At 36.7% G+C, this 47,444-nt stretch carries 34 protein-coding genes and 5 pseudogenes; 12 read left to right on the top strand and 27 right to left on the bottom strand.

Annotation, left to right across the window (positions count from 1 at the left end):
- Nucleotides 1-1,256: collagen-binding domain-containing protein (locus FC89_RS09125; protein ID WP_338040052.1), on the bottom strand; the 1,256-nt coding region annotated here is incomplete at its 3' end.
- A gap of 271 nt (nt 1,257-1,527) precedes the next feature.
- Between FC89_RS09125 and FC89_RS09120 the strand changes: the two genes are divergently transcribed.
- Complete coding sequence (locus FC89_RS09120; protein ID WP_057872237.1) at nt 1,528-2,637, top strand: helix-turn-helix domain-containing protein; 1,110 nt, start codon at nt 1,528-1,530, stop codon at nt 2,635-2,637.
- Nucleotides 2,638-2,769: 132 nt separating this feature from the next.
- Here FC89_RS09120 and FC89_RS09115 read toward each other — a convergent pair whose 3' ends face one another.
- Genes FC89_RS09115 through FC89_RS09085 form a run of 7 tightly spaced genes read right to left on the bottom strand, consistent with a single transcriptional unit; the run spans nt 2,770 to nt 12,332 of the window.
- Nucleotides 2,770-3,624: a nucleotidyl cyclase domain-containing protein gene (locus tag FC89_RS09115; RefSeq protein WP_057872236.1), complete on the bottom strand. Its 855-nt coding sequence runs from the start codon at nt 3,622-3,624 to the stop codon at nt 2,770-2,772.
- Complete coding sequence (locus FC89_RS09110; protein WP_057872235.1) at nt 3,608-5,695, bottom strand: cellulose biosynthesis cyclic di-GMP-binding regulatory protein BcsB; 2,088 nt, start codon at nt 5,693-5,695, stop codon at nt 3,608-3,610. Before FC89_RS09110 ends, FC89_RS09115 begins: the two co-directional genes overlap by 17 nt.
- The gene (locus FC89_RS09105; protein WP_057872234.1) at nt 5,696-6,940 is read right to left on the bottom strand and encodes a glycosyltransferase family 2 protein; all 1,245 of its coding nucleotides are present in this window, start codon (nt 6,938-6,940) and stop codon (nt 5,696-5,698) included.
- Nucleotides 6,941-6,945: 5 nt separating this feature from the next.
- A complete protein-coding gene (locus FC89_RS09100; protein ID WP_057872233.1) occupies nt 6,946-8,586 on the bottom strand; it encodes a hypothetical protein in 1,641 nt (546 codons plus the stop codon).
- Nucleotides 8,564-10,069 (bottom strand): glycan biosynthesis hexose transferase WsfD, encoded by a 1,506-nt coding sequence (gene wsfD, locus FC89_RS09095; protein ID WP_235804408.1) that lies wholly within the window; start codon nt 10,067-10,069, stop codon nt 8,564-8,566. The genes FC89_RS09100 and wsfD overlap by 23 nt, the downstream gene beginning before the upstream one ends.
- Before the next feature lie 14 nt (nt 10,070-10,083).
- Nucleotides 10,084-11,187: a glycoside hydrolase family 8 gene (locus FC89_RS12595; RefSeq protein WP_157060699.1), complete on the bottom strand. Its 1,104-nt coding sequence runs from the start codon at nt 11,185-11,187 to the stop codon at nt 10,084-10,086.
- 26 nt (nt 11,188-11,213) lie between these two features.
- Nucleotides 11,214-12,332, bottom strand: coding sequence for a GGDEF domain-containing protein (locus tag FC89_RS09085; RefSeq protein ID WP_057872232.1), 1,119 nt, complete (start codon nt 12,330-12,332; stop codon nt 11,214-11,216).
- A gap of 770 nt (nt 12,333-13,102) precedes the next feature.
- Between FC89_RS09085 and FC89_RS09080 the strand changes: the two are divergent.
- Nucleotides 13,103-13,978, top strand: a pseudogene (locus tag FC89_RS09080) (NAD(P)-dependent oxidoreductase); the annotation flags it as partial.
- A gap of 72 nt (nt 13,979-14,050) precedes the next feature.
- Here the strand turns inward: FC89_RS09080 and FC89_RS09075 are convergent.
- The gene (locus tag FC89_RS09075; protein WP_057872230.1) at nt 14,051-15,259 is read right to left on the bottom strand and encodes an NAD(P)/FAD-dependent oxidoreductase; all 1,209 of its coding nucleotides are present in this window, start codon (nt 15,257-15,259) and stop codon (nt 14,051-14,053) included.
- Nucleotides 15,260-15,283: 24 nt separating this feature from the next.
- Entirely contained in the window at nt 15,284-16,189 is a 906-nt protein-coding gene (locus tag FC89_RS09070; RefSeq protein WP_057872229.1) for a prenyltransferase, read from the bottom strand.
- Between the two features lie 115 nt (nt 16,190-16,304).
- On the opposite strand from FC89_RS09070, the gene FC89_RS09065 reads away from it, so the two are divergent.
- Complete coding sequence (locus FC89_RS09065; RefSeq protein ID WP_057872228.1) at nt 16,305-17,282, top strand: polyprenyl synthetase family protein; 978 nt, start codon at nt 16,305-16,307, stop codon at nt 17,280-17,282.
- 137 nt (nt 17,283-17,419) lie between these two features.
- On the opposite strand, the gene cydC is transcribed toward FC89_RS09065, so the two are convergent.
- The 5 genes and pseudogenes from cydC to FC89_RS09040 all read right to left on the bottom strand — a co-directional run bounded on the left by cydC (nt 17,420) and on the right by FC89_RS09040 (nt 25,898).
- Nucleotides 17,420-19,174, bottom strand: a complete 1,755-nt coding sequence (gene cydC / locus FC89_RS09060) for a thiol reductant ABC exporter subunit CydC (RefSeq protein WP_057872227.1) — start codon at nt 19,172-19,174, stop codon at nt 17,420-17,422.
- Nucleotides 19,175-20,890 (bottom strand): thiol reductant ABC exporter subunit CydD, encoded by a 1,716-nt coding sequence (cydD, locus tag FC89_RS09055; RefSeq protein ID WP_057872226.1) that lies wholly within the window; start codon nt 20,888-20,890, stop codon nt 19,175-19,177.
- 2 nt (nt 20,891-20,892) lie between these two features.
- Nucleotides 20,893-21,912 (bottom strand): cytochrome d ubiquinol oxidase subunit II, encoded by a 1,020-nt coding sequence (gene cydB / locus FC89_RS09050; RefSeq protein WP_057872225.1) that lies wholly within the window; start codon nt 21,910-21,912, stop codon nt 20,893-20,895.
- A complete protein-coding gene (locus FC89_RS09045; RefSeq protein WP_057872224.1) occupies nt 21,909-23,333 on the bottom strand; it encodes a cytochrome ubiquinol oxidase subunit I in 1,425 nt (474 codons plus the stop codon). Before FC89_RS09045 ends, cydB begins: the two co-directional genes overlap by 4 nt.
- A gap of 558 nt (nt 23,334-23,891) precedes the next feature.
- Nucleotides 23,892-25,898, bottom strand: a pseudogene (locus FC89_RS09040) (PTS sugar transporter subunit IIABC).
- Between the two features lie 168 nt (nt 25,899-26,066).
- On the opposite strand from FC89_RS09040, the gene treR reads away from it, so the two are divergent.
- From treR to FC89_RS09010, 6 genes are all read left to right on the top strand, one after another.
- The gene (gene treR, locus FC89_RS09035; RefSeq protein WP_057872223.1) at nt 26,067-26,828 is read left to right on the top strand and encodes a trehalose operon repressor; all 762 of its coding nucleotides are present in this window, start codon (nt 26,067-26,069) and stop codon (nt 26,826-26,828) included.
- Nucleotides 26,818-28,491 (top strand): alpha,alpha-phosphotrehalase, encoded by a 1,674-nt coding sequence (treC, locus tag FC89_RS09030; protein WP_235804407.1) that lies wholly within the window; start codon nt 26,818-26,820, stop codon nt 28,489-28,491. Before treR ends, treC begins: the two co-directional genes overlap by 11 nt.
- Nucleotides 28,492-28,557: 66 nt before the next feature.
- Nucleotides 28,558-29,925, top strand: a complete 1,368-nt coding sequence (locus FC89_RS09025; RefSeq protein WP_057872222.1) for an aldehyde dehydrogenase family protein — start codon at nt 28,558-28,560, stop codon at nt 29,923-29,925.
- A gap of 153 nt (nt 29,926-30,078) precedes the next feature.
- The gene (locus tag FC89_RS09020; protein ID WP_057872221.1) at nt 30,079-30,591 is read left to right on the top strand and encodes a TetR/AcrR family transcriptional regulator; all 513 of its coding nucleotides are present in this window, start codon (nt 30,079-30,081) and stop codon (nt 30,589-30,591) included.
- A gap of 33 nt (nt 30,592-30,624) precedes the next feature.
- On the top strand, nt 30,625-31,686 hold the full coding sequence (locus FC89_RS09015; protein ID WP_057872220.1) for an ABC transporter permease: 1,062 nt from the start codon (nt 30,625-30,627) through the stop codon (nt 31,684-31,686).
- Nucleotides 31,687-31,690: 4 nt separating this feature from the next.
- Nucleotides 31,691-32,383, top strand: coding sequence for an ABC transporter ATP-binding protein (locus FC89_RS09010; RefSeq protein WP_057872219.1), 693 nt, complete (start codon nt 31,691-31,693; stop codon nt 32,381-32,383).
- Between the two features lie 126 nt (nt 32,384-32,509).
- Here the strand turns inward: FC89_RS09010 and FC89_RS09005 are convergent, their stop codons facing one another.
- The 8 genes and pseudogenes from FC89_RS09005 to FC89_RS08970 all read right to left on the bottom strand — a co-directional run bounded on the left by FC89_RS09005 (nt 32,510) and on the right by FC89_RS08970 (nt 41,278).
- A complete protein-coding gene (locus tag FC89_RS09005) occupies nt 32,510-33,487 on the bottom strand; it encodes a bile acid:sodium symporter family protein (RefSeq protein WP_057872218.1) in 978 nt (325 codons plus the stop codon).
- A 24-nt stretch (nt 33,488-33,511) separates the two neighbouring features.
- The gene (gene ilvD, locus FC89_RS09000) at nt 33,512-35,290 is read right to left on the bottom strand and encodes a dihydroxy-acid dehydratase (RefSeq protein ID WP_057872217.1); all 1,779 of its coding nucleotides are present in this window, start codon (nt 35,288-35,290) and stop codon (nt 33,512-33,514) included.
- Nucleotides 35,283-35,687, bottom strand: a complete 405-nt coding sequence (locus FC89_RS08995) for a RidA family protein (protein ID WP_057872216.1) — start codon at nt 35,685-35,687, stop codon at nt 35,283-35,285. The genes ilvD and FC89_RS08995 overlap by 8 nt, the downstream gene beginning before the upstream one ends.
- Nucleotides 35,688-35,705: 18 nt before the next feature.
- Nucleotides 35,706-36,485: an ABC transporter ATP-binding protein gene (locus FC89_RS08990; protein WP_057872215.1), complete on the bottom strand. Its 780-nt coding sequence runs from the start codon at nt 36,483-36,485 to the stop codon at nt 35,706-35,708.
- 20 nt (nt 36,486-36,505) lie between these two features.
- Nucleotides 36,506-37,780: pseudogene (ilvA, locus tag FC89_RS08985) on the bottom strand (threonine ammonia-lyase IlvA).
- 85 nt (nt 37,781-37,865) lie between these two features.
- A complete protein-coding gene (gene ilvC / locus FC89_RS08980; RefSeq protein WP_057872214.1) occupies nt 37,866-38,876 on the bottom strand; it encodes a ketol-acid reductoisomerase in 1,011 nt (336 codons plus the stop codon).
- A gap of 216 nt (nt 38,877-39,092) precedes the next feature.
- Nucleotides 39,093-40,790: a biosynthetic-type acetolactate synthase large subunit gene (ilvB, locus tag FC89_RS08975; protein ID WP_057872213.1), complete on the bottom strand. Its 1,698-nt coding sequence runs from the start codon at nt 40,788-40,790 to the stop codon at nt 39,093-39,095.
- Between the two features lie 275 nt (nt 40,791-41,065).
- Nucleotides 41,066-41,278: a hypothetical protein gene (locus tag FC89_RS08970; protein WP_057872212.1), complete on the bottom strand. Its 213-nt coding sequence runs from the start codon at nt 41,276-41,278 to the stop codon at nt 41,066-41,068.
- A gap of 555 nt (nt 41,279-41,833) precedes the next feature.
- On the opposite strand from FC89_RS08970, the gene FC89_RS08965 reads away from it, so the two are divergent.
- On the top strand, nt 41,834-43,156 hold the full coding sequence (locus tag FC89_RS08965; protein ID WP_057872211.1) for an MFS transporter: 1,323 nt from the start codon (nt 41,834-41,836) through the stop codon (nt 43,154-43,156).
- Between the two features lie 155 nt (nt 43,157-43,311).
- Here the strand turns inward: FC89_RS08965 and FC89_RS08960 are convergent, their stop codons facing one another.
- From FC89_RS08960 to FC89_RS08945, 4 genes and pseudogenes are all read right to left on the bottom strand, one after another.
- On the bottom strand, nt 43,312-43,815 hold the full coding sequence (locus tag FC89_RS08960) for a helix-turn-helix domain-containing protein (RefSeq protein WP_057872210.1): 504 nt from the start codon (nt 43,813-43,815) through the stop codon (nt 43,312-43,314).
- 543 nt (nt 43,816-44,358) lie between these two features.
- Nucleotides 44,359-45,129: a CPBP family intramembrane glutamic endopeptidase gene (locus tag FC89_RS08955; protein ID WP_057872209.1), complete on the bottom strand. Its 771-nt coding sequence runs from the start codon at nt 45,127-45,129 to the stop codon at nt 44,359-44,361.
- A 731-nt stretch (nt 45,130-45,860) separates the two neighbouring features.
- Nucleotides 45,861-46,379: pseudogene (locus FC89_RS08950) on the bottom strand (hypothetical protein).
- A complete protein-coding gene (locus tag FC89_RS08945; protein WP_057872208.1) occupies nt 46,369-46,650 on the bottom strand; it encodes a type II toxin-antitoxin system RelB/DinJ family antitoxin in 282 nt (93 codons plus the stop codon). Before FC89_RS08945 ends, FC89_RS08950 begins: the two are co-directional and overlap by 11 nt.
- A 361-nt stretch (nt 46,651-47,011) precedes the next feature.
- Here FC89_RS08945 and FC89_RS12910 point away from each other — a divergent pair.
- Together FC89_RS12910 and FC89_RS12805 are read left to right on the top strand one after the other, a co-directional pair.
- A pseudogene (locus FC89_RS12910) lies at nt 47,012-47,128 on the top strand (IS256 family transposase); the annotation flags it as partial.
- Nucleotides 47,129-47,205: 77 nt separating this feature from the next.
- Nucleotides 47,206-47,444 (top strand): IS3 family transposase (locus FC89_RS12805; RefSeq protein WP_057872262.1); only part of this gene is annotated, 239 nt, incomplete at its 3' end.

Here is a 47,444-nt window from a genome sequence, read left to right as displayed (position 1 = left end):
GGCACCGTAGTACTCGTTGTTCCCCCGGTCGTTGGTGTCGTGGTACTACCAGTCGTGGTCGTTCCACTTGTTACCGGTGTTGTGGTACTCGTTGTTTCATCGGTTGTTGGTGTTGTAGTACTGCCAGTTGTCGTTGTTTCCCCAGTCGTTGGTGTCGTAGTACCTGTTGTGCTATTGGTTGTTGTTGTTGTAGATTCCGTCGTACTTGGTTGCAAATCCCAACGATGAGTTTCAGCAGCAACCACCACCTTTTTACCAACAATGTTACCATCAAGATTTTGATTAATATTTAAATCAGCATTAGGTGCCAGTACACTGCCTTGAAATGGCGCATTAAAATTAATTTCTTGATTTGTTTGCGTATTTTCAAAGTTCCATAAAATATGGGCATCACTAAAATTCTCTGTTTCTTCATTATCTCTTTCAGTACCATCGGTGTATTTCAAAACAATTTTAGAATTTACACTATAAGCTTGTCCGGCTGTTGCTACATTAAAAACAATCATCGGTCCATCACTGGCAGGATCAATTCCTTCAATCGTTAATGGGGTATTTCCTGACAAAACATCGCTATTCAAATTAATAATAATTTGATTTTGGGCATTAGGTTTTAAACCGGCAATATTTATTATTCGATTATTTGAATCGGCAAAATCTGATTGCTGATAACTTTTAACTGGAAGCTGCTCAGCTAAACTCTGAGAATTAGCATTCAGCTCGGCAAACACTTCATTAAAATCAATATATTGCTCAGTATCACTGTCTTGATAAACTTCATCCAATTTCAAATGATCCATTTTAGTTCCATTAACAGTTAAAGCATTGCCGTTATCAGTTGTTGCCAAAGCTACATTCTTGCCAAAAATAACTTTATTGGTTCGATCACCATTGTCTGCAACAAAAGAGCTTGAGCTAATCGATGTAACATTTTGAATATAACTGACATCTTGTTTAACTAAGTTCTGATGAATATCAGTTCCAAAATTAACATTACCAATCAAATTTTCAACGGCAATATTTCCATCCGTATGTGCATTTAATTCTGCTTCTTGAGCAAAAATATGAAAAACTGAAGCAACTCCGAGTGGATTATCTACCGTTCCAGGGAAGTCCTGTTCAACCGAACCGCCTACTGGAAATGAACCAGTCTCATTCTCATTAGTGTCAGCTTGAGCTAAAGAAGTTTTGCTATAAAATAGTGTTCCCAAAAAAATAGCAAAAACTAAAATCCAAAGCCCACCTTTTCTTCTCGACACTTTGTTTCCCCCTCCGTTTACAATCAAAAAATAATAGTTGCAAAAATATAATTAATTCGTTTCATAGAATCTATTATAAGGTTCACTTATCAATTGTTTAATTGCATTTTCTTGCAATTAATAGCAAAATATTGCAAATATTATTTAATTTGTATAAAAAAAAGCACTTTCTTTGTTAAAGTTTACCGGGTAAGTAGTTTCACTATTTGATCAGGGAAGGAGCCCCTATACTCATCATTCAACAATTACCCTAGCTCGGAGGAAACTAAAAATGAAACTTGATAGTAATCTTACCCTTTTAGCTCAAATTGCTTCAGTGGATATTTTTCTTTATTCTAAAAACAATGTTGAATCAACAGCTAGTGAAAAAGTTTCTGATCTAAAAAGATTCATTACTGAAGCACTTAACAGTAAAATTAAAGTCAATGAATTATTAATCATCAATAAAAATAACTTTTACATTACCAGTTTCATGATTCAAGATACTAAAATTTTAATTGTCCCACATTTAAACACTACCAATGCCTTTGATACCACAAATTTAATTGGCTTTGGTCAAAAAATAAGCGAAACTGCTTCACTTATTTATCAATTATTAACTCAAAGCCCTGCACCAACTTGGAACTACCATTTTAAAAATATTTATGCACCACAAACATTAAATTTCTTTTCTAAACAGCAAATCGAAAAACTCGTTTGCAACGAACAAGAGATTTTAATTGCTATTTCGGAACTAAATGAAACAAGGTTTAAAAGAGCTTTAAAAAGACCGACTTACAGTAGTTATATGGGAGCTATCTTTGAGAAAAACAATTACGAGCGCGGAATGAAAGATGTGTTAATCCACTTTATTACGCTATTATTTTACGTCTGCTTACAAAAAAATGAGTTAGCCCTCAATCTAGCCCTAAAAGTTCAAGATGATCTTTTAGGAAAAATCGAATTTCGTACTTCTTTCAAACCATTTGCCAGCACTTTACATCAACTAGCTATGGAATGTTTTGTCACTCTCAAAAATGTCAGGCACATTACCAATTTACCCTTGGCAGAAAAATGTGTGTTGTATATTAAAAGCAATATTTATAAAAAAATTTCGTTAGTAGATATCGCCCAGTATGTTGGTTATTCACCCAGCACAGTTAGTCATACATTCAAAAAAGAATTCAAAGTAAGCATTCGAACTTATATTAATTCGCAAAAAATTACCACTGCTAAGCATATGCTGGCAACTAAAGTTTTACGTCCAAGTGAAATTTCTAATTTATTATCATTTAGTAATCCCAGCTACTTTAACCATGTATTTAAAAAGGAAGTCGGTGTCACTCCTTCTGTATATCGCAAACAAATTATTCAGGCTAACCGCTTGCAGCATGTAAAATAATATAAAAAAAGCTGAGATTCATATTCGAATTCAGCTTCTTAATCAGTTTTATCATTTTGAACTTATATCTATAATTTCTCTCAGTTTAGCAATAGTTAAGAGAACACTTCCAGTTCTAACATGCTATGTTATCTACACGTCATATGCTTGTTCTTGGACGGCAGCAGCTATGAATCCCTTAACTGATGTAATACTATCATCATATTCTGCCACGCCGATTTTTAATTGAATATCATATTTATTAAATTGTGGATGTTTCGCAAGCTGTTCTTCCACATTTTTTTTAATGCGTTCAGTAGCTATGTTGGCGCCATCTTTTTCCGAGAATAATAATATTGCCCAGCGCGGCTTGTTAGCTTGACCGGAAATATTATAAATAATATCATTTTCCCGCAAACTAGCTACCAAAATTTTCGAAACTTCTTTAATCAGTTTGACTTTTTTCTCTGCCGAAATCATATTCAAGAGTTGATCATCATAACGAACAGTGATGATCCCCGTAGAAACTGGAATTGAAAATCGCTTATGAGTTCCAATGAAAATTTCTGCATCTTGCTGGTAAGCATTCATCGTCCGCAGATTGGTTAACTCATCAAAAACAATATCCTCACTTAGTTGCAACTGCATATGCTGATTCTCTGCCTGAATTTTTCTTTGGCGATCCGTCATTCCATAAGTTACCAAAGATAGCAGCAACGGCATAAATAACCAAAACATCATCAAAAAACTAACTTCTTGTCCTTTAACTAAATTAACATACAACATATAACTGCCTTGAATGAAGATAAATATCAAATTACCAAGCAATCCCGGGAGTAAACCCATAAAATAACTGATTATAAGCAACAACAAACTAATTCCCAAATAAAAAACATTTATCATTAAAAAATGATGAGCCGTCCCCATATAAATTGCTACAATTGAAAAAGCCGCCAACATCAACAAAAAATATACATCTGCAATTAAAGTATTATTTTTCTTCATCATTTTGCTGACCCTTTCCATTTGGCTTTTTATTCTTCAACAATAACAAAACGATTGCTGCAATCAAAATAGCAGCAATAAATATTGTCATCGCAAGATAGATATACAATTTGCTATTTTTTTGAACATTTTGTTTTAATGACAGTTTTTTATTAAGCACGGCCTGCTTTTTAAAGCGATAACTGTAAATATTGTTATTCTGGTCAACAACTATTGCATCCCCGTTATGCTGCATAATATTCTTGGAAAAATTTATCTGCGTTGTTGCCGTGTAAACATCTTGTGTGTGGGCAGCTGTTACAACCAGTAATCCCAAATTCTTATTGTAAGGCGAGCGCAATAATTGATCAGTTCCAATATTTTCACCGTATTTTTTCTCAATACTTAATTTTTCATTTGATACAAAGCCCTTGAACTTTTTATTAAATTTAAAGTACATTGAGCTATTTAATTCTTTAATAAAATGATTGCTTTGCGGAGTTCCAAAAACAATTAAATTTTTATTTTGCAAGACCTTCGTTGACGGTTTTTTAGTATAAAACTCAACTGAACCAGTGTTACTTTCAGCATAAGCACCGATTAAATTAAAAATATTAGTAATTGTCTGAAAGTCATAATTAGTTAGTTTTTTAGGCCGGACGACTACGATATGATTATAAGTTCGATTTCGAATAAACAAGTTAGGATAATTTGAAAAGAGCAGATCATTTTTTTCTTGTGAATTTATATTTGCTTTCGAATCAGATTCAATATAAGCCCATGGAGTTTCCGAGTTATCACTAACGGCCGTACTTCGCGGAGCCAAATCTAGTGCCACTCGCACGACCAGACTAGTTCCCAACTTCAGGTTAGCTGGCAGCGTCACCGTAAAATTATCGTTATCAGCTTTGGCAAGTTGCAGCCTATGACTTCCAACAACTTTTTTATTAATATATATCGTTGCCAATGAGTTCTTAAAATTTAAATTTTTTGAGTATCTCAAATGCAAGTTGACCTTGCTGCCTACAGAATTAGTCCGACTGCTTGGCAAACCTATAAAGAACTCAGCTTCTTGATGACCAGCACCGGTTAGTTTTTGTCCCTTGGTAGTTAACTTTGCCGTTCCATTGTAATTAAGGGTTGATGAATAGGTTGCGGTCGTATCGTCAATCTTTTCGGTTGGTGTTTGCGTTTCTTCCATTAATTCTGAATTAGCCGCAAACCTAGCCGCTTTTTGCAATAATTTGATTTTTTGGGAAGTAATAACTAAAACATGTTTATTTTTCTGATAAAACAATTTTAAAAATCCGTTATTGCGAACATCATTTGCACTAATTTGTCGTTGATACTTTGGCGGCAAATTTTTATATAAGGCAACAATAATTTTGTATTTTGCCTTCTTTGACCTACTATTTTCAAATGAAGTTAATGGTAATTGATCTGTATCTGTAGATAGTGTCCGGGTCTGTCCAGTAAGCGCATATGTTGCAGCGGTTAATTCTCCGTTGCTGGCATTTTTGGGGATAGCAATGACTGACTGTCCCCATGAAATTGTATCCGCCCCAGAAAAATGATTATAAAACGAATTTATTTTAAATTCCGGCGGTTTTAAATAATATTGAAAATTAACATTTGAACCCTTGTACAAGGTCAGCCAATTAGCCGGTGTTTGCGCCAGCGTTGAGCTTGTTTTGGATTGGTTAATAACTTGTCCATAAATCTGCAAGTTATTGGAACCACTGATTAAATTAGTAGGTATATCAATTTGTTTAGTCTGCATTCCACTTTTGATAACCGGACGAAAAGAATAAAACTTAATTCCATTTACTGAAATAGTAATATCTGACTTTTGATCAGCTGCCAACTGTGAAACTTCATAGTTCAAATTCAAAGTAGCCGTCTTTAGATCCCAGTAATCAATCTTGGTAAAATACATATTCGCTGTCACTGATTTGCCAGATAGAGTAGTTGTATTATTTTGAAACGGCTGAGTATAGCTCTTCATATCATCAGCCTTGGCATTCATTAGTGTCATAAATAACGAAATTGCTAAACTTCCAGCTACTATTCCTAAAAATCTAATTATTTTTTTCATTTATTTATACCTCGTTGTTTTATACCAACCTGTTTTCTTATGCGATACTTTTTCCCATATGTATACTATTAATCCATAACACGCCACTAACAACCACATTTGACTATATACAACATACATCAAAACGATCACCATCAAATTACTAAATGTCATCTCTCCTTTTTCAGTGGTGATCGTAATAAAGGTACTGACAACAAATAAAATCATGGCAAAAAGCCAAAGCAGATTACTGAAACCGGAAATATCAATATGCACTAGCCCGGAAACAGATAAAATGAAGGTCGTGTCCGAAATCAGCAAGGAAACCATTAACAGAAAATAGATCGCTAAAAAATAGAGCAAATCAAATCGAATCGGGCGTCCCTCTTTGATAAATAAGAATTTCAAATTTTTTAATATAACATAAATATTTCCCTTGACCCACCTTGTCCGCTGGTGAAACCATACATCAAAGGTTTGTGGTTCTTGCTCCCAAGTAACTGCTTTCGGCTGAAAATTAATATGATAATTCATCCGGTAAACGCGAAAACTGACTTCTGTATCTTCTGCCAAAGCTTTCACATCCCAACCACCAATTTTTTCAATTAAATCTCTGCGAATAACATAGTTGGTTCCAGGAATCGTACATAAATTAAACAGCACTTTTCTACCTGATTGTGAAAGCCACTGAAAAGACAGTGTTTCAACATTTATAAATCTTGTCAGCCATGAAGCATTTTTATTTCTTGTTCTGAATTTACCAATTACCGCCCCCGCTTGGCTGTCGGCAACCAGTTCCGAAACTAAAATTTTTAATGCAGATTTTTCTGGTGTATTGTCGGCATCATATACAGCAATCACACTTCCTTTGGCTGCTTTAAGTCCGATATTTAGTGCGTTTGATTTCCCTTTGCCTCCATTAACTTTATCAGTATTAATAACCTTTAAAAGGCGGTTGGGATTTCCCTGCTGAATTTTTTGTAACAATTCTGCTGAGTTATCCGAGCTGTTATCATTAATAACAATAATTTCATACTTATCAGTTGGATAATCAAATCTCAGTAGCGCTTCGACCGTCTTAACAATAACGATCCCTTCATTGTGTGCCGGAACCAAGATAGATACAAACGGCAGCTTACTTGGCAAAGATGCCTGATGACCGCGTAAATAACCAATATAACCAGCAAATACCAAAATAATATTAATCAGTAAAACCAGCCAGATTGAAATTACACTAATAATTAAAAGTGTGTCCACTACATACATACAGCCTATTTCCTCCTAAACTTGTCTAAGTAGATTTGCCAGCCTTTGATCAGTAAAATTACTAATCCAATCAGTGACACGATGACGACAACCAAAAGTACCTTGCTTCCAGAACGGAAAATATTGTTGATTCTTTGAATCAATGAAATATTTGAACTTGGTTTTTTAGACTTTTTATGCTTGTTATTATTACTTTCCAATATCTCTCGTTGCCGGCCGTTAACATAATAATTACCGAATTGATAAGTTAACGTTTTATTGCCCATTTTCATTTTTTTAAGTGATGGGTCAGCCGAAAAATCATACCAAGTTAAATCAATTTTACTTATATCTTTTTCAACTCTGGTTAACCTGGCAAGCGTCCTAGGTAGATTTACGTTTAATGCTGTTGGGACTGCAAACTCCATATTCTCAGCTGTTAACAATGAATGTGTTGCCTTAACTTTCTCAAAACTAGCCAAAGAAGCTACATAATACGCTTTATGATAGGTTGCAGCACTGCTGCTGGCAGCAATTGTCGGATAAACCTTTGGATTGGGCAATAATAAAATTTCATCTGCCCGTTTCAATCCACTTTTACTCAAAACAGCATCATGATTCCAAAAATTTGGAGCCGCAATTCCCATCGGATATATTTGTTTGCTGTACAACAGTCGCAAATCTTTTGTAATTGTCGTTGTTAAGGACTCATTGGTAACGGCACCTGTTAGATAACTTCCCAGCAAATAAGGCATTCTTAAATAAATCAGACCGTTATGATTTTCAGCATATTTTAAAACATTAATATAATCAGCAAAGGCCTTTTGATTGGTATTTTGCGTTGTAATAGTGGCACTGATTGCATAATGAATTCCTTTCTTATCTAAAACTTGGATTAAATGTTTTAGATAATCTAAATGAGCAAGTGGTGTCACTTTGGTAATTAATAACAATGGTTGATAATTTTTTTCTTGTTGGTTAGTTAGCAACTTGGTTAATAATTGCTGCTCATAGATCAGACCTAGGCCAGTTGTCTTCCAGAATGGTAAATAGGCATTATTATTGTTGATGACCCCAAAGGGAATTATTTTAGCGTGTTCATTACTTTGAAGCTCCAACTGCCCAAAAGTTAAGTAGTTTCCCTTGATGTTATTAAGAATTTCCATCGAGTCTGTATAAGGCAGTTGTTCTCTCACTTCGTCATTTTTGAACATCAATTGCTGCCGCACCAACTTACCAACATTTGCTTGCAACCCTTGTGCTTCATCCGCTTGTAAGTTCTGACCAATATGTATTTTATTTCCTTGAAAGTTTCTCCGATCGGCCACAAATGCCTGATTGCTAAAATTAACATAATTCCAATTAATTAACGTAATAACTGCTTTATAACCGCCATTTTCCAAAGTTCCTTGGCGATAATTATTGATTGTAGTGGTAGTGGTTTTCATTCCTAAGGCCGTCAGCATCCGTTGCAGCGAATCAATTGTTTTTTCTCCGTTATAGTAAGTGTTCTTGCTATCATAAACGACCAGAACCTTATTAACAGAATTGCCCGCTTTGGACAGATTTGCAGCTTTTGCCGGGAAAACCTGCAGTAGTAAAGAAAAAATCAGCACCAAAAACAGCAAATTCAGCTGACACATTCTAGTTGTTTTCACTTGGTTCATTAAGCTGCTCCTTTCCAGATTGCAAAGGATGCCAGAAAGAATGGTGTAAAACATCCGCAAAAATTTCTAAAATTATCAAATCCAAGGTTAACGGAACCATGATCAAGTGTTTTGCTAAATCAGCGTCACCATCACCAACGATACTGATGACAAACGTTCCCAATATCATAGTTACAAAAGCCAGCATTTTAAAACATTTCAGAATTGATTCAGTTTCATTGTTTTTGAACCCTAAAAAGCCGATTATCAAATATAGCACCGTTAAAATCAGACAAAGCAAAATATAAAAAGCAATCCGTTTTGGGAAAAAGGCCCCCATAATAAGAGTAAATAGCGTAAAATAATGAGTTTGCTGATACGGATGCGTTCCGGGTGCTTTTTGATAGTCACCAACCGCCCGTACCTGAATCAAATAACCATCTTTAGCCGCAATATCCAGCATTCGCTGAAATTCATTTGGATGGACCAAATAGAATTTCAAAACCCAGCCAAAATCAAATTTTTCTAAAAAATCCTTTTCAACAACAGCCGAGGTTTGTGATGCCTCTGAGTAAGTCTGACCATATATTTCTCCTTTCAGCAAACCAAATTGCCGGCTAATTCCTCCTCTTTCCAAATCAGATCCCGGATCTTTTTCTTTAAGCAGCACCCCACGCGACATAGTTTGATACTTATTGATTTGACTAAAATCACTGGTAATCAGATCGTAAGTTGCAAACCCGGCTGCCAGCAAAAGAGCAATAGAAAACAGCAAGAGATATTTATGCTTTTTCTGTTTAAAAACAAAAAACAAGCCGCAGGTTAATAAACTTAAACTTAATGCCAACGGTGCGTTTTGCTGTTTAACAGTAATTAAAATTAAACTGGCAACCAAATAAACTGCAAAGACTGCTAATTTATGATTACAATTTTTCCCCAACAAAATTATTGCAGCACCCAAATACAACATGGTAATAATCATTACCGGTTCAGCAAAAAAACTATTAAAATATAACGACCAAGATGAATCAGCAAAAATAAAGACAATTAACCCAGCAATTAAATAATTAGTTTTTTTCTTAGTTCCATAAGTCAAAGCCGTGGTTAAAAAATATATGCCGCCCAAATAAAATATGTAGTACAACATCCCTATAAAACGAATATCAAAAATTTTCTTGCTGTAAAAAAGCTGATTTATAAAAATCGCCAGCTTTATAAAAATTCCCTGTGAGGAAAACAACATTGCCTGATGTTCGTTATAATATTGCATAATGCCATAATGCGGCTGTAAATATTTAAGGTAGGTGTAATGACTGGATATTGGATATATTCCATTAAAATAGATTGCTCGAGCAAAATCGCCATTATCCGCATAGCCATTAATCGGGGGAATAAACATTAAGTAACCAATAATCAATCCAGCCACCAATGTTGCTAAAAATTGTGGGGTCATAAAAAATTTCTTTAGTGCCACTATTTTCTTTGAATCCATTTTAAAATTCATTACTAGGTTACCCCTTAATAACTAAAATCGCGGTTTCTAATGTTTCCTAATGCTAACAATGACAATAGTTCATTAAATGAATAAACTTGCTTGGTTTTCGCATCACCAAAACTGCCAAAAATCGGTGATCCGGAATCATTAACTTGCAAAGTCAGCAGTTTTTTAACGGCTTCTTGATACAATTCTTTATTCGCAACAGTTTTTCCGATAATTGCTGCCAAAGCATAATCACTTGCTGAACTGTTTTTTTCTACCGCAACTCCCTGATAATTGTAAACATTATACAGTTGCTTAGATTTAACCTTTTTCAGCAACCAATTCTGACTAGCCGCTGGTAATTTACCAACCGCTGCCAAATGTTCCATCGTCAGCAAACTTTGTGCCGTAACGATCTGCTTAGTATGGTATTTCCTGGTTTTCAAGTTATAAACCTGTTGATACAACGGAACCTTTTTACTAATAAATCCAGCCGTTACCAATTTCAGTGCCTTTTTATATAATGCTGGATCAAATTTTTGTAAAAGTGGTAGATCTTGATAGGACAGTGTCACATTTTTTGACTGCTTTTTAGTGCGAATGCTATAGTAATCCGTTAAATACGGACCGCGTTTAACCTTTTTTTTCAGTTTTATAAAAAGCTGTTGGGCCTCATGTTGATAATAATTAGTCTGATGAACTTTGTCGTAAACTAACAGCGATTTAATAATTCGCAAATCATCAATTGTCGCATTAACTTGATATTTTTTTCGATTGTTAGTATCTATTCTGTAAACAAAGACCCCGTCATGATAAAAATTTTTTTTGGTAGTATTATAAAATTTTTTGAATTGTGCTTGATTGCCGGTAGTAGCCAAATCCAGCAAGTATAATCCAGCCGACTCACTTAAATATTGATGACCTGAAGCCGTATTTTTTTGAAGTGTTTCTTTGTTTAAATAGTTGGTATATATCCCTATGCTGCCTAACATTTTGTGATCAACAAATTCTTTTGCCTGCTTATAAGCCAGATTTTTTTTCTCGGAAAAATTTGAATTGTTATCTGCCTGAGTTTCAGTTAAATTTGTGAAAATCAGCAATATGCCTAAACAAAAGAGCAAGCCTCTTAATACTTTTTTCATTTCATTTTCTCCCCTGCCGGATTACTTTAACTATCAGCCTGATCTGGACAAACAATTTGCGCCCGTCCATTACTTTTAGCCAGATAAACTGCTGCATCAGCTTTCCTGATTGCTTCATGAATATTAGTTTCTTGATCAGTGCTGGCTACCCCACCTGAAAAGGAGATCGCGACTTGCTGTCCGTCGGTCGTTAAGTAATTTTCATCAGTTAATGATCTTTCAAATTTCCAAATCAGTTTATAAGCCGTTTCTTCTGGAACATTTTTAAAAACAAGGCAAAATTCTTCACCTCCAAATCGAAAAACACTGGCTTGAGTTGCTAATTTATCGCCAAAAAAGTTGTTAAGTTTAATTGAGAATTTTTTCAACAAACGATTTCCTTCTAGGTGACCGAATTTATCATTGACCCGTTTAAAATTATCTAAATCAATCATTATAATCGTATAAACCGAACTCTTATCAGCAACGATCTGCGTTACATAATTCGAAAATGTCCGATAATTCAATAAAGTTGTTAATTCATCATGACTTGCTTCATACTTTAATTTTTGTATCTCAGCCTCTCTTTTTTGCATGGCTTTCACATAAGCATAAACAAATAGCGTAATTAGTATTGATCCAACTAACAGCGGCAAAAAAGTGTTAGCCAATTGTTTAGTAGAAATCAAATTTCGACTGTATTCACTTCCAATTGGTATAATAATATTAATAAAAATCATTGCAATTACGTATTTTGTAAATAGTTTAAGTCTAGGCAGCAATTGAATTAATTCACAAAACAACAATACTCCGATAAATCCTAGTAAAATGGTTCCAAACAATTTAACTGAGAACATTCTATTGGCAATTAATGCAACCAACATTGCGATCACTGCTAATCCAAAAACAAAATAACCGCGTTTTCTCCCATCAACAAAAAAAATCGTAATCGGAACAGCATATTGAAAATAAACAAAGTACAAGCTATTCAAAGAATAGATCGTCATAACAAACGCAAAAACTAAAAAACAAACTGTTAAAATCCCATATTTTAAAAATTTGCTGCCAATCTTATCTCCATACAGTCTAAAGAAATTAAATTCGAAAAATAAAAAACAAGTATCCATAATCGGCATTATAAAACTTAAAGCAACTATCTCGTTCATTTTTTTCTCCTAGATAGCTTAAAGCTCATTTCTGCCTGCAGAAAAAGCTTTATACAAGGCCAAGCAAATATGTTCACTATAAATAACAATCAAGCCAAGGTAACAAGTAATGTAGCTATTGCAACTAAATATTTTCCATTAAATTAAACAACGATCAGATAAAAGTTGCTTATTTTGTTAATTTAACTCTAATTAGGAACACCAACTTAATTCGCTGAGTTTTTTAAAAATCATCCAAAAAATATATCGTGTTATATTTTTTGCAAAATTAAGTTATGACTTTTTTTAAATCATTTTTAAATTATAATCTTATCCCGCCTAAAACTCAATCAATAATCACTGACTATAAAGAAGCTGGTTACTATATTTTTGAATATTTATAAAATAATAAACCAACGTATTATTAAAAACTTGATTAACAAACTGCAGTAATAATTTGATGATTTTCATTTATTTCTATTGAATTAAATTAAAATCTATTCGTTTAATCAGCTTGATTACCGTTATAGATCACAATATATAATTTTATAAATGTGCATTTTATGACGCACTATATAATTTATTATTATTAATTAGGCTTAAAAAAATGCAAAAAAAATGGTATCTGCCTTCCACGCAGATACCTCGCCGTATAATAGAAACTTAAGTTTAACATGTACCTAAAAGTTTGTCAATAATCTCAGCAATTAGGCTGGCAGCCAATAAATTTTACAATACCGGTTACTATTAGTATGATAAATATGAGTTGATTTAATCACGTATTCGGAAAGGAAGGATCAACTTTGAAAATTGGATTCATTGGAACAGGAGTCATGGGATCTGCCATTGCCAGTCATTTAATCAGTGCTGGTAACCAGCTAGCGGTTTATAATCGAACCAAAAGCAAAACCGACAGCTTAGTAAAACAAGGAGCCATTTGGTATGACTCTCCAGCTGAAGTAGCAGCTGTCAGTGAATTAGTTTTTACAATGGTCGGCTTCCCTAGCGATGTTGAAGCTGTCTACTTCGGTGAAAAAGGAATTTTCAAACAGCTCAAACCTGATTCGATCGTTGTTGATATGACCACCAGCAAACCGTCATTAGCTGTTAAAATCAGCAAATATGCAGCTGAGCATCATTTTCACGCACTCGATGCACCTGTTTCCGGTGGTGATATTGGTGCCAAGAATGCCAGTCTAACTATTATGGTTGGCGGTGAAGAAAAAATCTACCAGCAATTAGTACCGATCTTCAAAATTATTGGCAAAACAACAACTTATTTTGGATCAGCTGGGGCCGGACAACATGCTAAAATGGCTAATCAAATTATGATTGCCGGAACAATGACCGGTTTAACTGAAATGTTATTATATACTCAAAAAGCCGGTTTAGATGAACAAAAAGTTTTAGCTGCCTTATCTGGAGGCGGAGCTGATAATTGGAGCATGGAAAATTATGTACCACGCATCTTGCGCAATGATTATACTCCTGGCTTCTTTGCTCGTCATTTTTTGAAAGATTTACGAATCGCTCTTGCTGAAGCTGACAAAATGGGATTGGACTTACGCGCAACAGAAAATGCCAAACGATTATATGAAATTATGGTTGATGTTAAAGGCTTAGGCAATCAAGGAACCCAAGGATTAATTAACATCTATGATAAGTGAATATTTGCTCCACCAGATCAATTTAAAAAAGCTTTGAATGGGGAATGTCCCATCCAAAGCTTTTTTATGTTCCTAATGATATAAATCAAATCGACCTTTAGCAAATACTTCTTTCAAACCACCTGTAGCCAACAATGCTTTGTCCATAATTGCTTTTTTAACAAAAGATGCTGGGTAGCCTTTAATTTCTTTGGTGCCAACCATTCCGAATGCATGCGTATTGCCGATCGAAGCCACTGAACCTTGTGATTGAAAAGTGAATTTTTCACCCTTAGAACCATTCAGTTGAGCCAAAAGGTTTTTAGCTGCATGATTTCCCATTTTTAAAGCAATTTGGGCTGTCGTCGGATAAGGACGTTGGTTTTCATCATTCATTACGGCTGAAACATCACCAATAATATAAACATTTGGATAATCTGGATCAGTCAAATCAGGAGCAACCATAACCCGACCGCGACGTTGTTTGAATTTAGAAGTTTCCATTACTTCGCTGCCACTGACACCTGTTGTCCAAATAATGGTTTTAGCTGTCAATTCCTTAGTCGCACCCGTTTCTTTATCATCCTGATAAACTACGGTGTCTGGTTTGATTTCCTTGATCGGTTTACCCGTCAAGAAATTGATGCCCCAGTCTTTCAAGTAGGAGATACCATAATCTGCTAATTTTTCACTAAACATTGGCAATAATCGCGTTACCGCCTCAACACAGTAATATTTCAATTCTTCTGGTTGCACACCGGCAATTGCTGCCAAATGATGACGTGCGTCAGCTAACGCACCCAACAATTCGATTCCGGTAAAGCCTGCTCCACAAACTACAATCTTTAAATCATCTGGATTCTTAGTCTGCTGATAATCACGCAATTGTGCAACAATATGCTGATAAACTTTTTCAGCTGTTTCGACATCAACCATTTGCAAAGCATATTCTTCCACCCCAGGAATTCCAAATGATTCGGAACGAAAACCTAAGGCAACTACCAAGTAATCATAATGCAGGGTCTTCCCACCTACTAATGTTACCTCACGCTGTTCTCGATCAATTTTATCAACTGTTGCTTGAACAAAGGTCGTTATCGCTGGATTGACCACATCACTGATTTCATAAATGATTTTTTCTTTCGGTTGCGTTCCAGCAGCCACCTCATGCAAATCTGTAGCTTCATAATGATAACTATTTCGGTCGATCAATGTAATATGAAAGTCGCCTTTTTCTGCTTGTAATCGGTGCAACGCTCTTAGACCAGCGTATCCAGCACCTAAAATTACGATTTCCTTCATTTTTCAACATCTCCTCTATAAATTTTAAACAAATGGCATGTAAATTAAAAATGAAATTGCCTGGCTAGCAGCACCAATCGCTAGAATTTTAATGGCACAGCTGAAAGTTTCCTTTTTGACTTGTTTTTGCCAGAAAAGGCGAACTTGTTTAATAATAACCGGTAAAGCCAATAAAGATAATAAAACCGTCCATGGAGCAATCCCAACGAATACTGCTGCGATCAAACCAATAATTGCTGCCACATTCATTATACCAAAAAAATGTAGTGCACGTTCTTTTTTAAGGTAATGAACTAAAGTATACCGATGATTACTTTCATCTTCAGCCAAATCACAAATATTATTAGCCAGCATTAAATTCGAAATCCACAAAGTATCTGGCAATGAAATTAATAATACTTTACCTAGACTTATCCAGTTCCACGTGAAAATTTGATAAGTATTAATATAAACACAAATCAACGTGATCATAAAGCCCATTACCGGTCCAGAAAACAATTCTCCTAATGGTAAACTTGATAAAGGCTTAGGTCCGGATGAATAAAAGATTCCAACAAAATAACAAATAAATCCCATCAGCAGCAATGGCCAACCGACAACAACCGAGATCCCCAAACCAATAAGTGCCGACACAGCGATCATGCTGCACATTAACCAGAACACCAATCGAATCGATAAGTGTTCACGGCCGATTATGTTGGTTTTTTGTTGATAATTATCAGTATCAATTGCATGATGATAATCATTATAATTATCCATGATATCAACCGACATATTAAAGATGAACATAGCGATAAAAAATAATATCAGTAACCCCGGATGAATTGAACGATAATTATACCAGCTATAACAAGCTCCAAGGACAAAAGGCAGGATACTTGCTGTTTTAGCTTTTATTTCAACCAACTCTAAAAAAACACGCAGCGACATTCAATGTTCCTCCAATTCTTATTTTCTCCCGCTTTACTGAAAAATGTGGTTTAATATTACTTAGAAGTAATATCTTGCACAAAATCAATTGCAAGTACAGGAAAGGATTTAATCAATGTTAGACTTATGGAAGCGTTACCCGCAGGTCGATAAACAACTCAACGATGTCAACTCTTTAATCAAAAAATTAATGGTTTCAGATAATTCTGCAATCCAGTCTTTACTGGATGACTGTGCTCGCCAGCAAGGAAAAATGCTGCGGCCAGGCCTATTTTTACTCTTTTCACAATTAGCCCAAAATTCTACTGCTAAAACTGACAGACTAATCAAAATTGCTGCTTCTTTGGAAATTCTTCATCAGGCAACACTAATTCATGACGATATTATTGATGATTCTCCTTTGCGGCGCGGAACAATTACACTACAAGCCAAATATGGCAAAGACACTGCTGTTTATGCTGGTGATCTGTTATTTACCGTCTTTTTTCAGCTATTAATTGAAACAATGAATGGTACTCATTATCTGAAAATCAATGCTGATACCATGCAGCGCTTGCTACAAGGAGAATTAAGCCAGATGGCCGCTCGCTTTCAGCAACAGCCAGTAGCTGCCTACTTAGACAACATTCGTGGAAAAACAGCGGCTTTATTCCGACTTGCTTGTCTAGAAGGAGCTTATTTTGGTGGCAGTGATCCAACAACAACCAAATTAGCCGGTGAAATCGGTGAAAATATCGGAATGGCATTTCAAATTTTTGATGACATCCTTGATTATTCTTCAAGTACCGGCGTATTAAAAAAACCAGTACTTGAGGATGTCGCTCAAGGTGTCTATACCTTGCCGCTGTTGTTAGCTTACCAGACAGCTCCGACCGAGTTTAAAGAATTGCTTGCTAAGAAACAGCAAATTACCAAAGGTGAAGTGCGACAAATTGCTCATTTAGTCAAAAAGCACCACGGAACTGAACAGGCTAAGCTATTGGCTAAAGACTATACACAAAAAGCTACTGCTAAAATAGCTCAACTGCCAGTTACTCCGGTTAGTCAAAAAATTGCCCAATTAGCTCAAAAATTATTACAACGAACTTTTTAAATATTAAAACTATTTAGGAGAACTTTGGTGAAATCAGAGTTTTTTTATTACGCTAATTTTAGCAAGCACTCCTCTGGTACTACTAATATTCTAAATCTTATAATAAAAAATTTCTAATATTTGAAATTTAACTCAATTTATTTATGCGGCCAAATTCCGCGATCCACTGCCAATAACTGCTGATAATGCTGATTATGAGCAGCCAATTTTTCTGGTGATCCACTCAATTGCAATTGACCGTCTTCAATAAAAATAATTTGATCCATTAAAGACAAACCTTGCAGATGATGGGTAATCCAAATTAAAGTCTTATCATGCAATTGTTGGTTAAAGGTTTCAATTAAAGCCTGTTCAGTAATCGGATCCAGACTAACAGTTGGTTCATCCAAGATAACAATTGGTACTTGTTGCAACAAAATTCGTGCCAATGCTAACCGATGACGTTCACCACCGGAGAAACGCAAACCAGCCTCATCAACTTCTGTTTCTAATTGCTGGGGTAAACTGCTAACCAATTCCTTTAGACCGACTCGTTCAATAACATCCCATAACTGCTGATCAGTTGCATTTTCATCCGCCAAACGCAAATTATTGCTTAAAGTCGTATGAAAAAGATACGGCGCTTGATGCAGCACACCGATATACCGGCTGATTTGATCTGCTAATTTCCAAGTAGGCTGGCCGTTAAGCGTGACACTGCCACCTGTCGGCTTCAGATCACCTCGCAATAAATGCGCCAATGTCGTTTTACCAGAACCGCTGCGGCCAAGAATTGCGAGCTTTTCCCCCGGTTTAATGGTCAGATTCAGCTGCTGAAGCGCAGGAGTTGCAGCTTGCGGATAAGTAAAATGCAACCGCTCAATTTTTAAAGTATACGGTCCCTGCAAAACCTGGTTTGTTTCACCAGCAGTTGCGGCCGCAATGGCTGGCAGTTGATTTAACCGTTTTAATGAATCTTGGTAGATGTTAGTTTCTTCAGCTGCTTGGCTTAATGGTGCAAACGCATCAACTAAAGGAAAGAGTGACAACACAAAGGCTGCGATCCAATTGGCAGCCCCACCATGACTCCCCGGAAAACGAAAACTACTCCAAACCAGCAACATGATGGCAATGATTCCGAAAACAACTTGTACCATGAAGTCTCGTCGACGATCAAATTGCTGCAACTGCGATTTAACTTCAGCTAATCGCTGTTCATGCTGTTGATGGGTCGTCAGATAATCAGTTGTTCGCTGGCTGAAGATCCAATCCGAAACCCCTAAAATATTATCAGTCAACTCAGTGTATAACTGTGTCCGCAATTGTTTCCGTTGCTCTTGCCGGGCGGCAGTTGCCAATAAAGACCACAATGGAAAAGCAAAAATAATAATTCCAAAAAATAGCAGCATCACTAATCCAAACCACCAAGAAAACCAGCCCAGAGCAAGAATAATAAATACATATATTAACCATGCAATAACAGTTGGGAAAACCGTTCGCAGATATAAGTTTTGTAAATGCGCAATATCATCTGACAGCAATCCTAATACATCACCTGTTTGATGCTGATTTTTAAAAAAGACAGCATCTTGTTCCAGCGTTTGATACAACTTCAAACGTAACCGCGAGGTCAAACGCAGAACCCAGTTATGACTGGTTAAACGTTCTAAGTAACGAAAAACCGGTCGGCCAATACCAAAAGCCCGCGTTAAAACGATCGGAACATAAACCAATAGGATATTTTCCGGCAAAGCTGCTGAACGACTGATCAAGTAGCCCGAATTAAACATCAACGCTGAAGCACAAAAAAAGGTGGCAAAACCTAGAATCAACGCTAAAATTAATGACCGCCGATATTTTTTTAAAAAGGGACGAACCCAACTATCTTGTTTAAAAAGCTTAAATAACTGCATTCAGACACTCCTTAATGACCGACTCAATTGTGAAAATGCACCTTGGTTTTGTTGTAATTGAGCTAAAGTACCCTGTTCAACAACTTGACCATGGTCCAAGACGACAATTTGGTCCATTTCTTGCATCCAGTGCAATCGGTGGGTAGCAAAAAATACCAAATGATTTTCCATTAATGGCAGCATTCGCTCTTTTAATTCAACTTCTGTTTCAATATCTAAATGAGCTGTCGGTTCATCAAACAATAGAATCCGCCGCTGCTGATCCAAGAAAGCTCGAGCTAATGCAATTCTCTGCGCTTGCCCACCACTCAAGCCACGGGCGCCCTCACCGATCTGGGTTTCAAGTCCTTGTGGTAATTCACTTGCCAAGCGTTCTAAACCAACAACCTTGACTGCTTCTTCAACTGCCGCTGCTGATGCTTGCGGTTGATAAAAAGTAATATTTTCGCGTAAAGTTGCGCGAAAGATATACGGATTTTGCGGAATATAAATTAATTGCCGCTGCCAAGCCGGTTGATTAAATGATGCCACCGTCTGATCAGCAATTTTAATTTGCGCTTGATCCGGATTCAAAAATCCACCCAATAGATTAATCAAGGTTGATTTACCTGAACCGCTTAACCCAATAATTCCAATTTTTTGAAAACCAGTTGCGGTCAAAGCCAGCTGCTTTAAAGTCGGTTTTTGTTTGGAGTAGGCAAAGTCAAGCTGCTTAATGGTTAAGTGACTATCAGCTTGCCATGTTGGCAATTCAACTACTTTGACTGGCGGTTTTTCAACTGCCAAGATCCGTTCGATAGCAGTCAAAGCATTTTTCCCATTTAAGGTTGCATGGTAATCATTTGAAAAATCGCGAATCGGCAAAAAATATTCCGGACTTAAAATTAAAATTGTTAGTGCTGGGAATAATAAAATTGCCCCATTAATTAATCTGATCCCCAAAATCACCGCAACAACAGCAATCGATAAAGTTGTAAAAAAATCTAAAGCAAATGTTGATAAGATGGCAACCCGCAGCGTACTCATTGTTGCTTTGCGAAATCGTTCGCTAGTTTTAAAAATACTCCGAGCATAACGCCGACTAAGCCCCAAATAACGCAGCGTGTCAATTCCGCGCAAAGAATCAACAAAATGGTTCGACAGCAGTTGATACGTATGATATTGATGATCAGCTTTAGCTTGAGCTGCATAACCCAAGACTATCATAAAAACAATGATCAACGGGTAAATTACCAGCAAGAATGCTCCCGATTTCCAATCAAACAACCAAATTGCGGCTAACAATACCCACGGAACAACTGTCATCGTTGCCACCTTAGCTAAAATCAACTGCAAATAGTTTTCAACTTGATCAATACCTTCTAAAGCCATTGTAGTTACATTTCCGGTCCCCTGATCTTGAACGATCTGCGGGCCCTGCTCAAAAACCTTAGCGAGCAATTTTTGGCGTAATCGTTGTGCTTGCTGTTGCGCATAATGATCTAAAATCCTCGTACGTACTAACAAACAAAAATGCCGCAATAAATAACAGCCGACAAACGCTAAAATCCAACTCCACTGTTCTGCTAGCGGTCGGCCTTCCCATAAATCAGTAATTGCTTTGGCTAAAAAACAAGCCTGCCCCAAAATCGAAGCGGCTTGCACGAATGCCAATCCAAACAGGATCGTTAATATACGCCGAATGCCAGGAAAAGACATTAGTTTTTTATCAATCATACTTAATACCCAGTCTCTGATTCAGGACGATGACTAATCCGTTTGTGGAAAATATAGTACGTCCAACCAATATAAGCTAAAACAAACGGCAAGAAAACACAAACTACAATTGTCATAACTTTTAGTGTATATGGGCTTGAAGAAGCTGTTGAAATCAGCAAATCATACTTAGAACTTAAAGAACTGATCATTACTCGTGGAAATAGTCCATTGAACAATAATCCAACTAAGGCAATAAAGGTCAAACCACTAGCTAAAAAAGCTGCCATTTCTTTTCCTTTTGTTACTGCCACATGAGCAGCCACTGTTAACAATACGATCAAAACAACCCAAATCAAAGTTGCGGCAAAATGCAGTTTGAAGAAATCAGTTTGCAAATACAATAAAATTGCAAAAACTACCAATCCGGCATACAAAACCCAGTAAAGTTTTTTAGCCTGCATTTTCGCCCGTTCGCGAACCGGACCAGTTGTTTTTAAGGCAATGTAATTCAAGCCGTGCAAATAACTCATTAAAACAACTGCAACTCCACCAACAATTGAAAATAAATTAATATAATCAGTAAAGGTTGCTGACATATTTCCTTTAGCATCCAATGGCATTCCTTGGATCATACTGATAAACATAACGCCAAAGAAAAACGGAACCAAAAAACTGCCAAGAACCAAAGTTGCTCCCCAAAGGCCCTGTTTATTTTCTGGAGACTTAGCCTTAAATTCAAAAGAAACTCCGCGAATAATCAACCCAACTAAAATAATAAACAAAATTAAATAGTAACCACTAAAAAGTGCTGAGTACCAGAATGGGAAAGAAGCAAACATCGCTCCACCAGCTGTAATCAACCAGACTTCATTCCCATCCCAAACCGGACCAATTGTTGCGATCAATTGATTTTTTTCTTGATCATTGCGCGCCAGACCCTTGGTGGCCATTCCAACGCCATAATCGAAACCTTCTAAGAAAAAGAATCCCGCAAATAAAACACCAATTAATAAAAACCAGATAAACTGTAGTGGACTCATCGTTCAAACGCCTCCTTATCAAATGGATCAACTTGGTCGGCTCGGTGATCATCAGCTGCAATTTGTTCTTCATAAAATGGTCCTTTTTTCAATTCGGAACGTACCAGCGAAATCATAGTTGCAGCAATAAAGGCAAATAACAAGAAATAAACAATATTAGTTGTCAGCAGCGAGCCGACGGAAACATTTGGTGAAACACTTTGCTTAATTGTAAATAGTCCATAGACTGTCCATGGGTAACGTCCTAACTCAGTTACCAACCAGCCGGCTGTATTAGCCAGAAATGGGGTAAAAGTGCATAATCCCAGAACCCACAGCATCCACTTCTTTTTATACAAAGTCGGTTTCTTTTTCCGTGTGAAAAATAATCCCAACGCTGAAACCAATAACATTAAACCGCCAAATCCGGCCATAATCCGAAAACTCCAAAATAGTGCATTAACCGGCGGATAATAATTATTTTCTTTACCATATTTGTTTTCTAAATGCTTGTTAACTTCATTCATTCCTTCAACCGCACCCGAAGGACGTCCATAAGCCAAAATACTTAACATATCGGGAATATCCAAGCTGAAATCATTTTTATGTTCTTTTTCATTAGACCAATCAATAATAGACCAAGCCGCTGGACTTTTAGTTGTATTATAAACTCCTTCAGTAGCAGCAAACTTCATCGGTTGTTCATTGATTAAATATTTCATCTGCTGATCGCCGGCAAAGATCACCAACACAGCACCAATTAAACTTAACAACAAACCCAATCGTAATGATTTTTTGTAAAACGCGGTTTCCTTTGCTTTTTGGTGCAATAAACGAAAGGCTGACAAACCGGCAATAATGATCCCACCAGTTACAACTGTTCCAGCAATAACATGTCCGAATTCAAACCAAACTTGTGGATTTTTTAAAAGAGCTGAGAAACTAGTCATGACGGCATGACCATTTTTAATGGTATAACCCGTTGGATGCTGCATAAAACTATTAGCTGTTAAAATCCATAGAGCTGAAATCATTGAAGCAAAAGTTACCAGCCAGATTAAAACAACATGGGCTTTAGGGCTAAAGCGATCCCAAGTAAACATCCATAAGCCTAGGAATGTTGATTCCATAAAGAAAGCCAACAATGCCTCAATTGCTAATGGTGCCCCAAAAATATCTCCCATAAATCTTGAATAATCAGACCAGTTCATACCAAACTGAAATTCTTGAATAATACCAGTAACTACTCCAACAGCAAAACTCAATAAGAAAATATTTCCCCAGAATTTAGTCATTCGAAGATATTCTTTCTTTTTGGTAATAACATAGGTCGTTTCCATAATGGCAACAGCAAGAGCGGTTCCAATCGAAAATGGCACAAAGAAAAAATGGAAAACCGTTGTCATTGCAAACTGAAAGCGTGCCAATGAAACGATACTCATTCAGATCTCCTCCTTTATAATTACTTGATTGCGAAAGTGAAAGCTTTCCCAAAATTAAAAAATTTCTATTTTACACTTCAAATATACTCCATCCAGCTGGAAATTCCAACCAAATTCCTGCATAAATCTTGTGAAAAATATAATTTTTGTTAGCTAAAAGCAGTTTTGAAGATTTTTAAAAAAGACTATCTATAAGCTGAAAAGCAAGTCTTTACTAAATTAAATTATCATTCAATAATTTAGTCTTTTCTTTCAGGTTTCAATTCAAAACGAATAAAACGAATTTTTATTCACAAGCGTTCAATAAATGCCTTTATTATTTACTGAATCAAACTATCTGCTGGCGAAAGCTTTTTCAGCCATCAGCCGCAAACTACAAAAACTTCCTTTCCACAATAGTTCAGCTGATAAGCTATTGTTTAGAAAGGAAGTTCTTTGTTAAGGATCTTTTGTTGCTTTTCATAAATAAGATCTGTAATTCAGTTAAAAATGATTATGCTAAAAACGATAATGCAAACTCATCGTCTCGCTAAAACTACTTTTCAGCAACGCCCGAAATTATGCTTTAGCTTTAGCAGGGTTTTGCTTTTTCGCAACTTTTTCTCCTTTAACCATCTGATCGTTGTATCCCCAGAACCAAGTTACCAAGAAACTGACAACGATGGCTGCCAAACTTGATAATAAGAAAGCATAGAAACTATTTAAGTCCCCAGGATTTTTCGGATTAAAGAACGATGAAAAACCAATCAAAGAACCGGTAAAGCCAAACATATTACCTTGCATCAGTCCTGTTATAAAACCACTAACGGCTGAACCAATCAAGCCAGATACAAAAACACGCCGGTAACGCAGGTTGACTCCGTAAATCGCTGGTTCAGTAACTCCACAAAAAGCTGAAATTGCTGCGGCAAAACCTAATTCTTTCAACTGTGACTTGCGTGATTTGATTGCCACTGCCAAGACTGCAGCACCTTGAGAAACCATTGTACCTGAAATAATTGCATTCAGTGCACTTTCTCCACTGCCTGAAATCTGTTGAGCCACCAAAGGAACAACGCCCCAGTGCAACCCAAAAATAACCAAAACTTGGTAAAAAGCACCAATTACCAAACCGCCAAGCCAACCAGAAGCTTGGACTAACCAATTAATAAAGTCAGCAATACCATTAGCAGCTCCTTGAATTACCGGTCCTGTTATCAATAAAGTAATCGCACTGACTACCAAAATTGTTAGCAGCGGATTAAAAATCATTTGCAAATAACTTGGTAAAACTTGTTTTAGCCAGTTGCCAAACTTCTTAGCCAACCAAGCCGCCAAAATCATTGGAAAAATTGAATACGTATAATTTAAAAATTGAAATTGAAAACCACCGATCGAAAACATGGTTTTAAATGCTTTCCCCCAAGTAACAATTTGCGGATAAGTCAAAACTCCACCGATTACCGCGGTAACGATCGGATCACCACCTAAGTAACGAGCTGCGGCAAACCCAACCATAATTGGTAGGAAGAAAAATGCTGAATCAGCCATTGCACTGATCGTCAGGTAAAGTGTGCTTTTAGCATCTAATAATGCCCCTAATTGCGGTAAAGTTAATAATGCCAAGATTCCTTTAATAATACCAGAAGCAGCAATTACACCGATCACCGGTGTCATCGATCCAGTAATTACGCCGATCAATTTATTAATTCCACTAACAAATCGGTTTCCGCCTTGTTCAGGTGTCGCCGTCGCTGCCGTTTCACCAGCAGCACCATTATCTAATTTTTTGGCAAATTCTGGGCCCAGCTCCTGTACAACCGCGTCATAAACATTGGTTACTTCATTGCCGATCACAACTTGATACTGTCCAGAAGCTTTAATAACATCGATTACTCCGTCAGTCTGCTTTAATACGGAATCTTTAGCTATACTTTCATCTTTTAAATAAAAACGCAGTCGTGTAATACAATGAATCAGGTTATTAATATTACTTGGACCGCCGACGTCTTTAATGATTGTTTTAGCCAAAGCCGTATAGTCTTTTTTTGCCATAATCGCTCACTCCTTATCTTGTTTGATCTCAGCTGCTAACTCTCCTGCTGCAACTGTTTGTCTGTCAGTTACCTCAACTCCAATTTTGTGATCAACCGCATTCGTAATTACTAAAATTACAGTTGTTTTTAAATGTTGCTGTTTGATCGCCGCAAGATCCATCTCAACCAGCCTTTGCTTCTCTTTGATTTTTTGACCCAGCTTAACTAGCACGTTAAATGGTTTTCCTTGCAAATTAACCGTATCGATCCCCAAATGCAACAACACATCCAGCCCATCAGCCGTCTTAATCCCAATTGCATGCTTTGTTTCAGCAATCATTGAAATTTTCCCCGCGACTGGCGCACTTATCTGACCATCACTGGGTTCAATCCCCAAGCCAGGGCCCATTTTTTCTCCAGCAAAAACCGGATCAGCAACTTGAGCTAATTTGATTATTTGGCCATTAACCGGTGATGATAAGCGGGTCGTTACCGCCACCGCATGTTTCTTTTTTGCAAAACTAAACAAATTAATCACTCCTTCCAACATCAATAAATCGCTTTCATCTATCCAGCCATTATCTTATAACTTGTATATACATCTGTCAATAAAATTGTGTTTTTTCTTTTTAAAACAAGCTATATAATTAATTCTTGTTTGTCTATACATAGATGCTATAATAGATTTAGAAAACGATTACTAAAGGATGTGTGTGGCATGGCTGCGCTTAACAAGCAAAATTTAATTGCTCAAGATATTGCTTCAAAGATCAAGCATAAAATTTATCAAACTAATACCTATTTACCCAGTGAACATCAATTATGTGATTTGTATGGAACATCTCGGGAAACAATCCGCAAAGCTCTCGATCAGCTGAATGAATTGGGATTGATTCAAAAAATCAAAGGTCGCGGCTCATTGGTGCTCGATATTCAACGCTATACTTTCCCAATTTCCGGCATTACTAGTTTTAAAGAATTAAATGCCACTTTAGGTATGCACGCTGTCACCAAGATACTGCATTTAAAGAAGACCACGATCCCGCCATGCGAAATCAGTAAATCAGCTGTTAAAAGCCAGCCAGGATTTTTTGTCGAACGGTTGCGGCTGATTGCCGATACGCCAGCAGTTTTAGACCGCGACTATTTACTGACCCCACCCGTTACCAAATTACCCAAAACGGCCGCAGCTGATTCAATTTATGATTACTTGGAAAATGATTTAGGGTTGAATATTTCTTATGCAACTAAGGAAATCACGGTTGAAAAACCTGATGACACTGTTCGTCAAGCACTTGATTTGCCAAGTGATGGTTTAGTGGTGGCCGTACGCAGTCATAGTTATTTAGCCGATACTACTCTGTTCCAAATTACTGCTTCATTTCATCGACCGGATAAATTCAAATTTATTGATTTTGCCCGCAGGAAACGGGTCCTGTCATCAGATAAACCATTGGGAGGTAATACTAGTGGAAAGTGAACTAGGGAAAAAAATTATTTATCAAATTTATCCGCGGTCTTTTTACGATAGCGATCACGATGGAATCGGGGATTTACGGGGAATCATTGCCAAAGTTCCTTATCTAAAAAAATTGCATATCGATATGATTTGGTTTAATCCTTTTTTTGTGTCACCACAAAAAGATAATGGTTATGATATCGCTGATTATTATCAAATCGATTCTCGCTTCGGTACAATGGCTGATTTTGAAGAATTAGTTGCCGAACTTCACAAAAATAAAATTGATGTCATGCTTGATATGGTCTTCAATCATTGTTCAACTCGGCATCCCTGGTTTCAAAAAGCTTTGGCGGGAGATAAGTATTATCAACGATTTTTCTATCTCCGCTCAGCCAAACCCGATGGAAGTCTACCGACTAATTGGCAATCAAAGTTTGGCGGCCCAGCATGGAGCCGATTCGGTCATACTGATAAATACTATCTGCATTTATATGCCCCAGCACAAGCAGATTTAGACTGGCATAATCCAGCTGTTCGGCAAGAAGCAGCTAAAATCGTTAATTTTTGGCGAAAAAAGGGAGTTAAAGGATTCCGATTCGATGTCTTTAATGTTACCGGAAAAGCTGAGCAACTCGTTGATTCGACTGATCGCAATACTGAAAAGCAGCTGTACACCGACACGCCTGTTGTTCATCGTTATTTAAGAGAATTAAATCACAACAGCTTTGGACAGGACCCAACTATTGTTACCGTGGGCGAAATGTCATCAACCACTGTTGAGAATTCAATCAAATATACTCAGCCAAAAAATCACGAATTATCAATGATTTTCACTTTTCATCATTTAAAGGTTGATTATCGCCAAGGAAATAAATGGGATAGCGTTCCTTTTGATTTCCTACAGCTTAAAAAATTATTATTTGAATGGCAAACAGCACTTGATCAAGCTCAAGGCTGGAATGCTTTATTTTGGAATAATCATGATCAACCTCGGGCCTTAAACCGTTTTGGTGATCCGATTCATTATCGAGAAAAATCAGCCGAAGTTTTAGCGACTGCCATTCAGCTATTACGAGGAACTCCTTTTATTTACCAAGGAGAAGAAATCGGAATGACTGATCCGAATTATCAGCAAATTACTGATTATGAAGACATCGAAACTATCAATGCTTATCATGAGCTGCTGGCTGCCGGTCGGACCCCAACTCAGGCCTTTAACGCTGTCAAACAAAAGTCACGTGATAATAGTCGAACTCCAATGCAATGGACTGATGATAAATTTGCCGGTTTTTCAACCGTAAAGCCATGGTTGTTGCCAACCAATCAAGCGACTATCAATGTTGCTGACGAACTTAAGAACGGAGAAATTTTCACTTATTATCAGCGGTTATTTAAATTACGCAAAACTGAAAAACTTGTCTATCAAGGACACATCAAACCGCTCTGGCAAGATCATCCACAAGTTATGGGATACTTGCGTTATTTGGATCAGCAGCAACTGCTAGTCATCACAAATTTTTATGGTCAAGCGACCACGATTAATTTACCGGCGGCTTTTGCTGCGGCTAAATCCCAAATTTTGCTCAGCAACTATCAACGCCAGCAGCTGCCTACTAATAAGCTAACGCTGGCACCATTTGAGGCGCTAGTATTAAAATTAAATTCTTCCTCATTTTTTTAGTTTATTTTAATGTTAGATGACTTATAATAGTCATATATCCAAGGCAAGCGAAAGGGGAAGATTTTAATGTCTTATCGTGCTGTAAATCCGTATGATGGGAAAGTGATTAAAGAATTTACACCAAGTACTGATGCTGAGGTGGAACAAGCTTTATCTGCCGCAGAAACTTTTTATCAACAGGCCAAGAAACAATCATTTGAACAACGGGCGGCTCAACTTGCAAAACTTGCGGCTGAGTTTACTAAAAATTGCGATTACTATGCTCGTTTTATTACAACCAACATGGGAAAATTGATTGCCGATGCTCGAGCTGAAGTTAACAAAACAGCCGCATTTGCCCAATACTATGTTGATTACGGGGCGGCTGCATTAGAAAATCAAGATTATTCAGTGATCGCCAAACAACCGGCACATCTTGAATTCAGTTCAATCGGTGCCATTGTTGCTGTTGAACCGTGGAATTTTCCTTACACTCAGGTGATGCGGGTTTTTGCTCCCAACTTTATTCTAGGTAATCCGGTTATTTTAAAACATGCCAGCATTGTACCCGAATGTGCTCAAGCGTTTGAAACAGCCTGCCAAGCTGCTGATATACCAACCGGTGCATTCAAAAATCTTTTTGCTTCTTATGATCAAGTCAATACTATGATCAGTGATCCGCGCGTTCAGGGTGTCGCTTTAACCGGTTCAGAAAAAGCTGGTGCAAAAATTGCCGCTGCAGCCGGTCAAAATATTAAAAAATCAACTATGGAACTTGGTGGAACTGATGTCTGTGTTGTTTTGGATGATGCTGATTTAGCTAAAGCAGTTGTCGGAGCCGCAAAGGGCCGCCTAAATAATTCAGGACAAGTCTGCACTGCAGCTAAACGCTACCTTGTTCAAGATGGTATTTATGATAAGTTTTTGGCGGCGCTTAAACAAGAATTCGCCAAATATCAACCCGGTGATCCATTAGATGAAAAAACAACTCTTGCTCCTTTATCTTCAAAATCAGCGCAAGAACATCTTCAAAAACAAGTAAAAGATGTTTTAGCTGGTGGTGCTGAGGTACTGTGGGGAAACCCCGAACCAATCAGCGGACCGGGAGCGTTCTTTAACCCACTGATTATCACTGGCATGCAATTTGATAATCCAATGTACGATCAGGAACTATTTGGCCCAGTTGCCCAGATTTACCGCGTTACTGACGAAGCTGATATCTTAAAAATCGCTAACCACTCAAATTATGGTCTAGGTGGTGCTATTTATTCCGAAGATTTGACTGCTGCTCGGCAATTAGCGGCTAAAATTGAAACAGGACAAGTAGCAATTAACCAACCTTTGGCTTCAATACCGGAACTTCCCTTTGGTGGAATCAAACACTCCGGCTATGGCCGCGAACTTAGTGATCTTGGAATTCGTGAATTTGCCAATATTAAAACCGTTCTCGGTTAATTTAAATCAATTATATTTTTTAGATTGTCAAACCATTTTTGGTTTGACTTTTTTTATTAAACAAAGCTAATTACTCATTGACGCTGTGTCAATGGCATGGTACACTAAGCAAAAATAAATTGACGCTGCGTCAACGAAAAGGGGAAAGTATTCGTGGTTCTGACTAATCTTACCAAAATAACAACCGCTAAACTTCAGCGAATTCAAGCAGCTTTATTGGACGAATTTTCCAAGTATCCGCTCAGTACGGCCCAAGTTGCCCGTATTGCCAAACATGCAGGCATTTCCCGCAGTGCTTTTTATACTTATTTTGAAAACTTGACTGATGCATATCAATATTTATACCATCAAGCCTTGGCAGATATTCATCAACCATTGCCGGTTGCCAGCCTAACAAGTGATTATCAACCACAAGTTTACTTACAAACCGTAACTGAGTTTACTGAAAAAACTGTTAACTGCCGCTATTACAATTTAATCAAAATGCATTTACTCTATAATGAAGCTTTTTTACCTAAAGCAACACCACCTGCATTGACTTTAGATTCACGTCATTGGGCAGCTATGACTTTAGTTCACGCGACTATTCAAGATATTTTATTGCAACCCACTAAACGTCAAGATTACTTGCGGCGACTTGAACTCGCACTTAATAAATTTAACTGATTTCATTTAATCTGACAGAAAAGAGACGACCGAATGTTCCTAGCATTGAAAGAAATAAAACACGAAAAATTACGCTATGGCTTAATTATTGGAATGATCATGCTGATCAGTTACCTAGTTTTCGTATTAACCGGATTATCACAAGGACTAGCACAGCAAAATACTGCGGCTATCAAATCTTGGAATGCTAAACAAATTGTTTTGAATAAAAATGCTAATGTTAATCTGACACAGTCATTGATTACCCAAAAAGCCAGTCAACAGCTCAAACTTACAGCAACCGAAGCCTATGTTGGTCAAGCTTCAGTTGTCGCCAAAAAAAGCGGTTTGGCTAAAGAATCAGCTCAATTTATTGGATTGGAATCTAATCAATTTATTGCCCAACACTTACAGCTAACCAGTGGCCACTGGGCTAAAAATCAGCAACAATTGGTCGTTAATCAATCATTCAAAACTGCCGGTTATAAATTAGGTGATCATTTAAAGTTAAATTCTAGTAAAACTAACTACCAAATAGTTGGCTTTACCAAAAATGCGACTTTAAGCATTGCTCCGGTAATTTATGGACAGCTCGCGACATGGCAACAGCTCAAAAATCTAAATAATTCTTTTAAAACTAGTGCGATCGTCTCGCAAAAAGCTAATTATCAAACAAGTGCTAGTGACTTAAAAGCTTATCCCATTAAAACTTTTATTAATAAATTACCTGGTTATTCAGCTCAAAATTTGACTTTTACATTTATGATTGCCTTTCTAATGGTCATTTCATTAATTGTAATTGCTGTCTTCTTATACATTCTAACTATTCAAAAGATTCAAAACTATGCCGTTTTGCGTGCTCAAGGCGTACCAGCTCAATTTTTAATTCGCGCAACCTTGGCACAAGCTTTTTTACTGGTCTTAGTGGGAATTATTATTGCCGCTGGTCTAACCGTCCTTACCTCACTTATCATTCCAGCTGGAACTCCAATGACCTTTAATTTACCACTACTGAGCGGAATTGCTGGTGGGCTGATTCTTATGGCTTTGTTTGGTGCATTAATCCCTATTTGGACTATTACTAAAATTGATCCGATTACTGCAATTGGAGGTTAGGCAGATGGCATCACAAAATTTACTTGAAATGCAACAGATCAATAAAGTTTTTGGCAGTGGTTTAAGTAAAGTCCACGTTTTACATGATATAAACTTTTCGGCCGCTGCTGGTCACTTAAATCTGATTTTAGGTCCTTCCGGGTCTGGAAAAAGCACCTTTTTAACAATTGCCGGTGGTTTGCAGGCACCGACCAACGGACAAGTAATAATTGCTGGACAATCATTAGCTGCTTTATCTGCTAAGCAGCGCGATAATTTGCGTTTAAAACAAATTGGTTTTGTTTTACAATCTTACAACTTATTACCTTATCTCAACGTTAGCGATCAATTTTCATTAGTTGATCGAATTAAACCGAATAATAATTTGTCGGCAGCTAAATTAAAAAAACTACTCAAAGAACTAGATATTGCTGAATTAATTGCTAAATATCCGGCTGAATTATCAGGTGGGCAAAACCAGCGGGTAGCGATTGCCCGGGCACTTTACCCTAATCCTGCAATTATTTTAGCTGATGAACCAACAGCTGCACTTGATAGCCAACGCGTTGAACAAGTTGGGCAATTATTTGCAAATTTAGCTCACAACGAAAAAAAGGCCGTTATCATCGTTACCCACGATCTACGGCTTAAAAAATTTGCGGACCAAATTAATGAAATCAGTGATGGTCACCTGCAACAAACGATTGTTAACGATTAGAGTTGCAAGCTTTTATTATCAAAAAAGTTTCCACAAATTTTCAGACAATAATTATATCTGAAAATCCGTAAAAACTTAAATAATGATTTAATTATTTGTTTTTCTACTATAGAGTATGGTTAATCTCTAGTTCTTACTATCAATAGCTGCCGGAGCAGCATTTACTGATGTTTTGGTTTTGGTCTTGTTTCGCCAATACGATGATAAAACCGAACCAGAAATATTATGCCAAATACTAAAAATAGTTGATGGAATTGCGGCTGCCGGGGCAAAATATTTCATTGCCAAAGTAGCACCCAAACTTGAATCTTGCATACCAACTTCAAAAGTAATTGCTTTACGCTGCGGATCACGTAAACGAATTATTCTTGAAAAGAGGTAACCCAAACCATATCCAGAAAGATTATGCAATATTACCACCGGAATAACCAAAGCGGTTGCCGAAGTAAATAAATTAGCATGATTGGCGGCAATAACTGCCCCAATGATCAACAAGATCGCAACTTGCGAAACTAAGGGCAAAGCTTTGGTAACTTTTTCAATTTTCCGACCAAAAATTGAATGGATTACTACACCTAAAATTATCGGTAACAATACAATTTCAAGTGTACTAACAAAAAGAGCTGTTGTAGGGATTGCAACATATTTACCAGCAAAAAGCAACAATAAACCTGGTAACGCGAGCGGTGCCAACAAGGTTGACAAAGTTTCAATGGAAACATCCAAAGCCACATCACCACCAGCCAAATAAGCCATTACACTTGATGATGTCCCGCTTGGACAAGAGCCAACCAAAATGACTCCTGCTGCAGTTGCTCCTTTTAATTGAAAGATTAGGCATAACACCCATGCTAATGTTGGCATAATTACATAATGAGCCACTGTCCCAGCTAAAACCGGAACTGGCCGCCTGAAAATCCGCTCAAAATCTTCTAATCGTAAAGTCAGTCCCATACCGAACAAAATAATCCCCAATAAATAGGAAGTGTTCGGAACCACCCATAAACTCGTTTGTGGCAAAAAATAATTAAACGCCGCCCACAAAACAACTAGTACCGTAAACCAACGACCAATCCAACGACCAAACTGTTCAACTTTATCCATTCTCTTTCGCTTCTTTCTCATCGATTACTTTTGGTCACGACTTGCAATTTTTGATTGTTCAGTTGCTGCACCAAACAATTCATTAGCTCCTTTCATAATTCCACCTGTATTGGCTGAAGTTACCAGATATTGGTAACGAGCTAAATAACCAAAACGGACTTTAGGTGAAAATGGTTTGAGATATTTACGTCGCTGATCGAGTTCTGTTTGACTCACAGCGACATCTAATGTCCGTTTTTCAAGATCAATTGTGATCTGATCTCCATTTCTAATTAGAGCAATTTCACCGCCAGCTGCTGCTTCTGGTGAAACATGACCAACACAAATTCCATGAGTCGCCCCAGAAAAACGCCCATCAGTAATCAAAGCTACTGTTCGTCCTAATCCCCGTCCGATAATATCAGAAGTAGGATTTAACATCTCGGGCATCCCTGGTCCACCTTTAGGACCTTCATAACGAATTACTACTACATCACCAGCTTTAACTGTCCCATCATCAATTCCAGCTACAGCTGCATCATGGGAATCAAAACAAACAGCCTTGCCAACAAAACGTTTGATGTCTGGATCTACTCCTGCAACTTTAATTACAGAACCATCTCGGGCAATATTTCCATATAAAATTGAAAGTCCACCCTGCTCAGAATAAGGATTGCTCAAAGGACGAATTACTTGGGGATTCAAAGTATGAGCTCCAGCAACATTTTCTCTGATTGTTTTCCCAGTAACAGTTAATCGATCTGGGTGTAAAATTCCACCCTTTTCGATTAGCTCATTCATAATGGCCGGAATTCCGCCCGCTTGATGAACGTCTTCCATTGTCCATGATGATGATGGTACAATTTTTGCCAAATGCGGTGTTTTTTTAGCAATTTCATTAATCCGTTCTTCACTGTAATCAATTCCCGCTTCATGGGCAATTGCCAAACCATGTAAAACTGTATTAGTTGACCCGCCCATTGCCATATCCAATGCAAAACAATCATCAAATGCTTCTTTGGTCATGATGTCGTGCGGACGAATATTATGTTTGACATTGTACATTACCTGGCGAGCTGCCTGGCGTACTAATTCACGACGCTCTGGAGAAACTGCTAAAACTGTTCCATTATACGGTAAGGCCATTCCTAAAGCTTCCATTAAAGAATTCATCGAATTTGCTGTATACATTCCGGCACAAGACCCACAGCCTGGACAAGCATTACGCTCTAATTCAAGAAAATCTTCCTTACTAAGCTTGCCATCTTTAAAAGCACCTACTGCTTCAAAAACTGTTGATAAAGTAGCCGCTTTCCCCTTGGGATCAATTCCTGCTTTCATTGGTCCACCCGAAACAAAAACAGAAGGAACATTAGTCCGAGCTGCTGCCATCAGCATTCCTGGTGTGATTTTGTCACAATTCGGGATAAATAATACCCCATCAAACCAATGCGCATTAATTACAGTTTCAGCTGAATCCGCAATTAAATCGCGGCTTGGCAATGAATAGCGCATACCAATATGCCCCATAGCAATGCCATCATCAACCCCAATAGTATTAAACTCAAATGGTACACCACCAGCTTTACGAATTTCATCTTTGGCAACCTCGGCTAATTCTCGTAGATGAACATGCCCTGGAATAATCTCAATGTAAGAATTACAAATCGCAATAAACGGCTTCTTCATGTCTGCCGGATTTTTTACTTTACCGGTTGCATACAACAAGCTGCGTCCAGGTGCTCGATCAACCCCTTCAGTAATCGTATCGCTGCGTTTCTTTAGTTCATCACCATTAATTGAAAAATTTAAAGTGTCACTCATTAGACTTGCTTCCCTTCTTTTTCTGTGCAATTGCTTCAATTTCCACCAATGCCCCAGCTGGTAATGCTTGAACTCCAACCGCTGAACGCGCAGGCAAACATTGTTGATCAACAAAAAATTGACTGTATATTTGGTTAACTAATTGAAAATCCTCAATATTTGTCATAAAAACCGTCACTTTTACTACGTCCGCTGGGGTTGTCCCAGTTGCAGTCAAAACTGCTTTTAAATTATGCAATGCCTGTTTTGCTTGCTGATCAACTTCTTTTGCTAATTGATTAGTTTTTGGATCAAGTCCGATTTGTCCTGAACAATAAACCATTTTTCCACAGACAACTGCTTGCGAATATGGTCCCAACGCTTGTGGCGCCTGCTTGGTAGCTACTGCTTTTTTCATTTAAATCACTCCTCTGATTTATTTGGGATAGATAATTACTCGCTGTGAATCCTCAATTATTCTAATTGGTGCCGCGTAAAAATTGGTCAACATTGATGCCGTTAACAATCTTTGGCGACTGCCAGCAGCATAAATTTCCCCTTTTTTCAACAGCAACAAGTTAGTGAAACATGGCAATAATTCCTCTGTATAATGAGATACTAATAACAATGCTGGATGATTTGGTAATTGTGAAATTGTGGCAATTTTATTCAGTAATCGTTCTCGAGCAAACAAATCCAACCCATTACACGGTTCATCCAAGATTAACAATTTAGGTTTTGCCATTAAAGCCCGGGCAATTAGTACTAATTGCCGTTCTCCTTGAGAAAGTACTCGATACGTTTTGCCCAACAGTTTTTTACCACCTAATCGAATCAGTAATTCGCAAGCACTTTGCAAATCCAATGACGTATACTTTTCGTAAAGACCGATACTGGCAAATTTACCTGATAAAACAATTTGTTCAACTAAATCTCCCGGATGAAGCCAATCCTGTAACGCGTTGCTGACCCAGCCAATACTACGGCGCAACTGCGGAATATTGGTTTGACCAAAAAGATGATCTAAAACGGTTAATTTACCGCTTGTTGGCCAAATATCCCCGTGAATCATTTTTAACAATGTCGTTTTCCCGGCCCCGTTCAAACCTAAAATAGCCCAATTTTCTCGTTTTTTAACTTGCCAATTGATGTTATTTAAAATCGTTCTTGTTCCTCGTTGGAACGAGACATGATCAAAATTGAGCACTTGGTCCATTTGTTTGCCCTCCTTTCATCTCAAACAAGCATTTCATATAAAGTCTGATTTTCTTTTAAGTTGATATAATGCGGGTCAAACTTCTGCAATCGCTGTTGCAGTCCGGCTGCATTCTTTCGATTGCCTAAGCGAATTCCGATCAGTACCGGTCCTTTCCCACGATTAACCTTTTTTGTGTATTCAAATTTTGTAATATCGTCATCTGGGGATAAAACTTGATTAACAAACTCTTTTAATGCCCCTGGACGTTGTGGAAAATTAACTACGAAATACAATTGCTTGCCTTCATAAATTAATGAACGCTCTTTAATTTCCTGCATTCGGCCGATGTCATTATTACCACCACTAATCATACAAACAACCGTTTTACCAACTAATTCAGTGCGAAAATTATCAAGCGCGGAAACACTCAATGCTCCAGCTGGTTCAGCAACAATTGCAGCCTTACTATAAAGTTCTAAAAGTGTGGTGCAAACATGGCCTTCAGGAACAGTTGTCAAATGATCAACATACCGGTGTGCATTCAAATATGTTAATTCACCAACTGTTTTAACAGCTGCACCATCAACAAATTTATCCATTGTTGGCAAAGTTGACGGGTGCCCAACTTTAAAGGCGGCTTTCATCGATGCCGCTCCAGTCGGTTCAACTCCAATAACTTGTGTCAATGGACTAACGGCCTTAGTGTATGCAGCTAATCCGCTAATCAGTCCTCCACCACCAACAGCACTAAAAAGATAATTAATTGGTAGTTTTTGCTGTTGGGCATCAGCAAAAATTTCAACTGCCGCCGTTCCTTGTCCTGCCATTATTCGTAAATCATTAAATGGAGCAATAAATGTCAGTCCATATTACTGACAATATGTTTGCGCAGCTTGAGCGGAAGTATCAAAAGTATCTCCCACCAATTTGATCGTTACCTGTTCTTGACCGAAAAAACGAACTTGAGAAATCTTTTGTTTAGGTGTCGTTGTCGGCATGAAAATAGTAGCTGGAATATTCAATTGATGGCAAGTCCACGCAACACCTTGAGCATGGTTGCCGGCACTGGCACAAACTATCCCTTTTTTCCTGACCGTTGGCGGTGTTTGATCAATTGCATAATAAGCACCACGTAATTTAAATGAACGAACAATTTGTAAATCCTCCCGTTTTAAATAAACTCGGCATTGATACTTTTGTGAAAGATAAGCACTATATTGCAGTGGTGTATGCGCAACAATTGGTTTCAAAACAGTAGCAGCAGCTGCAACATTTTCTTTGGTTAAATATTTATTTTTAGTTAGCACATCCATTAATTTCACATCCTTTGCATTAAAAATACTGTATGTATCAGTCAATCAGTGACTGTTTATCTCTGATTGACTGTTGCTGCTAGAATTAATCACTATATTTATCTTCATTTTTAACAAATGGCATTCTTGCTCGTAATTCTTCACCAACTTGCTGCAATTGTGATTTTTCCATCTCAGCTCGATAGGCATAAAGCTTTTTGAAACCATTGCGGAAATCAGCCATGAATTCTTTAGCAAAAGTTCCATCTTGGATTTCACGCAAATTTTGTTTCATCGCCGCTCTTGATTCAGCATTAACTACCTTAGGTCCGCGAGTATATGAACCGTATTCCGATGTATTTGAACAATCGTTATACATTTTCGCAAAACCGCCTTCGTAGATTAAATCACAAATCAACTTCATTTCATGATCTACTTCAAAATATGCTAATTCTGGTGAATAACCAGCCTCAACCAAAACTTCAAAACCAGTCTCGATCAAAGAAGTTATTCCGCCCATCAAGACATTCTGTTCACCAAATAAATCTTCTTCGGTTTCTTCTTTAAAGGTCGTTTTCAATAAACCGGCACGAGCAGCGCCGTTGCCTTTAGCAAATTCCTTAGCCAAATCTTCAGCATGACCGGAAGCATCTTGATAAGTAGCATAAAGTGCTGGAACTCCGGAACCTTCTACATATGTCCGCCGACATAAATTACCTGGTCCTTTTGGTGCCATCATTACAACATCAACACCAGCTGGAGGAACAATTTCTTTAAAATGGATATTAAATCCATGTGAAAAACCTAAAACATTACCAGCTTCCAAGTACGGTGCAACTTGTTCTTTGTAAACGTCGGGCATGATCTCATCTGGTGTCAGCAGTTGTACCCAATCTGCTTTTTTAGCAGCTTCAGCAACTGAATAAACCTGGAAACCATCTTTTTTTGCTTTATCAAATGATTTTCCGGGACGAACACCAACAATTACATCAAAGCCCGAATCTCGCAGATTATTAGCTTGAGCATGGCCTTGTGACCCATAACCGATAAAAGCTAGTTTCTTTCCCTGTAAAAAATTGGTTGTAACATCCTTGTCATATAGCATATCTACGCTCATTTATAATTCCTCCTGTTTTTTTACTATTTATTTGGTTTTAAAACTTTAATCTTGAACTTTAATTGTGTAAAATAAAATTGAGATTGGTTTTCAATTGCATTTACTCGATAGCGATCAAGTTTTTTTGCGTTGATTACCTTTCATGACGTTTCTAACTTACTTTTGATGTAACTGATTTTTAATCAGCTGCCATTTTACTAAAAATTGTCCATTAACTTATTTGATCTTCAACATCTGATGATTAGGGGTTCCCGGTGCTACCATCGGAGTTACCTCCTCTAATTGGGGGATTTGTGCTTCTGCCAAAACACAATTTTGCCGGGAAAAAACATCTGCCAATGTTGTTTTCCAATTGGATGGATCAAGTTTTAAGTTTTTAATTCCATATGCTTGGGCAATTGTAAGAAAATCTGGCTGTTCGTCAAAAATTGTTTGGGAACGTCTTTTTTGATAAAACATATCTTGCCACTGGCGTACCATGCCAAGTGCCTGATTATTTAAAAGAATAATCTTTAAATCTAAGTTATACTGCTTAATTACAGCTAATTCTTCAATGGTCATCTGCAAACCACCATCACCAACAAACAGAACCACTTCTTTTTGTGGATTAGCTAATTTAGCTCCTATCGCTGCTGGTAACCCAAAACCCATTGTTCCCAATCCACCACTGGTAATTAATTGTCGCGGATGTCTATAAGGATAGTATTGCGCTGCCCACATTTGATGCTGACCAACATCTGTGACTACCAGTGCTTCCCCTTGAGTCAATCTGCCAATTTCCTCAATCACTGCTTGGGGTTTAATGACTCCAGCTTCCATTTGGTAATGATACGGATAGGTTTGCTGCCATACTTGCAATTGCTGCTGCCAATCAGTAATTGCAGGTAACGAAAAATCTGCTGCTAAAAGTTGCTTAAATACTTGTTTAGCATCGGCCACCGCTGCTAAATCAACTGGTACAATTTTATTTAATTCATGTGGATCGATATCAATCTGAGCAATCCAAGCTTTTGGTGCAAATTCAGTTGGCTTCGTTACTAAACGATCATCAAATCTTGAGCCAACATTCAATAAAAAATCACATTCAGTCAGCGCTTGATTAGCTGCATATGTTCCATGCATCCCACCCATCCCTAAAAAAAACGGATAATTTGTGGGAATGACACCCAAACCCAATAGACTAGTTACAACTGGTAAATGATATTTTGCAACAAATTGGCGTGTTTCTTTAGCTGCTTGGGCAGCTGCAACGCCACCGCCAAGTAATAATAAGGGCTTTTTAGCTCTTTTTAATGCTTGAATCAAAGTCGTCAATGGCTTATTTGCCAAACTAGGTGAAACAGCAGTCGCGGTACTTAACAATGATGACTCTGCAGTCGCCTGCATCACATTTTTCGGCAAATCAACTACGACTGGACCCTTGCGACCACTATTAGCCAAATCAAACGCCAATTGAACTATACGTGTCAATTCAGCAACATGCTTTACCTGAAAACTTTTTTTCGTAAGCGGCTGTGTTATCGAAACAATATCAGCTTCTTGAAAGGCATTTGTACCTAAGGCAGCCGTTCCTACTTGTCCGGTAAAAACCACTAAAGGAACTGAGTCACTTTTAGCATCTGCAATACCAGTAATAGTATTTGTTGCCCCTGGCCCAGAAGTCACAAACACTACTCCTGTTTTCCCGGTACTTTTAGCAAATCCTTCAGCTGCGTGCACTGCTGCTTGTTCATGTCTAACTAAAATATTGTGAAATGAATTGCGATAAATCGAATCATAAAGCGGTAAAACCGCTCCACCGGGATATCCAAAAACCAGCTCAACCTTTTGTTTAGCCAATTCTTCTAAAAGTAAATCTGCCCCCGTTTTTTTAGCTGATCGAACCGTTACGTCAGTTTTTAGCTGTCCTAACACTTGCTCACCTCCTCAGAAATAATTTTTTAGCACTATTTTAACAAGCATCACCTCCTTAATTAATTTTAAGAAAATAAAAAGCACCCATCTGATAACGATGGATGCTGTCTAGAATCCACCGTTTGTCCTCGCGGTGGATTTTCGCCCTTTAGGATAACTCAAATTACCCTAGGCATCAAATCACACTCGCGCATGTTAATGACTAGGATAATAATGCTGTGTACTAAAGGACTTTTTATTAACAATTTTCGCTTCATGTGACTTGACCTCCCTTTTTAAAATAATCTTTCATAATTTTTGTGAAATCTGCAAGCAGAACAATAAACCCGATCCGGCGTTAAAGAACCACAATTTAAACAAACATCGACCGACAAATTTTGTTTACTGTTACTGACGATAAACTTAGCTCCACAATTTGTACAAAATTTACCTAATGGAACCTTTTTACCGCAATGATGACAAACAACCATTTCGTACATTAACTTCAAGAACATCCCTCCAAACACTAACATCCAGTGCAATCGACATGTTTCACATCAGTTAAGACAACCATGATTATAACTATTCCAAGCTAATAATTAAAATCGAATTAGAGTAATTTCATTTCACAGGTGCTATATTACTAGAAACTTTTTGAACTGTCAACACTTTTTTTGAAAAATAAATTCGCCAAAAGTCCCTCTATTGAAGCAATTTTATTTTTAGCAATCAATAAATACAGAAATATTTATTAAATAAAAAAAGGTTTGACAAGCTTATGGATTCATTGTATATTAACCAACAATTAAAAAAAGCAAAGAAGGAATACCAATGTCAAACAATGCAGTTAATATTTTTAATATTATTATTATCAGCGCAATGATTATTAGTTAATCTGGGCTGCATTGTTTGCTGCCCGAAAAAACGGGCAGCGTTGGTCGAACCAAGAGCTGTCTAGGCTCTTGGTTTTTTTCTTTGCTAAAAAAATAAAGGGAGATGCTAAGTTCAAAAAATCAGGAAAGAATAAATATCGGGTCTAATCTAATTCTCAGGGGGAGTTTTTAATGAATAATGTTATAGAATCTAACAAACTATCAAGTAACAATAGTGAACTAGTTCGTGATTCAGTCCGAACAGTTATCTTTGCTTCAATGATTGGAACAGCTATTGAATTTTTTGACTTTTACGCCTACGGAACTGCTGCAGCTGCTTATTTTCCAAAAGTCTTTTTCCCGGAAGTAACTCCAACCATTGCCACCTTACTCAGTCTATTAACTTTTGGGGTCGCATTTGTTGCTCGACCATTAGGATCATTTGTTTTTGGACATTTTGGTGATAAAATTGGTCGCAAAAAAACATTAGTTGTTTCGTTATTACTGATGGGATTAGCAACTTTTTTAATTGGCGTTTTACCCAGTTATCATGCTCTTGGCTTAGCAGCAGTTGTTCTATTATGCACTTGTCGTTTTATTCAAGGAATTGGTTTAGGCGGCGAGTGGTCTGGAGCTGCCTTAGTAGCAACTGAAAATGCTCCGGAAGATCGGCGGGCACTTTATGGGGCTTTTCCCGAATTAGGTGCACCATTAGGCTTTTTCTTAAGTAATGGTTTATTTTTTGTCCTTGAATCTTGGCTCACTCCAGCTCAAATGATTGCTTTTGGTTGGCGTGTACCATTCCTTGCCTCAGCTTTTTTAGTTGTCGTTGGTTTATGGGTTAGAGCCAGAATGCAAGAAACTCCGCTTTTCAGATTGGCACAAGCTAAACAACAAGTTACTAAATCACCATTGCTAACTGTTTTTAAAACTAGCTGGCGACAAATAATTCAAGGAACTTTGATCGTTGCTGTAACCTACACATTATTCTATACTTTAGCAACTTGGTCTTTAACTTATGCAACTACTAACCTAGGTTTCTCAAATCGTGAGTACTTGTTTCTATTGATGGGAGCAATCATCGTTTTTGCTGTCCTAATCGTTTTTGCTTCAAAATTAGCCGACAAATTCGGTAGACGCCGAGTTTTACTAACATCTTCTGCAGCTTTAGTTGTCTTCTCGTTAATGTTCCCATACTTACTACAAGGTCAGCGTAATTTTCTAGGTGCTGCAGCTTTTCTAGTAATCGGTTTTACATTAATGGGGGTCGCTTTTGGGCCAGTTGGAGCTGTTTTGCCGGAATTGTTTAAAACTGAAGTTCGCTATTCGGGAGCTGGTATCTCATATAATTTAGCAGCTATTCTAGGAGCAGCTTTTGCTCCAACAATTGCTACTTGGTTAGCAAATACTTGGGGAATCAAATCTGTTGGCCTTTATCTGGCTGTCATGGCTATTGCTTGTTTTGTCGCATTATTAACTGTTCGTGAAACTAAGAATGTTGATTTTACTAAATAGTTTTTCCCATGCTTTAATCTTTGAAATTTAAAAAACATTATCCCGTTAAAGCAAGTTAATTTTAATTTGAGCATATGGTTTTATAAATAGCCTCTAATATCTATTATAATTCAGATATTAGAGGCTATTTATAAATTAAAAACAACTTTCAAAACTTATTTTTTTAATTTCATAACATCCATTCCTTTAGTTAGTGGATATTTTCGATCCAAATAGGGTTCTAGCCAGATATTACGTACAAATTTGATAACAGTAAATCCGATTATCCAGCCTAATCCCCAAACAACAGTCTCTAGTGTTTGGGAAAAACCATTTTGCTGCTCAATAAAATTGCCTAAAACTAACATTAGTATAATAAAAGTAAATATTGTCAATCTTTTAAAAAGTGATTGAACGTTTTCTCTATTCCTTGATTGTTGAATCTGCTCATTTGTTATATTCATAATATCTTCCCTTTTTTCTTTTTCGTCTATCTGTTCAAATAAATCACTGATCGGCACATTAAATGCATTAGCAACTATATTTAAAGTCTTAATACTTGTATCTTTTCCCACTTCCAATCGTTGAATAGTGCGTACACTTAAATTGCATTTATCAGCTAATTGTTCTTGTGTTAATCCTTGCTTCCGACGTATTTTAGCAACCAAACTTTTATTCATGAATTTATAATAGCATTTTTATTTATAAGTACCACGACATGAACCCGACTCTTTCCTGACAGTGTCACCAAACAGCTAAAAACCAATGATTGATTAGGAATTATTTACAACAAATTATCTGATCAAACAAAAAGTTTACTTCTGAAGAGTAGACAAAACACATTCGTTCACACAAATAAAAAAGCTGGCAAGGCAAATATATCACCTTAAACCAGACACGATTTATTTATCAGTACTATTTGTAGCAGTATACTACTAGTGTTTTTTTAGTTATTACATTTTAATTTAGTCGGGTTTTAGTATAAATAATTCGAGACATTATAGCGTGTGTGTCTCTTAATTATTTTTCCCGGGAAATTGCACATACTCTAGTTTTCTATTTTACAAAAGATTTAAAGATGAGTTTTATCACCTATGCAACATCTAATTTAATAATACTTTAGCCTTTGTATATTAAAAACCACCAACACCACAGTTTGATTCATAAATTTGAGCGATATGATTTCTACATTTAGTCAATTGCTAGATCTTTTTATAATTAAATTAATCAACAGAAACTTTTTGTAGCTTTTTATCATAATGATTTAAACACAAAACATCTAGTAAAAGTAATGGCAAAAAGATCAAGCATATAGTTTTCCACTCGTTGGCAACCATATTTCCATTTATGTTAGGTTGAATATCTATCAAGGAATGTATAATTATTGGAATTACGATACCGTTGAATGCAACACGCATTGCTGCAAATGAAAAACCTAATGAAAAGGCTATTAAGGATTGCTGTAAAGTAGCATTGAAATCCTGACCAGAAGAAAGATTAAGCAAATGCAGTAAAGAGAATATCACACTACTGATAAACGAAGTTAAAAGCAAATGATGTTTAGTACTTGGCAAATAACTCAACGCTAAATTAAAGAGTAAGCCGCGACAGTAAAATTCTTCGAATAGTCCAATTGATATACCTAGTAACAACATAATTAATGCATTAAAAATTTTATATCCTAATACTATATGAATGTTATTTATAGCTCCTGATAAAGCAACAATAACTAGGGTGTAAATTAAGCAGGGAAGGATATAAAGTCTGCTTCTGAGAGTTAAAAAAGTTGTTTGGGATAGTTTAGTTCCACCTTTACCAATGGTAATAATGATAAGCAACACCAACAAAGCATAGATAATAATACTAAAAATGTTATATAGATAAGAAGATGTGGATACGACTGTAGAAAGTATAGAATTTAAAAAAAGAAACAAAAAAAGAATAATAATCGACATGTTGAGTTTATTAAAAAAATTCTTTTTGAAAAAATGCATTATTTTCTCCTGAATTGAAGTTTACTATTAATTGATGATAAAAATGAAAACTATGCTAGAAATTATTTTATTCTAGTAAGGATTATATCGTTAACTATAAATAACGACTGATTTGATAATTTACTAAAATGGAGTGCCAGTAATTTAGTTATAACAAAAAATTTTAATCGAATTTATCAAGAATTTGGACAAATCTGGAACATACTAGAATCATTGTTTGACTAAAAAATTTTGTTTTATGCAAATTTTTGATACTCTTAGTTTTATCTATATTTGAGAAATTATCTAAAAATTTAAACTTAAGTACCTCCTTAATCTGTACTAAATTTGTTGTATCATAAGCATTTTAAATATATACGAGAAATAGTTTTCGTCTACTTGAAAATATAATAACTTTTTTCAAAAAACAAGCTACAATTTTAAGCGTTTAATGTCTTAGCTTTGTAGCCTAAGTATTTTTACCGTCTTTGTTAACTTTTTCAGGCAAATTCAAACGTGGTACCTACTAATTAACTTTTAAACAAGAACACACCTATACATAGAGATCCTCATCATTTAAATTGATTTAATCTCTAATTTTTCAAACCGCACAGCAGATGGATTTTTTGTTTCACATGTAACATGCAAGCAAACTCAGCTAAGTCTAAAGACAATATAAAAAAATTAGCTATTCTGTAAAATAGCTAACCTAATCATTTAAAGCATACCAATTTTAATTGTAAATCGAATAATTACTTATCAGTACCACTTGCAGAAGAACCTTTTTTATTTTCTGAATTAATTTTTGATTTAACTTCTGGGTTTTGCTTAGCAAAATCAATCCCTTAACTACTTTTGATCTTTTGTGTAAACTTTGCCTTATTTCATTGAATTTTTTTACTTGGTCGTTGATGAATTGCCTTTTGACTTTTGCCCCTTCTTTTACTTTTTAAGCTGAGAGCAAAGTTGGCAATTCCGACTTGATCTAATTTACTTAAATGGCCAATTTCTTTAAATTTCAAACCAGCTTTTGGGAAACTATAAAGATTGCCAAGATCAACCCATGAAGGTCGATTTAATCCGGCTGATTGCCAATCTTTAATCGGATAATATTGTTGTTTGATATAAGTTGATTTATTTTGATACTTACTAGTTATTTTAAAAGCTTCGATTGTTTGCGCTGATAGTTTACGAATTAATACTGGTCGAGTCTTGCCACCCTTAGTTTCTACAAAACTAACATACATACTAATTAGATCATTAGTCTTCATCTGGATCATTGAGCCAATCGGTGACTTCTTTAGCATCTTTAAATTTAGTTACCGGTATATCTTCGGTAGCTTTTAAAAAACGTAGATTAGCTCTTTCTTCTTCAGTTAAAGCCGCCTTAAAAGGTAATGCCCCATTAGCCACGATTCGCTTGTAAAACATGTTAATAGCTGTCGTTGGGTTTAAACCTAATTCATTTAAAACTGCTTCGGTACTGTCGGCCAAGTCTTTATCTATCTGAACTTGAATTCTTTTCTTTTCTTTAACTGCCATGATTGCTCGCCTCTCTTTCATTAACTACTCACATTATACTACTGTTTGAGTAGTAAACAAATTAGTATGATTCTCTAGCGGTTGAAATAATAAATCTCAATATGTTTAGGAAAGTAATAGGGACATGGATAGGATTTATAGTTTCTAAGGTTACCCCTTTGTCTAGGAATCACCACCACCCTAGCTTCTATACTGAATCTATTATATAGGAAAAAGATCAAGGTCAAATGTTTCTCTAGTTAATTCACGTTCATCATTTAGAGAACGTAAAATAGTTTGTGTAAATGAATAAAAATCCTATTGAAAAGGGAATCCCTTCCCCGTATGATTAAATCGTCAAACCAAAACGGAGGAATTCCCCATGGAACAGTTTACCAAAGATTTAACCAAAACTCTATTATCAAATGGCGATGTTAAAGAACTTTTTCGCCAACAACTTGAAACAGCTATTAATCAAATCTTACAAGCTGAGTTAACTTGGAGCTAGTATAAAACTTGAGACAATTTTTGTGAGAGTGTAAAATTATTTCTTAATTAAGAAGGGATGGTTTCATAATGGCAAAACGCTATCCTGCCGAATTCAAGCAAAATATTATTGATTTATATCAGCACAAAATTAAATCGGCATCAGAATTAGCTAAGGAATATGGTGTTGGTTATTCTACTATTTTAAAATGGGTCTCTGGCAGTCAAAAGTCGCCTGTTAACGGCTTAACTGCTGACGAAGCCAAGGCTCAATCCAAGCGAATTAAACGTTTGGAAGAGAAAAACCTGATTCTAAAAAAAGCGCTGGG

This window comes from Liquorilactobacillus ghanensis DSM 18630, from assembly GCF_001435235.1.
Lineage (GTDB): Bacteria > Bacillota > Bacilli > Lactobacillales > Lactobacillaceae > Liquorilactobacillus > Liquorilactobacillus ghanensis.
This window is presented reverse-complemented; position numbering and strand designations above follow the sequence as displayed.

What these genes read in the sequence shown, in the direction of transcription:
- FC89_RS09120 (WP_057872237.1), top strand. Translation starts at nt 1,528, where the DNA reads ATGAAACTTGATAGTAATCTTACCCTTTTAGCTCAAATTGCTTCAGTG.
- FC89_RS09085 (WP_057872232.1), bottom strand. Translation starts at nt 12,332, where the DNA reads ATGAACGAGATAGTTGCTTTAAGTTTTATAATGCCGATTATGGATACT.
- FC89_RS09115 (WP_057872236.1), bottom strand. Translation starts at nt 3,624, where the DNA reads ATGATGAAGAAAAATAATACTTTAATTGCAGATGTATATTTTTTGTTG.
- FC89_RS09110 (WP_057872235.1), bottom strand. Translation starts at nt 5,695, where the DNA reads ATGAAAAAAATAATTAGATTTTTAGGAATAGTAGCTGGAAGTTTAGCA.
- FC89_RS09075 (WP_057872230.1), bottom strand. Translation starts at nt 15,259, where the DNA reads ATGAAGGAAATCGTAATTTTAGGTGCTGGATACGCTGGTCTAAGAGCG.
- FC89_RS12595 (WP_157060699.1), bottom strand. Translation starts at nt 11,187, where the DNA reads ATGAAAAAAGTATTAAGAGGCTTGCTCTTTTGTTTAGGCATATTGCTG.
- ilvD (WP_057872217.1), bottom strand. Translation starts at nt 35,290, where the DNA reads ATGAGTGACACTTTAAATTTTTCAATTAATGGTGATGAACTAAAGAAA.
- FC89_RS08965 (WP_057872211.1), top strand. Translation starts at nt 41,834, where the DNA reads ATGAATAATGTTATAGAATCTAACAAACTATCAAGTAACAATAGTGAA.
- FC89_RS09105 (WP_057872234.1), bottom strand. Translation starts at nt 6,940, where the DNA reads ATGTATGTAGTGGACACACTTTTAATTATTAGTGTAATTTCAATCTGG.
- ilvC (WP_057872214.1), bottom strand. Translation starts at nt 38,876, where the DNA reads ATGAGCGTAGATATGCTATATGACAAGGATGTTACAACCAATTTTTTA.
- FC89_RS09100 (WP_057872233.1), bottom strand. Translation starts at nt 8,586, where the DNA reads ATGAACCAAGTGAAAACAACTAGAATGTGTCAGCTGAATTTGCTGTTT.
- FC89_RS09065 (WP_057872228.1), top strand. Translation starts at nt 16,305, where the DNA reads ATGTTAGACTTATGGAAGCGTTACCCGCAGGTCGATAAACAACTCAAC.
- FC89_RS08960 (WP_057872210.1), bottom strand. Translation starts at nt 43,815, where the DNA reads ATGAATAAAAGTTTGGTTGCTAAAATACGTCGGAAGCAAGGATTAACA.
- cydB (WP_057872225.1), bottom strand. Translation starts at nt 21,912, where the DNA reads ATGAGTCCACTACAGTTTATCTGGTTTTTATTAATTGGTGTTTTATTT.
- cydD (WP_057872226.1), bottom strand. Translation starts at nt 20,890, where the DNA reads ATGATTGATAAAAAACTAATGTCTTTTCCTGGCATTCGGCGTATATTA.
- FC89_RS09025 (WP_057872222.1), top strand. Translation starts at nt 28,558, where the DNA reads ATGTCTTATCGTGCTGTAAATCCGTATGATGGGAAAGTGATTAAAGAA.
- cydC (WP_057872227.1), bottom strand. Translation starts at nt 19,174, where the DNA reads ATGCAGTTATTTAAGCTTTTTAAACAAGATAGTTGGGTTCGTCCCTTT.
- FC89_RS08945 (WP_057872208.1), bottom strand. Translation starts at nt 46,650, where the DNA reads ATGGCAGTTAAAGAAAAGAAAAGAATTCAAGTTCAGATAGATAAAGAC.
- FC89_RS09070 (WP_057872229.1), bottom strand. Translation starts at nt 16,189, where the DNA reads ATGTCGCTGCGTGTTTTTTTAGAGTTGGTTGAAATAAAAGCTAAAACA.
- FC89_RS08995 (WP_057872216.1), bottom strand. Translation starts at nt 35,687, where the DNA reads ATGAAAAAAGCAGTAGCTACCAAGCAGGCGCCACAAGCGTTGGGACCA.
- FC89_RS09010 (WP_057872219.1), top strand. Translation starts at nt 31,691, where the DNA reads ATGGCATCACAAAATTTACTTGAAATGCAACAGATCAATAAAGTTTTT.
- treR (WP_057872223.1), top strand. Translation starts at nt 26,067, where the DNA reads ATGGCTGCGCTTAACAAGCAAAATTTAATTGCTCAAGATATTGCTTCA.
- wsfD (WP_235804408.1), bottom strand. Translation starts at nt 10,069, where the DNA reads ATGAATTTTAAAATGGATTCAAAGAAAATAGTGGCACTAAAGAAATTT.
- FC89_RS09015 (WP_057872220.1), top strand. Translation starts at nt 30,625, where the DNA reads ATGTTCCTAGCATTGAAAGAAATAAAACACGAAAAATTACGCTATGGC.
- FC89_RS08955 (WP_057872209.1), bottom strand. Translation starts at nt 45,129, where the DNA reads ATGCATTTTTTCAAAAAGAATTTTTTTAATAAACTCAACATGTCGATT.
- FC89_RS09045 (WP_057872224.1), bottom strand. Translation starts at nt 23,333, where the DNA reads ATGAGTATCGTTTCATTGGCACGCTTTCAGTTTGCAATGACAACGGTT.
- FC89_RS08990 (WP_057872215.1), bottom strand. Translation starts at nt 36,485, where the DNA reads ATGGACCAAGTGCTCAATTTTGATCATGTCTCGTTCCAACGAGGAACA.
- FC89_RS09005 (WP_057872218.1), bottom strand. Translation starts at nt 33,487, where the DNA reads ATGGATAAAGTTGAACAGTTTGGTCGTTGGATTGGTCGTTGGTTTACG.